The sequence below is a fragment of the Bullifex porci genome (assembly GCF_009695635.1).
Taxonomy (GTDB): Bacteria; Spirochaetota; Spirochaetia; order Sphaerochaetales; family Sphaerochaetaceae; genus Bullifex; species Bullifex porci.
Genome location: NZ_VUNN01000001.1, coordinates 115344 through 173014, shown reverse-complemented (window position 1 = coordinate 173014; position 57671 = coordinate 115344). Strand labels below are relative to the sequence as shown.

The window sequence follows — 57671 nt, the reverse complement described above, 5'->3', positions numbered from 1 at the left end:
TATGGCTCATTAAATGGTGTTGCTGAATTAATTAAGAGTGGCACTACTACCTTCTCTGATATGTACTTCCAGCAATGGAAGACTGTTGAAGCTGTAATACAATCAGGAATTAGAGCATGTATCGGTATTACTTTCTTTGGAGATGCTGATGAGACAAATAGAAGAATTGAGACTAACTACTCTAAAATATTAAAGGCAGCTAACAATAATCCTTTAATTAGTGTACATGCAGCACCACATGCAATATATACATGTACAAAGGAAACATATGAAAGAGTTGCTCAATTTTGCTTAGAAAATAAAACTTATATGAATACTCATCTCTCAGAGACTAAAAAGGAGGTCGATGATTGTATCAATCAAACTGGTCTTCGTCCTGTTGAGTATTTAGAGTCTATTAATGCATTCTCTGCTCCAGCCTATTTAGCACATGGTGTATATTTTGATGATAACGAGCTTGAGATATTAAAGAAGAGAAATGTTTCTGTTATTCATAATCCATCATCTAACTGTAAGCTTGCTTCAGGTATTTGTCCAATTGGTCACTATAGAGAGATGGGTATAAATGTTGCTTTAGGTACAGATGGAGCCTCCTCTAACAATAATTTATCTATGATAAAGGAGATGAGACTTGCTGCTATGATAGCAACTGTATCAACTATGAGACCGGCATCAACAACACCATATCAAATACTTGAGATGGCAACTATAAATGGAGCAAGAGCGTTAGGACTTTCTGATAAAATAGGATCCTTAGAGGTTAATAAGGAAGCAGACATAGTTTTAATAAATAAAAATATATGTGAAATGACACCTTTAAATAATATTTTCTCAGCTCTTGTTTTCAGTCTACCAGATAGAGCAATTGATAGCGTTTATTGTCGTGGTAGAGAGCTTATGAGAAATGGAAAGCTATTAACTATCGATGAAGACGATGTAATTAAAAATGTTAATAGACAGTGGGAAGATATTTTAAGAAGATGAGGTTATGCCTCATCTTCCCAAAATAGGTCATCTAACGTCTTATCTAGAGCCTTACAAATTCTAATACAAAGATTAATTGTAGGATTATAGTCACCCTTTTCAATAGCAACAATAGTTTGTCTAGAGACGTCAACTTTTTCTGCTAATTCTCCTTGAGACATATCCTTTAAAGCTCTAGCAGCCTTTATCTTTAAGTTTTTCACCTTTCACTATCCTTATTATTGATATGGTTCTTTACAATAGATGCGACTATAACACTTAATAGTAAAATAACACATACAATATTTGTACCAGTTGTTCTAAGCATTTTTCCTTCAATTAATGCCGTAATACATGGAATAAGATTTGTAAGCATTATAACGAATAGTAATATTGTTACGCCCTTTGGAGTTTGATTATATCCAAAATATGCATTTTTAATAATACAGTAAATTGCAAATGCTCCAACAGAAAGGCAAATACCTAAAAAGGTAAAAAATCCATTATCGATTTCAAGACCACTGAGCTGAACTACCATTAAAAGTAGATAGTAAATAAGAGCAACAAAGAAACCAAGCTTATAGCCTTTACCCTTTTCTCTTTCCTGTCTTTCATCGTAGCACTCTTTTTTAATAAGCCCCTTCTTCTTTAAGAATATCTTTGTAAAGCAAAAAGCAAATAAAACAATAACAATTCCAACTAAAACACCAGCTATGTAACTCATATTCATTTTAACATCCTTTATGATTTACATAATATATGAGTTACATCACATATTGTCAAGTATATTTTACATATATTGATAAAATATATCCGACCTCAAGCGAAGTCGGATAAACTCTTATTTTACAATTATTCTTGCAAACTTCTTCTTACCAGCCTTAATGAGAATATCATTATCGCTAGTTAAATCCTTATCTGAGACTAAATACTTGAAATCTGTAACCTTAGCTCCATTAATCTCAGCACCACCTTGGATAACGATAGTTCTTGCTTCAGAATTAGATTTACAGAAGCCTGCCTTTACAAAGAGAGAAAGAATACCAATACCACTGTTAAGCTCATCATTACTTACTTCGACAGTTGGCATACCCTCTTTAGAAGCTCCTGTACCAGCAAAGAGTGCCTTAGCAGCCTCTTGAGCTTTAATAGCTTCCTCTTCACCATGAACAATCTTAGTTTGCTCAAATGCAAGACGCTCCTTAGCTTCATTGATGTTTCTCTTTGGATCTGCATACTCAGCAATTTCATCGAGAGACATAAATGTAAAAATCTTCATGAACCTAATTACATCCTGGTCAGGTACATTTCTCCAATATTGATAGAAATCATAAACAGAGGTTAAGTTCTTATCGAGGAATATTGCACCCTTCTCACTCTTACCCATCTTCTTTCCATCGGCTCTCATGATTAAGTTAAAGGTTAAGCCATAGCACTGAGGGCCCTGCATATCATGGATAAGGTCGATACCTGCTACAATGTTACCCCACTGATCTGCACCACCAATTTGTAATCTACAACCAGTTTTTTGGTTGAGCATGTAATAGTCATAGCTCTGGAGTAGCTGGTAGTTAAACTCAATAAAGCTTAAGCCTCTCTCTAAGCGCTGCTTAACACCCTCGAAGGTAAGCATTCTATTAACAGAGAAGTGACAACCAATTTCACGAAGGAACTTGATGTAATTAAGATTAACTAGCCAATCAGCATTATTCATCTGAATAGCTTTTCCATAGCCTGGCTTTGGATTTTCAGAGAAATCAACGATCTTAGAAAGCTGGTTACCAATTGCTTTAGCATTGCTTGCAATTGTCTCCTCTGAAAGAATCTTTCTCATCTCAGTCTTTCCAGATGGGTCTCCAATTAAACCAGTACCACCACCTACAAGAGCGATAGGATTGTGTCCAGCCTCCTGTAGATGATGCATAGCAAAGAAAGGCACAACATGGCCAATATGAACCGAAGGTCCAGTTGGATCAACACCTACATAGAAGGTTACACTCTCCTTGTCCATTAAATCTGACAATCCCTCAAAGTCAGTGCAATCCTTAATAAACTCTCGGTCAATTAATGTCTGTAATGCTTTATTCACTTTATACTCTCTTGTAGTTCTTCATAGCATTCTTAATGAATGGTACAATCTGATCTACAGCAACTCTTTCCTGCTGCATGGAATCACGGAAACGAACTGTAACTGTGTGGTCCTCAAGAGTCTGATAATCTACAGTAATACAATATGGTGTTCCAATTTCATCCATTCTTCTATATCTTCTACCAACAGCACCTGACTGGTCATAGAAGGTAACAAAGTCCTCTCTTAAGGAGTGCTCAAGCTTAGAAGCATACTCTGCAATACCATCCTTCTTAACAAGAGGAAGAACAGCAACCTTAACTGGTGCGATCTGAGGATGGAAGTGAAGTACAGTTCTAACATCACCCTCTGGAGTCTTCTCCTCATCATATGCATCAGAAAGAGCCATAAGAACATTACGAGTTAAACCAGCACTAGTCTCAACAACAAATGGGATATATCTCTCGTTAGTCTCAGGATCGAGATAAGTAAGATCCTTACCACTGAACTTCTCATGCTGAGTAAGGTCATAGTTAGTTCTTGAGTGTACACCCTCAAGCTCCTGCCAGCCCATTGGGAATAGGAACTGAATATCATATGCATCCTTAGCATAGAAGGCAAGCTCATCTGGTCCATGCTGGTGCCATCTGAGGTGCTCTGGATGGATACCCATCTTCTTATAGAAGTTCATTCTCTGCTCTCTCCAATATGGGAACCACTCATCCTCTGTGCCTGGCTTACAGAAGAACTGCATTTCCATCTGTTCAAATTCACAGGAACGGAAAATAAAATTCTTTGTTGTAATCTCATTTCTAAAGGACTTACCAACCTGAGCAATACCAAATGGAATCTTTACACGTGATGACTGTAATACGTTCTTAAAGTCAACGTATATACCCTGAGCTGTTTCAGGGCGAAGGTATACAACACTTGCACTATCCTTATTTGCACCAATGTGTGTCTCAAACATTAGGTTGAAGTTTCTTGGCTCTGTAAAGCTATCCTTATTTCCACAAACAGGACATGGAGCGTTGAGGTCAATCTGGTCAGCGCGGAAACGAGACTTACAAACCTTACAATCGACCATTGGGTCTGAGAAGTTAGAAACGTGACCACTTGCTTCCCAAACACGTGGGTGCATTAAAATAGAAGCATCAAGACCAACGATATTATCGTGCATCTGAGTCATTTCCTTCCACCAGAAGTCTCTAATATTATTCTTTAAATCTACACCAAGAGGACCGTAGTCATAGGCACCATTGAGGCCACCATAAATCTCTGATGACTGGAAGATAAAGCCTCTTCTTCTACAAAGAGAAATAATCTTATCCATAGTAACAACTTGTTTTTCTTCTGACATATTAGTCCTCCTAATTAAATAAATTAAGTGCTCTATTGATTCTCTTCTCTGTCTCTTCTAAGCCTAAGAGAGCAATAGAATCATGAAGTGGTAATGAAACTGCAGATGCTGTTATAGCAACTCTTACAGGCTGGAATACACCATTAATCTTAATACCCATATCCTCTGCAAGCTTCTTAATATCACTCTCAGTCTCACTAAAAGGCTTTCCAGCTTTTTCATTGTTAAGGATAATTTCAGCACCCCTCTTAAATGCTTCAGCTGTTTGCTCCTCACTCATACCCTTAGCGATATAAGCACTCTTATCTTGATTTGGTTCATCCTTAAATAGGAATGCAGAAAGTGGAACTACATCGGAAAGAACCTTCATTCTCTCCTTAACGCTTGGAGCAAGTCTAAGCATTAGAGCTCTTTCACTCTCACTTACATCCTTTGAAATAAACCCTGCTTTCTGTAAATATGGAGTAATTAATTCAACGATCTCCTCATCAGACTTCATTCTGATATATTGACCATTAAACCAATCAAGCTTCTTATAATCAAAGGTTCCACTTGATACGTGGATATTTTCAAGCTTAAAGCACTTCTCAAGCTCCTCTTTAGTAAAGAACTCTGTTTGACCATCTAAGGACCAACCAACTAATGTAACATAATTTAAGATTGCTTCAGGAAGATATCCCTTTAATCTGAAATCACGAACAGCTGTGTCTCCATGTCTCTTAGATAGCTTCTGACCATCCTTACCCTTTACCATCGGTAAATGGCAATATACAGGTGGCTCCCAGCCAAAAGCCTGGTAGAGTAAGATATGAAGAGGTCCAGATGGAATCCACTCCTGTGCTCTCATGATATGAGTAATACCCATAAGGTGGTCATCAATTACATTTGCTAAGTGATAGGTAGGATATCCATCACTCTTTAAGAGAATAGGATCTGGAGAAACATCGCAGTTTCTTCTTGTGATATCACCCATCAAAACATCATGGAAGGTTGTCTTACCAGTTGTTGGAACCTTTAATCTAATAACAGGCTTAATTCCCTGCTTTTCTAATTCAGCTCTCTCCTCTGCAGTAAGGTTAGCACAATGTCTATCATATCCCTGATATTCACTCTTTGATGCAATCTGCTCCTGACGAACCTTTTCAAGACGTTCAGGGGAACAGTAACAATAATATGCTCTACCATCTTCAACTAGCTTCTTAGCATACTTTTGGTAAAGCTCCAATCTTTCAGACTGGATATAAGGACCACAAGGGCCACCTACAACAGGACCCTCATCCCACTTAATTCCTAACCAAGAAAGAGTATCATATAAATCCTGAAGAGATTCCTCAGTATATCTCTCTCTATCTGTATCCTCTACACGAAGAATAAACTTGCCGCCCATAGAACGTGCAAAGAAATAGTTATACAGTGCTGTACGCACACCTCCGATGTGCTGTAACCCAGTTGGCGACGGGGCATAGCGAACTCGAACTTCCATCGAAAAGCTCCTTAATTAAAAAAATTTTCGGTTTTTATAATATTATCTTTGATAAAAAGATACAACCTTAGAAGCAGGTCATCTAGCAAGGAATTCAACTGTAGCCTTTACAGCTCTTTCCTCTGCCTCCTTATCAATATCGTAATAAACAAAATGAGTTGCATTTTCTATATACTCTATAGACGCATTAACATTGTGGGAATGTATGTAATCATCACACCCATTTGGGCTTGTTACTACATCCCTTCCACATTTTATTATAAGCACCTTAGAGCTAAAGCTATCTAGCTTTAAAGCTTCTTTTTTTAATTCAAGTAAATCTAATAATCTTTTTGGATATAGATGAGACCAATACTCTTTACCTAGCTCAAGATCATCACAAGGAGCATTTTCATAGTAAAGCTTATATCTATTATCTGGCTTCCAATCTATTTTTATATCCTTCTTAAAAATTGATATTAGTCTCATTTGATAGCTCTTCAATTGAGGCATACTAAATGCAGGAGCTGCTAATACAATTTTATCAATAGAATGCTTTTTAGTAGCAATTAGAGCAAGTAACGTTCCCATAGAGTGAGAGACAATAGAAATACTCTTATATTTTTTATCTAAATAAGAGAGTACGTTATCTATAGTCTTAATCCAATCCTCTCTAGTAGATGATAAAAAATCCTTTCCACTACTTCCCATTCCAGGTAAGCGTGGACAATAAACATCAAAGCCAAACTTTGCAATATCTATTGCTGGACGAACTAATTCACCAGGATAACCTGCGTAGCCATGGATTAATAAAACTGCAGAGCTATTATTATTACAAATCATAAAGGGTCTTGCTGCACTTACGACTCTTGCTTTATCTCTATAGACTCCTTCATACCAACAAGCTGGAGTATTAAAATCCATCACCATCCCTCCTGGAATAAATTTAATAAATCGATTCGGCTCCTTACCTCTGTCTTTGAATATATATTAGCAATGTGGTTATTTACAGTATTAACACTGATATCTAAATCAGCTGCTATCTCTTTAGCAGTCTTACCCTGCTTAATTAGCTTAATTATTTCAGCCTCTCTATCTGTAATGTGATAATGCTCAAAAAAATCATCAATGCTTGGCTTTTCAGGCTCACTCTTCATTTCAACAAAGTGCTTTCTATTTGCGATAAATAGGAAGACAAGCATAATAATTCCAAAGCATAAATATATTATTGAAGACAATGATTCTCTAACTATTTTAAAAAATATTCCAAATAGAGAGATTGGAATCATAATTAAGCCTGCAATAATAATTGTTCTAGAAATTAGCCTAACCCATCTATTTTCTATTCCCTTATAGTTTTTAAGTAGTACAAATAGACAGAAAAAGAGTACAAAGCCACCTAAGATAAATTCAATAACATCAATCATCATATTATATGGCTGGACAATTGATATTATGCCTACAACGAGGTATATAGCGGAGCATGAGAAGAATATCGATTTATATGGATTTCTCCATGGGTGAGCTATAATCCACGTTGTGAAATAAGGTATAAAGGTTAATAAAAAGGCACCATCTGCGACTAAGATAGAGCGCCAAATTGTCATTAAAACAAAGCTAGTAAGTCCATTAAAGGATATATCTGACCAATATACTAGCATCTGCATACCAATACATCCTAAAAGACTTGCAACAAAAACTATATAAATCTTTGTCCAAGGTACTTTCTTAAACCAGCTATAGACTATAGCTAATGCTAAATCCATACATACTATGGATAAAGCTATGATAGTTAATAAAAGATGTATTGATGTCGAAGTCATTTAACCTACCTAATAAGGGCCCAAGGAAATGGGCCCAAATAAAATTATTTAAATATTTTTGTGTTGTGGGACATATCTGCTTGTCCACAGATTTCTGTTATCTTTTGATTTAATTCAGGCATAGTAGTTGCCTTTAAGCCTGTGGCTCTCATAGCAATAACATTGTAATCTCTAGCATTAATATCTGCTTGAGCATGACGTGGGAAGAGCTGCATATGAAGGTTAAGGCCCTTTGTCATTAAATACTCACTACTTATTTCATAGCCTTCAATTTTAGAGGCAATAGCATTTGCCATAGCATCTGAAGAAATAATAAATGAGTTTGGCTTTGCAAGGTGTAGATAAACCCAAAGGTGGAAGGATGGATTAAAATAGCAAAGGCCAATCTTCTTACTCTTACAATCCTCCTCAGCCTTTTTAACCTCCTCTACATTAGTATTAACATCATCAAAACCAAAGAGAGCAAATGCTGCATCAAATCGATTCTTAAACTTTGCTTTAGAAGTAAAGCTAATGTGCTCAGCTAGGGTCTTTGCACCACTATGCATTACAGTAAGATTTGCATATCTACAATCCTTTCTCATTTGAGAGAAGTAAATTGCTTCTGCCTCAGTAGCAGTGACAAGTAAAAGTGTTCCCATTGAAGGTGTTGATCTTCTCTTTCTAGTAGCCATTACTTATCCTCCTCTTTTGAATCAACAAAGTAGAACTCACTTGTGATAGGTAGTGCACCAAAAGCACCCTGTAGATACTTTTCTCTAGTTTGTACCTTTCCTCTTGAAACCTTGAAATCAGAAAGTGAGAAATATGTTGTACTAGATTCATGATCCTTTTGAGCAAACCAAATACCATCGCGTCTTAATAAACCTTCCTTTAATAAGGATGGATTACAGTCTACAACTAGCATTTGGCTTTCTTTATTACAGCTTTCAAAAATCTCAACAAGATGACATAGAACATCTGGATGTAGAAGCATTCCAAAATCATCAATAACTAAAGTCTTACGAGAAGTAAAGCACTCAAAGAATGCTACAGCGAGTAAAGTTAAACGTCTTAAGGAAAGGCTCTCAAGAGAGAATAGATTTGCATATCCATCTGCCTTTTTATCATTAATATAAACGTGAGTAAATGCAACCTTGCCATCATCTCTTACATTAACTCTTCTAATATCTGTAATATCTACTGCCCAGAAGAAGTTTGTAAGCTGCTCCTTCCAAGATGGATGGAGGGTTAGCATACGAGCGATATAGCTTTCAGTAGCTGCACTAACACCCATTGGCAATATGTGAAGACTATTAGTAAACCAAGAATAAAGCTGAGAGCAGGTTTCACCACCCTTCTTTGCGGCCCAGCCAAGGAAAGCTGCTGAATCTGGAATTCTAGCTGCAAGACGCTTCTTTTCACCTCTATACATCTTTCCATAGCGATAAGAATATGTGTTATCACTCTCATCATACTTTCTTTCAAACATGAGCTTTTTAGATGTATTGAAGATATGATATAGAGATTCCTCAAATACTCTATCCTTACTAGCTGCTAAGGTATATCTAGCAATTACAGTAGGATTCTCATCACTACCATCACCATTTTCCAAAAGTACATCAATAGAAATAGTTGCAGGTGTTGTTTTATCAACGCCATAAGCAAATACAGTTCCCGTAAGAGCTCCAGCTAGAGGATTTTCATTTTCTTCATCGGCAGTTACTACACGATTAAGAACCTCCAAAGCTCTAACAAATGAGCTTTTGCCTGCACCGTTAGGTCCAATAATTGCGCTAGTTTTGATAGCTTTAAGCTTTTCGTTAATCTTAACAACCTTACTCTCACTCAAACGATTATCCTTAATTGCTTCAAAGCTTATCGTCTGAGGGGACTTTACGGACTTAAAGTTCGCAATAGTCATGTTCAGCAACATATGATATCTCCTTATTTGTTAGAGCAGCTGCTCCTCAATTTAAAACTACTATTAAAAAATTATTGTCTTTGAAAATTGTATTTAATTAGTTTTTAACTTTCAAGAAAAAAGGAAAAAACCAGTTTTTCTTTATTTTATGGCCTTAAAAACTATAAACTAATAAAAAAAACGAGGGTAAAAACTACCAATTTACCCTCATTTTTTGATATTTATAAATTTATTAGGACATTATTAAGAAAAATTAATACCATTTATCCTAAACTTTTTTAGGTATAATCTGCTATTAAGTTAGGTAATTCTTCCTGTCCCCCACCTGTTATAATCAAAAGTGGGAAATCATCATTGCACTGATGATCATTTAGCCAAATGATTATATCGTCCTTATAGCTAGAGGAAGCTAAGGAATGGCCAAAGTCATCTAAGACTATAACCTCAAAGGAGCTTGAGGATATATATCTTTTAAGCATCTCAAAGCCCTTCTTAGTATCTGCTGGAGAAAAATGCTTTGTTAAAACTCCCTCTAATACTATATCACTTAATCCAAAGCTAAGCCTTGCACATTTCTTCCCTTCGACTAATGACTTAATATCATCATTTTTGAAAATTATCTTTTTCATTTTAATTACCCATAATTACTTGATATATATCTTGAGTATTATTTTGGTAATCAATACTTACCTTTCCAGCAATTTGTTCCATAGCTTCATCATTCTTTTGCTTCATTACTAATAAGTTTGATAGCAGCTTTTCAACATCATTACTTGTATATTTTCTGCTAAGCTCTCTTAGTAGCTCAATAGATTTATCTAAATTACCAGTTGCTGCAATTAATAGTGCCGCATTATATCCACTTGGTAAATGACCAGATGCTTCATATTCCTTATAAAATAGCTCAGCGGCTCTATCTGTATAACCATTCTTTGCTGCATCATATGCTGCTTCTAAAGAATTAATCTTTGGCTTATTAGCCATCAAGGAAACATTCTTTCTTGCAGTAGTAGGTACTAGCTGCTTAGTAATGTAATATTGATAGGAATCAATCATGGTTTGAATCATGTAATATGGATCTGGGGCTAGGAAGCCATATTTATCAACCTCATAGCTTCTAGAATCACTTGAGTTAAAATTCTTTACAGCAATAACTGCTTGAGTTTTTGCATCAATTATTGTGTATGAAAAGCCTAAATCAACATTCTGATAAAGATAGTAGTGAATCTTAGTTACCTTGGTTGGGTTACCATCCTTATCTTTCTTGTTATAATCATTTTCTGTAATCTTTCTGCTTTGAATAAATTCGTTAATTGTTAAGCTTGTAATTTTTGGAATAATTACAGCATCTATATTATTCTTAGCTAAAGCCTCTGTTGAGGATACACCTAATACAGATGCATTTAAAATAACATCTGTCTTTTCAGGTCCTGTAACATTATAGAAACCAGATTTCTCAAGTGTATTTACTAATTTAGTTGTCGCATAATTAGCTACCTTATTATTAATAGAAACATCATAGGATGAGGTTATTAAGGTATCCCATAAGGCATCTAAATCAATTGCTCTAACAAAAAATGGTGGATTAGCCATTCCCTTAAATGGGACAGTTGAGCTAACTGCTATATTTCTATATGGTCCCATATTAATCTCTGCTGGCACGTTATAGTAAATACTAATACCTGAAGCACAGGAAACAGCTAATAAGATTGTTAACACTAAAACTAAATAAATTAAAATTTTATTTTTCAACTATTTACTCCTACTAATAAATATTCATATGAAATTTTTAAAGCCTGGATAAGATTATATGGCTGCATCATATTCTTTCCAGCTCTTTCAAGCATTGCACCTCTATCAACACCTACAACTAAAAATGGAAGACCCCAGGTAATGGTTACAGTATGCTCGAAATCAAATGACATTGCTGCGATATGAGCTTGGTCATGGAATAAAGCAATTACAGCTCTATATAGTCCCTTCTTGGCTCTATGCATAAGATGGTCCCCACTAACTGGGCCAACAATATTTACTCCAATTGCTCGAGCTGCCTCTATTGCAGGGATTAAAACCTCCCTCTCCTCATCATCATAGGAGAGACTATCTGCATGGTGTGGATTTACAGATGCAATAGCTAAAGGCTTTTCAACATCAAATACTCTTTCATTAGTTGTTAATGAATCAACATGAATAATAGTATCTAATATTTTTTCAAAGGTAATATCCTCTAAGGCCTTTCTTAATGGAACATGGTGTGTATGTGAAAATATCTTAACACCAGAGGAGTCTAGCATGTTAAGTCCTCTAGCAGAAGAGCAGAATTCTGGTAGCATAGTTTGGTATCTATTTTCCTTTATGCCAGCCATTGTAATAGCTCTAGCATCAAGTGGAACTGTAACTAGGGAGCAAGCAAAGGAATCTTGGATTAGCTGTACAGCCTTTGCTGTACAAGCATATGTAGCTCTTCCTGTATTTTCAGAAATAACTCCATACTTAAATAAATCCATATCGATTAGCTGTAGATCATAAAAGATATGATTCTCACCCTCCTTTTGCCTACTAGCTAAATCCTCATCAGAAGATACATAGGCAGTAAAAGGTAGAGGTAATTCAATATCACGTGCAACCTTTTTAAATAGATTTAAATCGCCTACGACAATTATACCGCCATAAACCTTATGGTCTACTACCTGAAGTGCTTTAATTATCATCTCAGGTCCAACGCCACTAGCTTCACCCATTGGAAGTGCTATATATCTTACCATGCGCTAATACTACTATTTTTTGCATTACGATTCAAATGTTTTAACATTTCTCTTGACGAATAATGTGGTACAAAATACTTATATAAATTAGGATATATGTTGGAGGGCTTATGAAGAAACGTTTTGACGATGAAGATTTAGATCTTGAGGAGGAAAGATATTTCTCCGATAGCTATAATGAAGAAGATGAAACCTATGATGATAAGGAATATGGAAATGACTTTATTTCATGGGATGAGGATGGCGAAGAGGATTTTGAGGATGATGATGACGAGGATGAATTCTCTGATGGTTTTTCCTTCGACGATGATGAAGAGGATGACGAGGATTCTCTCTATGAAGATGAGGATGATGAAGCATTCGATTTTGAATAATTCGACTCGGGAGCAACAATTTAGTTGCTCCTTAAAAATTTTTTATCTTTTTTATTTTCTTATGTAAAATATAGTTATCATAATTTTTAAAAATTATTTATAAAAATATCCAATGTTTCTGTAAATAGTATCTTTACATTTTTTATGTTTCTTCGTATAGTAACATACATCGGAGGACAAAAAATGAAAAAACTACTTACTATTGCTTTATTAATTCTTTTAACAGTCTCAACTATCTTTGCTTCAGGTGCAAAGGAAGAAACAGGACCTAAAACATATAAAATTGGTGTATCAAAGCTACTAACACACCCAGCACTAGATGCTATTGCACAGGGTATTTCAGATTACATGGCAACAACAGATATTCCTTATGAAATTAAGGAAGAAAATGCAAATGGTGATATCTCAACTTGTGCTTCTATCGCAGCTCTCTTCAAGGAAGAAAAGGTAGATGTAGCAGTTGGTATTGCAACTCCAACAGCTCAAGCAATCTTCAATGCACTTCCTAATACTCTTCAAGTATATTCATCAGTTACAGATCCAGTAAGTGCAGGCTTAACAGGTAATGACCTTGTTTGTGGTGTTTCTGATATGGTTCCTGTAGCAACTCACCTAGAGCTTATCGAGAAATTAACTGGTGCTAAAACAGTTGGTATGGTTTATACCTCATCAGAGGCTAACGGTATCTCACTAATGGAGGCTATGAAGGCAGCAGCTGAAGCAGCTGGAGTTAAGCTTATCACAGTTGCAGTAGCTAACTCTGCAGAGGTAAGAGTTGCAGCACAGTCAATTATTGATAGAGTTGATGCAATGTATGTTGCAACAGATAACACAGTAATCAGTGCTATCACAGCTCTTTCAGATGTATGTATCGCAGCTAAGGTGCCACTATTCTCAGCAGATACAACCTCTTCCTTTGATACAGATGTACTCTTAGCTGGTGGCTTTGATTACTACAAGAGTGGTCTCTTAACTGGTCAGCTAATTGAGAAGGTTATCAAGGGTACAAAGCCAACTGAAATAGGTATGACACTTCTTGATGAAGCAAGCCTAGAGCTCTATATCAATCTTGATGTAGCTGATAAGCTTGGCATTACAATTCCTGAAGATATGAAAGCTAATGCAGCTTACTTAATTAAGGATGGAAAAAACATTAAATAAACTGTAAAGTGTTATAAAAATGAAACGGGGCACAACCCCGTTCATTTTTGTTAATTGAGGAAAGAATGATTGAAGGTATTTTTATTGAAGGCTTGATATTTAGTATCATGGCCCTTGGTATTCTAATAAGCTTTAGATTACTAAACTTAGCTGATTTAACATGCGACGGTTCTGTTTCTACAGGTGCTGCAGTAGCAGCAATCATGATAGTAAATGGAGTAGCTATTCCTGTTGCAATGCTATTTGCCTTTTTAGCAGGAGTACTTTGTGGCCTTTGTACTGCCGCAATACATAACCACCTAAGAATACCAGGCTTGCTCGCTGGTATTTTGACAATGACTATGCTTTATTCAATAAACTTAAGAATATTAGGTAATAAAGCAAACCTACCACTAATTAAGGTTGACACACTATATAAGGTTTGGCCTAAGATGATGAGCTTTTTATCACCAGAGGTCGCATCATTAATTGGAACACTTATATTAATTATTGTATTAAAAATAATCCTCGATTTATTTTTCCACTCAGACTTAGGAATTTCACTTGGTGCAATGGGTGGTAATGAACAGGTTGTAATAAGCTTAGGAATGTCACCTTCTACCTTAAAGTATGTTGGCATTGGACTTTCAAATGGACTTATTGCACTATCAGGTGCCCTACTTGCTCAATACCAGGGCTTCGCAGACACCTCCCTTGGAACAGGTATGGTTGTCCAGGGCTTAGCAGCTATAATGCTTGGAGAATTTATCTTTAATACAAATAAGATTAGTCTTATCACACTTAGAGTAATACTTGGCTCAATAATTTATAAAGCCTTGATGTACTTTGGAAGAAAGTATGGACACTATGTAGGAATTACACCAAATGACTTTAAGCTTTTAACAGGTCTATTAGTAATTATTTCCTTAGTAATTGCATCCACAAGACAGAGAGCATCTGAAGAAAATGCAAGAAAGAAGGCACTACTAAGAATTAAGGAGGATAACTAATGTTAGAGATTAATCACGTAACTAAGGTATTCTTTCCAGGAACTGTTAACGAAAAGGTTGCACTAGAAGATATCAATCTTAAGGTTAATGAGGGAGATGTAATCTCTGTAATTGGCTCAAATGGTAGTGGTAAATCAACTCTCTTCAATATGATCGCAGGAACCTTCCCAGTTACAAGTGGAACAATTAAGCTCGATTCAAAGGATATTACTAAGGAAAAGGAATATAAAAGAGCCTTCTACATGGGAAGAATCTTCCAGGACCCAACAAAGGGCACTAGTGGAAATATGTCTATAAAGGATAATCTTTCACTTTCCTTAACTAAGGGTATGAAGGGGTTAAAGTTCTCATATAACAATAAGAAGAAGGCTCAATTTGAAGAGCTCTTAAAGCCAATTCATCTCAGTGATCGCTTAGAGGATAACGTTGGGCTTCTATCTGGTGGTCAAAGACAGGCACTAACACTTATTATGGCATGTCTAAGTAAGCCAAGGCTACTTCTACTTGATGAGCATACAGCTGCACTTGATCCTGAGAATGCAAGAATAGTAATGGAGCTAACTAAGCAATACATTACTAAAGAAAAGCTAACTGCTATGATGGTCACACATAATATGCAATTTGCTATTGAATTTGGTAATAGGCTCATTATGATGGATGAAGGTCATATCATAATGGATGTTAGCGGAGAGGAAAAGAAAAATCTAACGATACCGATATTAATAGAGAGGTTTAAATCCCTTAGTAAAAAGGAATATACCTCAGATGAAGGGCTACTAACTCACTAAAGCCTACTATATCACAGAGCATATCTGTGATATTTTATTTCAAGCATAAAATAAGGAATATTAATATGGGTAACGACCGGTGTAGTAATAGTCACCTATTTACTACTAAGCAGCTCTTTGCACTACTACTGCCCTTGGGCTTAGAGCAGCTCTTAACTATCGCAATTGGAATGGCCGATACAATAATGGTCTCCTCCTACTCAGAGAGTGCTGTATCTGCTGTTTCCTCTGTAGATTTAATTTCATATTTATTTATCACACTATTTTCAGCCTTCTCAACTGGAGGAGCTGTTATTGTAAGTCAATACATAGGAAGAAGAGATATTAAAAATGCTTCTATCGCTGCTAAGAATTTAACAGCTATTACAGTCCTTATCTCTATCGCTATGACTATAATAATGCTCATAGCAAAGGATTTAATAATAGGTCTCGTCCTAGGTGATATCGAAAGCAGTGTAATTAATGATGCGGCTCTATACTATATTCCTATCGCGCTATCATATCCATTTTTAGCGCTCTTTGACTCAACTACTGCAATATCAAGAAGCGAAGCTAAAACAAAAAGAATATTTTTATCATCGCTATTGATGAACATAATCAATATTAGTGGGAACTACATATTAATACATCTATTTAGTCTTGGCGCACTAGGTGCAGGTATTTCATCATTAATCTCTAGAATTATAGGTGCTCTATTAATGCTCTTGTTGATGATGAGAAAAGATGAAGAGTGCTCACTAAGAGGTATATTAAGAACTAAAATAGAGCTTAAGCACGTAAAGAACATTACTAGAATAGCTATTCCATCTGCTTTAGATGGAGCTCTTTTTCAGGTTGGAAAGCTAATAGTTCAAGCTCAAATAGCAGCTCTAGGAACTTCCTCTCTAGCAATTCATGCAATTGTTTGTAATTTTAATGGGTACTGCAACATACCTCAAAATGCATTTATACTCGCAGTAATCACTCTAGTTGGGCAGTCTGCAGGAGCAAATAGAAAGGATGAGGAGCGCTATTGGGTTAGATGGTCTATTCTGTGGTCGATAATAATTACATTGCTATTTGCAATTCCAATGTACATCTTTACACCTCAGGTTGTTTCAATATACGCCCTAAATGAAGCAACAACATTAGAAGCAATTCCTATATGTAGAGTTTGTCTCATCGCATGTACCTTCCTTATCCCATTTGCATTTATCGTCCCAAATGCTTTAAATGCTAATGGAGATGTGAAGTTCACAATGGCTGTTTCAATTATTAGCATGTGGATATTCAGAGTTGCTCTAGTATTTTTCTTTATTAGAGTTCTAAAGCTTGGAGTAAGTGGTGTATGGTATGCTATGTATTCCGATTGGGCCTTTAGAGGATTAATTTATACAATAAGAGTTTCAGGGAGTAGATGGCAAAACAAATATGCCATAAGAGAGTGAATATGATTTCATCATTAGCACTAATTTTTTTATTATCACTACTTGTAGGAGAGCTATTTCATAAAGTACAGCTTCCAAAAATCATTGGAATGCTATTAGTAGGAATAGTAATAGGTCCATATGCATTAAACCTGCTCTCACCTGCTATTTTGAATATATCAGCTGAATTAAGAAAGATTGCTTTGATAATTATATTAATAAAAGCAGGCTTAACACTTGAGCTTTCATCATTAAAGAAAGCATCAAGACCTGCACTACTACTCTCCTTCTTACCAGCTACCTTTGAAGTAATAGCAATTACGATCTTTGCACCTATTATATTTAATATCTCAAGGCTCGAAGCTGCTCTGTTAGGAGCAGTATTAGGAGCTGTATCACCTGCTGTAGTAATTCCAAAGATGACAGAGCTAATAGAAAATGGGTATGGAAAGGATAAGAGTATTCCTGAAATGATATTAGCAGGAGCCTCACTTGATGATATCTTTGTAATAGTATTATTTTCATCATTTCTTTCTGCAAACCAAAGTGGAGCTATAGATCTTCTCTCCTTTACTTCTATTCCAATTTCTATTATTTCAGGAGTAGCTCTTGGCATATTAACTGGCTTAATAGTCTCAAAGATATTTAAAAGCTATAGTATGGCTTCTGAGGCAAGAACAATAGTAGTGCTTGCTTTAGCATTTGCACTTACTGCGTTAGAGGAATTAATAAAAGCTTATCTTCCACTCTCATCTCTACTTGCAGTAGTTGCTATGGCAGCAACTATAAAGCTAAAAAGTAGCAAAGAAATAACTAATGAAATAGCTAAGGACCATAGTCGTCTATGGCTTGGAGCTCAAGCTCTTCTATTTACTCTAATTGGAGCCGCTGTTGATATTAGATACACATTAAATGCAGGATACTCTGCAATACTTCTACTATTTATTTCACTCTTAATAAGATCAATAGGAGTTCTGTTAGCACTACTATTTACACCACTTAATAAAAAGGAAAGATTATTTACTATATTTGCATACATACCTAAAGCAACTGTACAAGCTGCTATAGGAGGAATTCCTCTAGCGATGGGACTATCCTGTGGCTCATTAGTGCTATCAATTGCAGTGCTATCGATATTAATTACAGCTCCACTTGGTGCGTTTTTAATGGATATTTCATACAAAAAGCTTTTAGTCAAAAACACTAATTGAAACTTTATTTCTATGGTATTAAAGTATGCAAAATGAAAAATAAAATCGATACCTCAAGCCTATTTAATAAAGGCTTTTTAAAGGCACTAATAGTGCCTCTTTTAATAGAACAAATATTAACTCTTACTATTGGTATGGCAGATACTATGATGGTAGCAACAGTTGGTGAAAGCGCTGTAAGTGGTATTTCACTCGTTGACTCACTATCAACACTATTTATCCAGCTCTTTGCTGCCTTCGCAACTGGAGGTGCTGTAGTTGCAAGCCAATATATGGGTAGAAAGGATAAGGAATCTGCATGTAAGGCTGCTAAGCAGCTTGTTTATATTACTGCACTATTTTCAATAATTATTACTGCAATAGGATTAATCTTTAATCGAGGACTATTAGCTCTTATCTTCGGACACATCGAAGATGATGTAATGAACCATGCAGTAAAATACTTTATTTTTATACTTATCTCATATCCCTTCTTAGCTCTAACTAATAGTGCTAACGCACTTTGTAGAAGTATGGGTAAGAGCAAGATAACAATGAATGTTTCTATTATAATGAACATCATTAATATCGGAGGAAATGCTCTACTTATTTACTATTATAAGCTAGGCACAATGGGTGCTGGTATCGCATCACTCACATCTAGAGTAGTAGGAGCAGTAATAATGCTAACTACTATTTCAAAAAAGCAGCTACCAATTCATTTAGACTCTCTCTTTAAATTTGAAATCTCATCCTCAATGATTAAGAGAATTCTTAGAATAGGACTTCCTAGTGGAATAGAAAATAGTATGTTTCACATTGGTAAGGTTTTAGTTCAATCATTAATCGCTTCCTTTGGAACAGCCTCTATTGCTGCTAATGCTGTAGTAAACAATATCTGTGGTTTTGCAAATCTTCCAGGTGCAGTAATTGGTATGGCATCAATAACAGTAATTGGACAGTGCGTAGGAGCAAAACGCTATGACGCAGCTAAATACTATGCAAGAAACCTATTACTACTTGTATTTGGAATGTTTATAGTTACCTGCTCCTTCTTCTATGTAACTACTCCATTCTTATCATCACTTTATAATCTCTCAGAGGAAGCTATGAGAATAAGCATCATTAATAACCGCTTCTTATTAATATGTACAGTTCTTATTTGGCCAATATCATTTACTCTACCAAACTTTTTAAGAGCTGCAGGGGACGCTCGATTCACAATGACTATCTCTATGATAAGTATGTGGTCCTTTAGAGTAATACTTTCTTATATTATTGGAAAATACTTTGGTCTTGGCTTACTTGGTGTTAATATCTCAATGGTTATAGACTGGTGCTTTAGAAGTATTATGTTCTCATCACGCTGGCTTAAGGGCAAATGGATGACTAAAAAAGTAATTTAATCTAGAAGAAATAAATTTACAAATTCGAAAGATGAATTATAATTTAAAAAACTTGTATGCAAGATTTATTAACTCAGATAAGAAAAAAGGAGAACACTATGAGTAAATTTCATGGAATTGCACCGGCTTTTTATGCATGTTACGACAAAAATGGTGAAATCAATCCAGATATGGTTAGAAAGTTCACAAAGCATCTAATTAAAAAAGGAGTTCATGGACTATATGTCGGAGGTTCTTCTGGTGAATGTATCTATCAAAGTGTAGAAGAAAGAAAAATAGTACTTGAAAATGTAATGGAAGAAGCAAGAGGAAAATTATATGTAATTGCACACGTTGCTTGTAACAATACTAAGGATAGTATGGAACTTGCTAAGCACGCAGAAAGTTTAGGTGTTGATGCTATTGCTTCTATTCCACCTATTTATTTCAAACTTCCAGAGCATGCTATTGCTAAGTATTGGAATGATATTTCATCTGCTGCACCAAAGACACCATTTATTATTTATAATATACCTCAGTTAGCAGGCGTAAGTTTAACGATGTCTTTGTTTAATGAGATGCTTAAAAACCCAATGGTTCAGGGTGTTAAGAACTCATCTATGCCAGTCCAAGATATCCAAATGTTTAAGATGTATGGTGGAAGTGAGTTTACAGTCTTCAATGGACCTGACGAGCAATTTGTTTCAGGACGATTAATTGGTGCAGATGGTGGTATTGGAGGTACTTATGCTGTTATGAGTGAACTTTTCATTAAAGCTGATTTATTTGTTAATAATGGTGAAAATGAAAAAGCTCGTGATATTCAAACAGATATTGATAGAATTATCTATAAGATGTGTTCAGCAAAAGGTAATCTCTATGCTGTAATGAAAGAAATTATAAAGCGCCGTGAAGGTTTAGACTTAGGATCTGTACGTCTTCCTCTTGCACCACTTTATCCTGAAGATGAAAGTGTTGTAGTAGAAGCTATTGAACTAATTGATAATGCAATTAGCAAATGGGTATAACCGCATGATTATTACAACCATTGACCAATTATCAAATTATATACCTCAAATACCACTTCTTGATTTAGTATGTAGTGAGCTTAAACAAAGTAAACTATTATCTCTTGATGAAGGAAGATATGAATTATTTGGAGATAGTGTATTTTATATGGTAAATTTATACACTTCATCAGAAAATAACGATATGATGTATGAATTTCATAAGAAGTATATTGATGTCCAAGTAATGCTTTCAGGCTCTGAAGTATGTCTTTGGTCTAATACAGATGCGGATTTAAATACAATAGACCCATCAATTAAAGATATTTCTTTTAAGTATATAGAAAAAGAATCTGCAAAATTATACTTAGATACTGGTAATGTTGCAATCTTTTTTCCTGGAGAATTACATAAACCTGGTCTTGATAGTGGTTACAGAAAGGAAAACAGGAAAATAGTATTTAAAATCAAGTATTAACTTAGCATTGGGGGCAAATGCCCCCAATTATTTAAAGATTAAAATAATCAATTAACTCTATACACTTCATATACATTCTTGGAATATGGAATGGTCCTTTATAGAAATTACCTTTAATTCTAGTAGCTAATGTTCCATCACGATGGAAGTAGCCATACCACTCTCCATATTCATTGTCAACAAATCTATCATCAATGTATTTATTAACTTCGTTAAACCAAGATAAATACTTTTCATCTTTGGTAATACCATATGCCATTAATGTAGCAATAGCTGCTTCACATTGAGGCCACCAGAACTTCATATCTTGATGGTATTCGCTTAATGGGAGATCAAGAGCATCTCTATATTGAATTATTCCTCCTCCATACTCTTTATCCCAACCCTTTTCCCAGTGCCAATCGAGCATTTTTAATCCAAGCTTAATTAAATGATCATCATTTTTAATTAAGCCCTCATTCATGATAAACCAAGCACCTTCAATGGCATGACCTGGATTTATAATTCTTCCATCATAATGCTCTTTTAAAAATCTTCCATCTGGAGCAACTATTTCTAGGACACATTTTAAATCATCTCTTACAAAGTAGGTTTCAACCTCAGTTAAAAGCTTTGCCATATAAGAGTTACACCACTCTTCTTTTTCCGGAAATGACTGTCTTAACTCAGATAAAACATTTAATAAAATCATTGGACCACCAAATGCGATGGAAGGTTCATTTTCAGGATTTACTTTTGGAATTAGGATACCTTTTGTTGTTCTGAGGTATTCAACAAACTCCAATAGTTTAAATGCTTTATCACGATATGATAAATCACCTGTGATACGTGAATATGCGGCATAACCGATAATTGCAAAGGTTTCACTAAAGAAATATCTAAGCCTTTTTACAACAGGTCTTCCATCGGCAGTGACTTTAAAGAACATTCTTCCATCACTATCAAAACAGTGAGAATCTATAAACTTTACCAAACTTGTTGCAGCATCAAGATATTCTTTTCTCTTTTCAATTTTTTCATAAGCGGCACAAAAGGTCCAAAGAGCCCTACCTTGAAACCATACAGATTTATCTGTATCCAATAGCGTTCCATCTCGATCAAGACATGTATAAATTCCCCCATTTACACTATCCATTCCATGTTTAAGCCAAAATGGAAGTACTTTTTCTGTTAGTTCATAACTAAAATTTTTTTTAACCTCAAGAAAATCCATAATTACTCTCCTTTTATTGGAATTATAACTTGTATTCATGTTTTTTCTATAATAATATTTCTTTTGGTAAAGTAAATGAAAAAAAATAATCCTTTAATAGAAACTATTATAGATACATTAACTCACAGAATCGTTTCTGGAGAATATCCAGCTGGATATAAATTATCGGAAAATTTTATATCACAAGAATTTAATTGTTCAAGAACTCCTGTAAGAGAAGCCTTTAAGAGCCTAGAACAAGTCTCACTTGTTCAAATTATTGCTCACTCTGGTACATATGTAAAAATGTTTTCTGATGAAGAAAATATCGAAATAACAGAAATTAGAGCTTATTTAGAAGCATTAGCTTTTCGTCTAGCAGCAGAGAAAAAGGCAGATACTACAAAGCTAAATACTTATCTTGTAGAAATGGAAGAAAGCTTAGTATTAGATAGTCCAGACTTTACAAGATATGGTAAAGCACACTTTTCTTTTCATCAGGAAATTGTTAATTTATCAAACAATTCTATCTTAATTTCTATGTATGAAACACTTCATCTAAATAGTGCTACTGCATTAATTTACAAGAATATGAATAGAGATGAAATTATTTCAACTATTGAGGAACATGCTCTCATTTATACCTATCTTAAGTATGGTGATGCCGTTAAAGGTACTGCATTTATGATTAATCATCTTTGGAAGAAGAGAGATAGATTGAAAGAAGATTCAAAATCTTGATAAAAAAATAAATAAAAAATATTTGTTGACAGGAGTAGAAAAACCAAACTAGTATACAAGTAGGTAAAATAAAAAAGGAAAAAATCAACAAAAGGAGAGATTTTATGAAAAAGATTTTACTGCTTGCATTAGTAATGCTAGTTTCTTTCTCAATGCTTTTTGCACAGGGATCTAAAGAAGCAGCTTCAAGTGACGGAAAGACTGTTATCACATGGTGGGCATTCCCAACCTTTGCTGACAATGGTGCAACAGAGAAAGCTTTAATTGAGGCATTTGAAGCAGCAAATCCAGATGTTAAAGTAAACCTCGAAACAATCGACTTTACATCAGGTCCTCAAAAGCTAACAGCAGCTATTGAAGGTGGTGCAGCACCTGATGTTCTCTTTGATGCTCCGGGTAGAATTATTGAATATGGAGCAAATGGTAGACTCGTTAATCTTGATAGCCTTTTCACAAAGGATTATTTAGCTGATATTGGTGGTCTTGCTAATGCTTGTACAGATGGTAACCACTACTACATGTATCCTCTTTCATCAGCTCCATTCTGGATGAGCATAAATAAAGAGATGTGGGAAAAAGCTGGTGCTTGGCAATATGTTAATACAGAAGGTGATAGACTTTGGACTACAGAAAACTGGGCAAAAGCAATGGAAGCTTTAGGAAAAGCAGGTTACATCGGATGTAACGTATATTGCGGTGGCCAAGGTGGTGACCAAGGTACTAGAGCATTAGTTAATAACCTTTACTCATCAACAATTTATAAGGATGGAAAGTGGACAGCTAATACAGATGGTAACAAAAAGGCTCTTGAACTCTTAGTTGGTCTTTACAAAAATGGTGCTATCGATTTTGGTCGTGGTATTGCAGCTGCAGACGAACTCCAGCTTTACCAGCAGGAAATGATCGCTTCAACACTTTGTTGGGGAACATCAAATGCTAAGAACTATAAGAGTGATTCTTATACACAGTTCTCAGTACCATTCCCATCAGAGGATGGAGTTCCTGAACTTGAATACCTCGCAAATGGTTTCTGTGTTTTTGATAACAAAGATCAAGCTAAAGCTGATGCAGCAATCAGATTCATAAAGTTTGTTTGTGATGATCCAACTTGGGGTCCATATGCAGTTAAAGCATCTGCAGCATTCCCTGCTCGTGCTTCATTTGGCAACCTCTATGGTAACGATGCAGAATATGCACTCCTCGCTTCATGGACAAAGTACTATGGTCCTTACTACAACACTCGTCCTAAGTTCGCTCAAATGAGAACTCAATGGTGGAACATGCTACAGTATGTTTCAACTGGTGATAAGACAGTTGCTAAGGCAGTTGCTGACTTCGATACAGAAGCTAACAAATAATAGTAACTAATCCAAGCTTCCTGTCAAATTGATGACAGGAAGTTTTTTTTTACCAAAATCAAAAAAAGGAGGTAAAAATGGCTAAGCAAAAGATACAAACTATGGGTGTTAGCCATGCTATACAACGTCAAATAGATAGAGTTAGTTATTTATTTCTATTACCAATGGCAGTATTTTTTGTCTGTTTTGTATTAGCACCAATGGTTATAGGAATTTTTACAAGTTTCTTTAACTATCGAATGGGTGTATTTGATTTTAACTTCGGGAAAAACTATCTACAACTTTTTACAGATAAGGTTTTCTGGAGAAGTATGCGTAATACCATAGTAATAGTAATTGTATCAGTACCTTTAGTTACTATTTTCTCACTTTGGGTAGCATCTGCACTAAATGAAAAAAGTATGGGAACAACATCTTTCTTTAGAGGTGTTTTCTACCTTCCTGTAGTAATGGGTACAGTACCTGTTGTTGTAGTATGGAAGTGGATTTTTAATTCATATTATGGAATTTTAAATTATATTCTTAAAGCTTTAAACTTTATGCCACAGAACATGCGTTTTGACTGGTTAGGAGAAAAAAGCACTGCTATTTGGTGTATATTAACAATTCTATTTACAACAAGTATAGGACAACCAATTGTTCTTTATATTGCAGCTCTAGGTAATGTTGATAAATCAATTACAGAAGCTGCTGAAGTAGATGGAGCATCTAAACTAAGAACCTTCTGGCAAGTTAAGTGGCCTTCTATAATGCCAACAACTCTTTATATTGTTGTAATTACAACAATTAATAGCTTCCAGTGCTTCGCCTTGATCCAACTCCTTACAAGTGGTGGCCCTTCCTATTCAACTTCTACAGTAATGTATTATTTATATGAGCAGGCATTCACTTATTATAACTATGGATATGCAAATGCAATGGGTGTTATTTTGGCAATTGTAATAGCAGCATTCTCTGCACTTCAATTTAAATCTATGAAAACTGAATAAGGAGGTAAGTTGTGAATCAAATTGAAAAGAATAAAGTTAAAGCTAAGAGCTATAACTACTTTACGCTTATTGTATTAATTATTATCGCATTACTTTTCTTATTCCCATTTTATTGGATTATTACAGGATCTTTTAAAACTCAACCAAATAAGATTCCACCTGAGTGGTTTCCTAAGACTTGGACAATAATGCATTGGCAAAAACTCTTTAAACAACCAGCATGGACTTGGTTCTTTAACTCAGTATTTATGTCAATCATGTCTATGATTCTTGTTTTAGGAGCATCCTCTATGGCAGGATATGTGCTTGCTAAAAAGGCATTTACAGGTAGAAAAATAATATTTTCTATTCTTGTAATGGCTATGGCTCTTCCAAAGCAAGTTATCTTAGTTCCACTTGTTAGAATGATGAATGCACTATCACTGTATAATACCCTTTGGGCAGTTATTTTAGGTACCGTTGGTTGGCCTTTTGGTACTTTCTTAATGAAACAGTTTTCAGAAGGAATTCCAACAGAGCTATTAGAGGCAGCAAAAATAGATGGTTCAGGAGAAGTAAAAACATTTACACAAATTGTATGTCCTATGCTAAAGCCTGCATTTGGAGCACTTGCTATCTTTACATTCATCAATACATGGAATGACTATTTCTTACAACTTGTTATGCTTACAAGTAGAAATAATCTCTCTATTTCTCTTGGTATTGCAACATTACAAGCAGAGTTAAGTACAGACTATGGTTTGATTATGGCCGGTGCTACATTAGGCGCTGTACCAATTGTAACAATATTTATTATGTTCCAAAAATACTTTACTAATGGTATTGCTCTTGGAGCAGTTAAAGGTTAAAAATATGGCCGTCAAATTGACGGCCAATATTTTATCTTTCACTTGCTTTCCAAAGCTTTTCAAGGGAGTAGAACTCTCTTAGCTCTGCTGACATTAGGTGAATTACGATATCACCACAGTCGATAAGTTCCCAACCATCTTCACCTGGAGTCTTATGACGGTTATTAACATTTAAACCATTCTCATTTAAAAGGCTCCACATTTGGTGAACTACACCCTTTAAGTGACCGACACTAGTTACAGTCGCAATAATAAAACAATCGGTAAAGGCACCCTCCTCAAGAGGTACAATTACGACATCCTTACAGTTATGCTCCTCTAAAAATGAGGCAACAACCTTAGCTTTTTTCTCTATAATATCTCTCATATATTCCCCAATATATTCTCAACCCACTTTATTGCGAACCTCTTATTCTCATCATAGGAATGTGCTGTGGAGACAACATTTTTTAGATGATATTCATTTACGGCTGTTTTCTTCTTAATATTTTTCGATAGTCCTACGTCATCAAAGTCAGATGAGATGTTGTTGATTGTAGCTGTAAAATCGGTTTTTCTCAAGTCCCCACGAAAAGCAGCAAAGCTATGTAGAGTATCTTGAGAGGAAGTAACTTCCTTTAAGGAATTAAATAGTAGCTGTCTTTCTAAAAATGAATTCTCTGAAACAAAGGAATAGCTTAAAACATTAACTCCAAAGAAATCCTCAAGTAGCTCCTTACCGCTTATCCCACTTTCCTTTTCAAGAAAGGAAAGTGTTTGTGAATCAATATCGATTTTAACAGCGTGCCTACTATTTATTAAGTAAGCTACACTATTATTTTCCGACTCAAGATAATAAGCTTTAGTCTCATCACTACAGCTAAGTAATAAAAGTAATGATAAGAAAATGAGGATAAGTTTTTTCAAGAATTAAAAAGTCCTCCACCTAGCAGAAAATTATATAGCTCTATAGTGCGCTTTGCAAAGGTCATACCCTTTTCTTTATAATATTTCTTCTCTCGCTCTAAAATATTTAATACCATTTCTTCTAGAGTTGGAAGAGAAAGGATTTCCTTTCTATCTTTATCATCAAGGTGCTTCCGATTTGGCTCTGTGTAATCAGCAACATATAAGCAGGCACCAAGAAGGCCCATATTAATTGAGCCAAGTGTATGGTTTCTAATAGCAATTAAATAGCTATCAGGGACGTCCCCTACGATATCTCTCATAACTAAGGCTGCCGCAGCACCATGAAGTAGCATTGGCTTTTCCTCTTCTTCCTTTGAGATATCAACTCCACCCTTCCTACAAGCCTTTAATATCTCACTATCGCTGTAATATCGAGCATAGTCATGGAATATACCTGTATATAGACCTGCCTCTTTATCAAGTAAGAATCTTGTTGAGAGCTCAGAGCAAACCTTTGCAACTCCCTTAGAGTGTTCAAACCTTGAAGGCTTTAAATGCTTTTTAACAACGCTTTCAAGCTTTGTATAATCCATGAGATTCGACATATGATCTTACTCCTTCTGTTAGTGATGAGAAATCACCTCCACGAACCTCTGTAGAAGAGGCATTATAAACAGGTGTGTTGATTTGACGAATATGATACCCTTCTCTCTTTGGTGCAACTATTTTATCTCGAGTAAAGCAGATAAAATCAACAAGCTCCTTAAGCTCATCTATTCTATACCACTTATCAAGATCAGGGAGTAAATCATCTCCCATTATAAGACCAAGTCTACCAGTAACAGGATATCTCTCTAAAATATCAACTACAGTATCATATGTATAGCTTACACCACCACGCTTAATTTCTACATCACTTACTAAAAGCTCAAGTCTTGTTGGGTGCTGTGTTGAATACTCATTTAGAGCGATTTTAACCATATTATAGCGATCAACAGCAGGTGTAGGTACACTCTCCTGCTTAAAATTAGATATTCTTGCAGGAATAACAATTACACGCTCATATGGAGTTAATTCCTCTAGCTGATTTAAAATATGTAGATGTCCCTTATGAATAGGATCAAAGGTACCACCAAATATACATGTAGTCTTACTCTTCATCTCTGTAGTAAGCATCATTATCTACCTTTGTGGTAAAACCACCATTATCGTTAACTTCTTTTATTCCAGAATCAGCAACCATCTTAATAAAGGCATGCTTAACATCTTCAACTGTCTCATCCATATATATTGAGAGCTTATGTACTGGATTATCACCAAATTGCTCTTGAAGCTTTTCATATCGCTTTTCAGCATTATCCTCATCATATTTACTAGCAATAATAACCTGTGGCTTCTTCAATAGCTCTGGAGCATATGAATGTAGCTCATTAGTTAATATGCTATATGAATCTAAATAATTTTCATCTGATAGATCAATTAAGAAGGCTAAGCCCTTAGTTCTAGAAATGTGGCGTAAAAACTTAAAGCCCATTCCAGCACCCTCACTAGCTCCCTCGATAATACCAGGGATATCGGCAAGGATAATATCCTGATCATCATAGCGCATTGCACCAAGCTGAGGTATCTTTGTTGTAAATGGGTATCCAGCAACCTTACTTCTAGCATTTGTTAATAGATTTAATAGAGAGCTTTTTCCTGCATTTGGAAAGCCTACAAAGCCAATATCTGCGATTACTAAAAGCTCAACACCAACTCTACACTCAACGCCCTTTTCACCAGGCTGTGCAAAGCGTGGAGTTTGGCGAGTAGCGGTTCTAAAGTGCCAGTTACCCTGTCCACCCTTTCCACCCTTTAAAAAGACATATCTATCAAGGCCTGTTAAATCCTTAATGATCTCGCCTGTATCTGGGTCCTTTAAAACAGTTCCAGGTGGAACTGGAATCTCGACATCCTGACCATCTCTACCAAAGCATCTATCACCCTGTCCATTTCTTCCATTTTCTGCTCTGTAGGTTCTGACCATCTTTAAATGCCCAAGAGTTCTCAGGTTTTCTTTGACGACAAAAACTACATCGCCTCCACGTCCTCCATCGCCCCCATCGGGACCACCCTTTGGTACGAACTTCTCACGGTGAAAGGATACGCAACCAGCACCACCATTTCCACTAGCTACATCGATATAAGTTTCATCTGAAAAACCAAACATTAAATAACTCCTAAATCAATAGTCAAATATATATGATTTTTTTTGCTTTTCCTAGCACATACTTAAAATGCCGGGAATATAATAATCCCGGCATCTCTAAAAAGAAGTAGTATTAGTTCTTCTTTGAGAGGAACTCATCAATAGCCTTAGCAGCTACCTTACCAGCTCCCATTGCAGAAATAACTGTAGCAGCACCTGTTACAGCATCACCACCTGCATAAACACCCTCACGGCTAGTTAGACCATCCTCATTAACAATGATACCACCATGAGCATTAACCTCAAGGCCCTTAGTTGTATTCTTGATTAATGGGTTTGGGCTAGTACCAATAGCCATAATAACTGTGTCTACATCGAGAACGAACTCACTGCCCTCAATTGGAACAGGTCTTCTTCTACCCTTAGCATCTGGCTCACCAAGCTCCATCTTAATACACTTAATACCAGTAACGAAGCCATTCTTTGGATCACGTGGGTCATCAGCATTGTTGTAGCCAAGGATCTCAACTGGGTTGTTAAGAAGTCTGAAGTCGATACCCTCTTCCATTGCGTGCTCAACCTCTTCCTTTCTAGCAGGTAATTCCTTTAAGGATCTTCTATAAACGATGTATACCTTTTCAGCGCCAAGACGTAAAGCTGTTCTAGCAGCATCCATAGCTACGTTACCGCCACCAACTACTGCAACCTTACCACCCTTCATGATAGGAGTATCTGGATGATCTTTGAAAGACTTCATAAGATTAGATCTTGTTAAGAACTCATTAGCTGAATATACACCCTTTAGAGCTTCACCTGGGATGTTCATGAAGTTAGGAAGACCAGCACCTGAACCAACAAATACAGCCTCATAGCCCATACCAAAAAGCTCATCAATAGTAAGAGTCTTACCAATTACTACGTTTGTGTCGATATCAACACCAAGAGCCTTTAGGCCATCAACTTCCTTAGCTACGATTGACTTTGGGAGACGGAACTCAGGAATACCATAAACAAGTACACCACCAGCTGTATGAAGAGCTTCAAATACAGCAACCTTATAACCCTTCTTAGCTAAATCACCTGCACAGGTTAAGCCTGAAGGACCTGAACCGACAACTGCTACCTTATGGCCATTCTGCTCAGGAACGTGAACCTCTGCCTTACAATTTGCATTGTGGTAATCAGCAACGAATCTCTCCAAACGACCAATTCCAACTGGCTCAAACTTAATACCAAGAGTACACTTACTCTCACACTGTGTTTCCTGAGGACATACACGACCACAAACAGCAGGAAGAGATGAAGAACGAGTAATTACCTCATATGCACCTTCAAAATCCTGGTTCTTTACGTGTGTAATAAACTCTGGGATACTAATATTTACTGGACAGCCCTGTACACATGGCTTGTTCTTACAATTTAAACATCTGCTTGCTTCATCTACAGCAGTCTGAACATCATAGCCAAGAGCTACTTCCTTAAAGTTATGAGCTCTAACTTCTGGAGCCTGAGTAGGCATCTCATGTTTCTTTGGATTAATAGGCATCTCTCAAATCTCCTCAAGCTTTTTTAAATAGGTTACATGCTTCACCATATGCATGGCGTTCGAAATCAGAGTACATTCTACCTCTGCTCATAGCTTCATCGAAGTCAACTTCGTAGCCATTGAAATCAGGACCATCAACACAAGCAAACTTTGTTACCTTCTTGCCATCCTGGTTTAATGTAAGACGACAGCCACCACACATACCTGTTCCATCGATCATGATTGGGTTCATTGATACTGTTACAGGAATACCAAATGGCTTAGCTGTAGCAACTACGAACTTCATCATAATTACTGGTCCAATTGTGATGATTAAATCGAACTTCTCACCAGCTTCAAGCATTTCCTTAAGAGGAACTGTTACATTACCATGTCTACCATATGAACCATCATCAGACATAACAACAAGCTTATTTGAAGCCTCTCTAAATTCATCTTCACAAATTAAGAGGTCCTTATTTCTAAAACCAATGATTGAAGTAACATCTGCACCAAGTCTGTGAAATTCCTGAGCAACAGGCATTGCAATTGCACAACCTACACCACCACCGATGATACATACCTTCTTAATACCCTCTGTATGAGTAGCAACTCCAAGTGGACCTACGAAGTCCTGGATATACTCACCCTCTTCCTTCTGGTTGAGCTTTGCAGTAGTTGCACCAACGATTTGGAAGATAATCTTTACTGTTCCATCTTCCTGGTTGCAGCCAGCAACTGTAAGAGGGATTCTTTCACCATCTTCATCAACACGAAGAATAATGAACTGACCTGGCTTAGCTTTAGCAGCAACAAGAGGAGCAACAATTTCCATCTGTGTTACTGTTGGATTTAATACTTTTTTTCTTGCAATTTTGTACATTTTATCCGTCTCTTTTGATAGTTAAATATTTAATTTGTAATTATTTTTTAGCAAAAAAAATAAAAATAGTAAACTGACAAAAGGCGCCAAACGGCGCCTTAAGTCTTTAATTTAGGTAATTATTAGAAATCAACCTCTGTATCGTAGTAGCAGCACTTGAGGAGCTTAACCATCTCTTCCTGGCTTGGCTGACGTGGGTTAGAACCTGTACAAGCATCTAAGAGAGCGTTCTTAGCGATATCCTCAACTCTTTCAAGGAATACACTCTCTGGAACGAAGCCCTGCTCACATGGATAGCTGTCTGCACCATAGTTCTTAATGCAGTGTGGGATGTTAAGATCATCATTCATCTTTCTGAGGTATGCGATTAAGAGCTTAACCTTCTCATCATCATCCTTACCACCAAGCTTCATGTAATCAGCAATTACACCATAGCGCTTCTTAGCAACTGGATCCTTAGCATTGAATGCAATTACCTTTGGAAGGTACATAGCATTAGCTGCACCATGGATGATGTGTGCACCATAATCCTGGAAGATAGCACCAGTCTTGTGAGCCATTGAGTGAACAATACCGAGAAGAGCATTACTGAATGCCTGACCAGCGAGACACTGTGCATAGTGCATTCTATCTCTAGCTGCCATATCACCATTGTAGGAATCAACGAGGTCGTTCTGGATCATCTCAATTGCGTGGATTGCAAGAGGATCTGTGAACTCACAGTTAGCTGTTGAAACATATGCTTCTATAGCATGTGTCATAGCATCCATACCTGTATGAGCAACAAGCTTCTTAGGCATTGTCTCTGCGAGATCTGGGTCTACAATTGCTACATCTGGAGTAATTTCGAAGTCAGCAATAGGATACTTAATACCCTTAGCATAATCTGTAATAATTGAGAAAGCTGTTACCTCAGTAGCTGTACCTGATGTTGAAGAAATAGCACAGAAGTGAGCCTTCTTTCTGAGTGATGGAATACCGAATACCTTACACATCTCTTCGAATGTGATTTCTGGATATTCATACTTAATCCACATTGCCTTAGCAGCATCGATTGGAGATCCACCGCCCATAGCAATAATCCAGTCTGGCTTGAACTCGAGCATCTTTGCAGCGCCCTTCATTACTGTATCTACACTTGGATCTGGCTCAATACCTTCAATGAGCTCTACTTCCATTCCAGCTTCCTTTAAGTAATTAACTGCTCTATCTAAGAAACCGAATCTCTTCATTGAGCCGCCACCTACACAAATAACTGCTCTTTCACCTTTAAATGACTTAAGTGCTTCTAATGAACCCTTACCGTGATATAAATCTCTTGGTAATGTAAAACGTGCCATACATGACCTCCAAAAAATTACAAATAAGTTAGCTTTAACTAGCTGACTTATGTTATATCACTATCAGAATAAAATAACTACTATTTTATCGATATTTTTTTATCTTTTTTGTAAAAAAAGTCATACCATCTAATTGATATGACTTAGAGAATATTAAAACCCTTATTTTTTCTTCTTAAATAACCTTTGAACTGCAGGAATACTGAAAATTAAAGTAAGCACAGTAACTGCAAAAAGGATAACAGTAATTGGACTTGAGAATAGGTATGCTATCTTATGCTCCTCACTTTCAAGAAGAGATACTGTTCTTCTAAAGTTAGAATCCATCATTGAGCCTAAAACTATAGCAAGAACCATTGGAGCTGTTGGGTAATCATGCTTTCTCATAAAGTATCCAATTAAACCAAAGATAAACATTAAGACAACATCAAAGATTCTATTGTTACAAGCAAAGCTACCAATAATACAAAGAACAGTAACTATAGGAAGGAGTATTCTCTTTGGAACTAGAATTAGCTTACTAAGCTTTGGAGCAACTAATAGTCCAAGAATTAATAAAAATACACATCCTAAGAAGCCGCCTGCTAATACAGATGCAAACATATCAGGCTGAGTCTTAATAAAGAGTGGTCCTGGCTGCATTCCATGTACTATAAATACACTTAATATAATAGCTGTTACTGCATCACCTGGAACAGCTAAGGTTAGCATAGGAATTAAAGCACCACCGATACATGCATTATTACTACTCTCACTAGCTACAATACCTTCAACTGCTCCATCACAAAACTCACGTGAAGGCTTTTTGACAACCTTTTGAGCTGTTGAATAAGCTAAGAAGGAAGCAACAGGGCCACCTGCTCCTGGGAGAGCACCAACGAAGGTTCCTATTGCAGAGTAAATCATAGAGAGTGGAAAGTGCTTTAATATATTCTTCATAGGCACCTTCTCATTCTTCATCTCACTAACCTCTGCACCCATCTTCTTTTGCATTATAGATGAGAGTACCTCTGTCATACCAAATAATCCAACTAGAGCTGGTACAACGTTAATACCACCCTGCAAGGCTCTAATTCCAAGAGTTAGTCTTGGGCGTCCCATAACACTATCCATACCAACCATTGCAATTAGTAAGCCTACAGCAGCGCTAATTAACCCCTTAGTAAAGGATTTACTAGTTAAGCTACCAACCGCTAATAGTCCAAAGAATGAGAGGAGGAAGTAATCAATCGGATGGAACTTTAGAGCGATATTTGAAATAGGACCAGATAGTAGCCAAAGAGCTATAAAGCCAAATACTGAGCCAATAAATGAGTATATAGTTGCATACTTTAATGATTTATATGCTTCCCCTCTTTTTGCTAATGGATAGCCATCAAAGGCTGTAACAACAGAGCTTGGAGCACCTGGTATATTAATTAATATTGCAGATAAAGCTCCAGAGAATACTCCAACTACATAGAGACCCATGATCATAGCCATAGCATCAGAGGTTCCCCAGGAATAGGTAACAGAAACTAATAAGGCTGTAGCCATTGTAACTGAAAGACCTGGAATAGCACCAATAAATAGACCAAGCACAGAGCCAAGGAGTACTAATAATATAAATCTTGGATCTGCAAAGTAATGAATCATATAATTTAAGCTCATAGCCTTATTCCTATCATATATAAAAGCTTACCCTTAGGAAGCATAACACCCAAATAAACACCAAATAAGAAGTAGATAATTAGTGATGTTACTACACTTATTAAAATTATCTTCCACCATGATTTCTCACCAAGAAGGTGAACTATTGCACCAAGTAAAAGCATAGTAGAAATTAAAAAGCCTAAATATTTTAGTACAATTAAATAAATTGCACATTCTAATAAAAATATTAAAAATGTTTTTCTATCACCCTTCTCTCTTTTAGCTTCCTTTAGGCCTGAGAAGCTACTAAGTATGAGAGAAATAGAGAGCATACATAGCATGATTGAAATAAATAATGGAAATAAATATGGTGATAATTTCCATTCAACCTTAAAGCCATAGTGACAAATTATAGAAAAAATAATTCCAAGCACAGAGAGAGCACATAGTACGATGCCTTCAATAAGAACTGGATTTATTTTTTTATTCTTTTCTTCCAACTTAAACCTCCAAAGAAAATATTAACCGCAGATACTATTATTTCTCTGCGGTCAATGCTAAAGACTAAAGCTTCAAGGTTTAGCAATACCAAAGTCAGCAGGAGAATACTTTGTTACACCTGCATCATAAAGCATCCAGCTTACCATACTTTCCCAGTTCTTATAGAACTCCTTAGTAGCTTCTACAGTTGGATATTGTACATAGAGCTCTTCAAGAGCGTTATCCTTAATAAAGCTCTTCCATTCAGCACTTTCTACAACTTTCTTTGTTGCATTTCTTAATACTTCAACAACACTATCATCTACCTTGTTGCTTACGAGGAAGTTGAGAGGTGTGAAAGCATTCTTCATATACTGAGCAGCATTAGGATCTACTTCTTCAAATAATGGTGCATCTGGGTAGATGCTAAGCTTTACATTACTGCTTACACCTAAGAGCTTTAAATCACCACTCTGGATTAAAGCCTTAACTGTTGAGATGTTAGAGTTAGTAAAGTCAACCTCACCAGAGAGAACAGCACGATAGCAATCAGCACCTGAAGAGTATGCAGTTAAAGCTGGAACGTAACCGAGCTTCTCCATGATAAGTCCCTGAACGTGACCAGATCCACCAGGTCCAGTGTAGCTCATCTTAATCTTACCTGGGTTAGCCTTCATGTCAGCTAATAGGTCTGCGAGTGTATTATATTTACTATCCTTTGCAACAACGAGAACCTTTGGATCATTTACCATTGTTGAAATGATTTTGTAATCATCATAGCTAAGATTTGTTAAGCCCATTACTCTCTGAGTTCCAAGGCTTTCAGCTGTAAAGAGTACAGTATAACCATCAGGATTTGCATCAAGTGCAGCCTGACAACCAATAGAACCTGAAGCACCACCCTGGTTAACAACAGTAACGGCTACGCCAAGTTCCTTAGAAAGAAGAGCTGCGAACTTTCTTCCTGATACGTCTGTAGTACCACCAGCTCCATAAGGGATAATCATGGTGATAGCTTTTTCCGGATAAGTATTTGCAGCTTCAGCAGCGCCTTGAGCAAAAAGGGAGCTGAGTGCAACTAATAAAGTTAATAATACGATAAGTGATTTCTTCATTTCTTACCTCCCTAGGGGGATAATATACTACAAAACCACTCTTATATTCAATTATCTCTATGCAATATTCCGTATATATATGCAACAAACTTGCACAAAAACTATTTTCACAATAAACAATAAATCCTAAGTAATAGAAAAAAAATTACTTAAAAACCTTATCTAGAATATTATATTTCATAAAACACTAAAACTCTTTGTAATTAACATATTCCTATCAATTAAGAAATTGCTGTTTCAATTAATGCAAAGACAATTCAAATTTAAGTTCTAATCCAAAAAGTAAATTTTATGCATAAGGAATAAATTCTAAACCCACAAGGTGACTTAAACATGATATGTGGTTGTGATGAAGAGATATTAATCCAAAGAATTAACTAAGATGATAATCTCCCTTGGCTTACATAGAAACCAAGGGAGAAAGATTTTATCCTAAATGCTGAGGGGCAACATTAAGAATTAGTTGGATTGTTCGGAGACTTCCCAAGTTTGGCCATTAAAAGTTGCAGCATATCCTTCAGGTACATAAATGGTTGGATCAGCTGAGAATGTTCCACCTTTAATTGTTAGCGATCCATTTCCTCCAGTATTTAGTGTTATTGTACCAGTATAGGTGCCACCCTCGATGATAACTTTTGCATTCTTTCTAGCTTCTAAATTATTTATAGAACCATCTTTTATAGTTATAGTTGGTGAATTTGAGCTTGATCCACAATAGAAGGTTGATGAACACTCTATATTATTCAAAATTGCAGTTCCAGTATAGATACTAACATTACCTGAAGTATTTGGAGTAGGTGTGCAGGATATAGTACCTTCGAAGGTGTAATCATCACAATATAATTGAACATAACCAGTTCTGCTGATTGCTCCCTGTGCATTGTTAATAAGATGAATACCACTTCCATAATTAGAAAATGCTTCCGTTATACTTTTATAGTATGATGATTCATAATATCTTGCTACATAACCGGCATTTGCTAATTCTTCGTAATTCATTTTTCTTACAGTCCAGCTTGTATTACCATCATTAGCAACTGCAGTATAATACGCATCAACGTATTGTGATGGATCTGTAGAGAACTGCCCACCAGTAATCACAATATTTGGTGTGTTGATTTCATTAAGGTTATTAATTATTCCACCTGTAATCGAGACCTTATTAACATTACCATTAGTAAGCTTGAAATATGAGCCACATTCATCGCCTTGCTCTGCAAGATCAATTTCAACAACGCCTCTTATATCCCCAGTTGTATCTATTGTAAGATTTACACCATGATATCCTCCATCAGCCCAATCATACACATCAAAGATTACTGACTTATCTGGATTAAAAGAAGACGCGTTGCTATATATTGAAGTATTTCCTATAATTTTATTATTTCCGCAACAGAACGAAATAACATAATCTTTGTAATAATACTGATTCGTTGCATCAATTTCCAAATCTTCTAATGTTAAATTAGCATAATTTTGGATAACTCTTAAAACATCTCTGTTGCTTTTTGAAAGATTAATTTTTCCATTTTTCAGAGTAATAGTTGAGTTTCTTAGAAACTGAAAGCCATTTGTTTCAGTGTTTGTAGAACCAGCACCTGGTCCAACTATTGTATAGGTATGACCATTAAAATCCACAACAAAGTTTTTACCACTTGCTACAGACAGACCTTCGGCATTTGCTACGTCTCTTAGTATTAGAATATTAGTAGTTTCATTCGCATTTACAGGAACAGCATTAATAGCGTCTGCCAAAGTTGCATATGCAGTATTTGTTGTTACATTTAATGCATCAACAGAATTTGAAACTACATAATACTCAGAGAAGTGGTTTGTAGTGAATACAAGTTTACCAGTATAAGATTCATAATAATTGTTGACATCATTTGGTGTTTCACCTTGATTAATAACCTGAATCTCACCTGGTTCAGTTGTATAGTCTGTTCCATTATACTTAACACTAACAGATGTAAGACCTTTTACAATATATGTAGTAATTACAGCATCACCAAATTCACCAGTTTTCTCTTCTTCTCCAACTTTAAGGTTCAGTGAAATACCAGCTACAGCACTTTGATTTCCTTCAACTGTAAATGTGCTATCACTCCCTGCCGCTTCAATATCTTTTACAGACACTTCCAGAGAGACAGTTTTAGAGTCATCTGTGGCAACCAATTTGCCTGCGTTGAATGCTACTGTAGTAGAGTTTTCTGAAGTAGTTTCGTTGTTTGCAGGAGCAACATTTGCATCAAATACAGGTATAGTATTTTTATCAATTGTGTTGGTTATAGTTTCAGTATAGTAGGCTCCAATTGTACCGCTTCCTGTAATCTCGTCAATACTACCACTGATTGTGGTTGTTCTACCACTCCAAACTGTAATAAAGATTTCCTCTGAAGCATTTTCAACGTTACCATTGGTATTGCAATACTTTACTACTACACTATAGTTACCCGCAGATAAGTTGTTATATGTTCCTGAACCGTCTGATAAATTCAAAGTATCAATTATTACTCCTGAAGAGTTCTTGATGACAGCTGTGTTAGCCTTAACGGAAGATGTTACATGAGTTCCTGAGCCTGCATATGTTTTAATACTTACATTATTAAGTACTAAAGTACCAGTTGCTCCAGTGCTTGAAGAAACTTGAATGTAAATTGGAACAGGACTGTCAGCACGAGTAATTAATACGTCAGATGAAGTACCGTAATATACAATAGGCGGCTCACCAGCAACATCTGTCCTCTTTGCGTACAAAGTGAAATCCCAAAGTCCCTGAGAAAAGGTTATTTCCTCACCAAGAGCAACCGATTTATCTGCGACTTCACCAAATTTGAATGGATCACTAGTATTACTCTTTTCTGCGGTGTAATACCACTGAAGCTTGCTGTCTGGTATTGATTCAATATCATATCCGAGGCTCCTGCTTCCTGATTCAACAGAAAAAGTAACTTTGACATGTTCATCAGTCATCACTTTAGGACTGTTATCACATGATACGAACAGAGATGCTATCAGCAACACTGTTAATAAGAAAATGGATAATTTCTTCATTTTATCCTCCTGTTTTAATTTCTATTTCATAAGAGGATGACATCCCCTCAACTGAAAACTTAGTTATATTCCTCCATTCACAACTATCGTCTGTGAACCTTTACCATAATCATTTGAATAAACACAAAGGACCTTATAGGTCATCTTATGTGGTGCAGTGAAAGAAAAAGTCCATTCCGTCTCTTCCTGCTGTCTGTCGTCTAGATACCATTTAACCTCATCAATTGCATAAGTTGGGCGATCATCAACCAGTGTAAAATTAAAAGTTGTTCCTTCTTTTGAATAAGTAAGATGAGCCTGTGGACGTTTGTCAGTTATTATTGGAGTAAAGCCTCCAGAACCATTAATTACCTCGTAGCCACACTTATTACATTTTGTTTCATCAAATACATGCTTTTCCTTAGAATTAGGAAGAATTTCATCACACCATTTACAAGCCTTTTGGTGATATTGGTAATCAAGGGAAACACACTTTGTGTATTCATGGTCTCCTACAACACCTGAAGTAAATGTATTATTTCCGGCTTTTCCACATATACAACTATATTTATAGATATTTGCATGTTCACACGTACTTGATGAAACTAGATAGTCCGTAGTAGTAACTTCTTGATCATAAACATGGTTTGAAACATTTGACTTTGCTATATTACAGTTAATACATAAGTGGTAGTGTTCAGTTTCAGAATAACTCCATATTGTACTAAAGACATGGTTTTTCTTTGGAATTACAACACTATTAAGAGGTGTTACACTAGATTGATTTTCAAAGTTTAGATTACAGCGTGTACAGTGGAAGTGCTGCAATATACCTTCTTCCTGGCATGTTGACTCTTTAAAATTTACTATATAACCAATATGGCCTAATGCTGGTTCATTCTCTATTTCAAAGCGAACTTTCTCACCACACTCAGGATTTCCACACCTTTCTATGTAGTATGCACCTTCAGTACAAGTTGCCTCATGCTTTTCAAGTATTACACCTGGTATATGGTCATGTTCAGGAATTTCAACTGTTATTCTCTTATTACAAACACTACACTCATGATATTTCTCACCCTTAGTGTGAAGTGTTGCATGTATTGTTATTACCCAATCCTTCCAAGTGTGTTCGCTCTTATCAATTTCTGTACCACACCATATGCACTGATACCAGTGGTGGGTTTCACTTTGATGAAGTATATTATCAGAGACATGGTGATCAACCTTAGGAATTGTAACATCGCTAATTTCTTGTGTTCCATTTTCATCACTAAATGCACCACCACAACGGTCACATCTAAAATAGCCAATATTACCTTGACTTAGACAAGTTGGTTCTGTAGGCTCAACCCATACTAATGGATAGAAGTGTCCAACAGCAGGAACAGATACATCATTAACTGAGTTTTGAGCATAGCTATCTGTAAAGATTTTATTACAATCATCACACTGCCAATATTCGATAGAACCATTAGTTGTACATGAGGCTTTTACTTCTGCATGATGAATTAGCTTACCCCAAACAGGAACTGCATCCTTATTATTAGGATCAATTGGCATACCATTGTAAACAAAAGTATTACCAGCCTTCCAACCAATAAAGTGATAACCACTCTTCATTAAGGTTGGAAGATTAGCCCACTTAGGCCCATCCTTATCACCAGTAGTTTTAACAATACTTAGATTTTCTGCCTTAGCTAAGGAGCCTTCTTTAATCTTCTCTACATTTACATCAAGAGTAAGCTCTTTAAGATTTACTGAGTCATTAATATTTTCAAAGCCTGCAAACTCTTTAATTGGCATCGCACCGAAGTCTGTATGTACATACCCAGGAACTGATACAGTAGTGAGTTTTGCACCTTCAACTACCGATGCAATATAGTAGGTTCTATCAGGTGAGAGAGTAAATTTTAAATATGGGTAAATAAAGTAGTTAACATCATTTTCACCCTTACTCACATTGTTTAGCTCTCCAGAGCAGGAAGTTAAAAGTATTAAAATTGATAATAGTAAAAGAAGTACTTTTTTAATCATCTTAACACCCCTCTAAAACCTTATATCTACAGAAAGTGCTATTGGGTCGATAAAATAAGACATGGATGAGTAGTACTTATCTTCGGCTTTACTATAGGATGCTATGAATCGTGTTTGCAGCCCAAAGCTAAGATGTGAGTTGATTATTAAGTCAAGTCTAAGCCTAGCTCCAAGTAAAGAGCTAATACTATAAACATTTGCATTAATACCCATTAAGGCACCAGCAAATATACCAATAGATGAAGTTACTTTGTTTTTGTTTAAAAACTTATAATCAAAGCCACCATAAGCTTTAAAGTAAGTAACCTTAAAGGCATAAGGTATTACTGTTTCTTTCTTCATTTGGTAGCCATATCCACTACCTAAATAAAGTAAAGCTTTCTTACTTATTTGGTATCCAAGCTCACTATCTATTGAATAGCCATAGTTTGTAACAGTAAGGTACTTCGCATCCTTTATATTATGACCATGAATAAAATCGTAGATAGCTATACTATATGGGGATGCTGTAACTCGTAAGGATATCTTCTTATCATTTATTTCCTTTACAGGCAAAAAGCCTACTCTTCCCCTCTCATTCCAGGAACCATCATTACCTTGCTCTTCAAGTGTAAAGATAGATAAATTATTTGTTTTAAAGTTAGAAAGTAATACTTTATTATCACTTATCTCAGTTGGCTCTGAGCCATCTAAAGAATAACGAAGATTACTATTATTAATATTCCAGCTAAAGGAAGCATCAACTGCTTTCTTTTTTGTTTTAAATATTTTTGAAGAAAACTCATTACCATCACTATCAGTGAAGTAAATTACATCAGAGCTTGTAAGATTAATTGTAACAACTCTATTTTCAGGGATAGAGCAATTAACAGCTTTATCATAAGAATAAGCTTTAATATTGCTTGGAACGACAAAGGATACAGTAGAAGCGCATAGTATTGCTAATGAAAATAGTAAATAAAACAAAAGTAAAATGACTCTCTTCATACTTCCCCCATATATGATTTAAGTCAGTGGGATGTTACTCCTACGGGCTACAGCTATATACATTAAGTATCTGCTTTGGCAAAGGTTTTACCTAGTTTAGTAATACCCCCCCCCGGTATGCTTTTGTCAAGAGTTTTTACTTCGTTTTAGCAAAAAAAAACGTAGTAATAGGAAAATCTACTACTACGTTATTAATAATTGTTAACTAACTAGATTACTCAGTTACGATTGTTGCATACTTTCTGTTGTTTCTTTCAATATAAGCAACCTTACCTGCAACCTTTGCAAAGAGTGTGTAATCAGAACCAAGGCCTACATTCTGACCTGGGTGGATGTTTGTACCATGCTGTCTAACTAAGATTTCACCAGCCTTTACATCCTGACCACCGAATCTCTTAACACCAAGACGCTGTGCGTTTGAATCGCGTCCGTTACGTGATGAACCACCACCTTTCTTATGTGCCATGTTAGATCCTCCTTAGCCTTCAATCTTGTTGATTGTAATTAAAGTATATTGTTCTCTGTGACCCTGAGTTCTTCTGTAACCCTTTCTTCTGTGGAACTTATAAACCTTAACCTTATCACCTTTGACTTCGCTGCCAACTGTAGCAACTACCTTAGCACCAGCAACATATGGTGTACCGAAAGTAGCCTTATCACCGTCAACAACAGCGAGAACCTTGTCTGTTTCATAAGCTGAACCCTCTGCGAGAGAGAGAAGATCGACCTGCAGTGTTTCACCTTCAACAGCTTTATACTGCTTGCCGAGAATTTCAACGAGTGCGTACATATCTAAAGTATCCTCTGTATTCTTGTTTTTTCTTTGGCTATTATTAATATTTTTTCTAATTCAAACAATAAGAATAAAAATAAAAACTTCTTTTTTTAAGCTTTTTTCCACTAGATAATCTACCGAACGTTAGATAGAATTAAAACATGACTAAAATAGATATTTTAAATGCATCAATATCAATTATTTCATTAGAAGGCTTTGAAAAGCTAACACTCTCAACACTTGCTGATAAATTAGGAGTAAAGAAGGCTTCAATATACTACTACTTTTCATCAAAGGATGAAATAATACTTTCACTATATGAAAATGCAAAAAAAATACTATCGCGCTTTACATTTAATATTAACTTCTCACTCTCTTCAGCAGAAGTTTTAACTGCTGTATATACTCACTGGGAAAAAATATATAACGATAAGGAGTTTAGCTTATATCTATCACTTATAGAGCAAAGATATATGATCGATGATGAAGCCTTTGAAATAAAGAACTCACTAGATCTAATGATCGAAGCTCAAAGCGATGCTGTAATAGAGAACCTAATTGAGAGAAAAAAGCTTTTCTTTCCTAATAAAAAATTACTCTCCTTTCTTTTTTCTGCTTCAGCAAAGGAAAGCTTAAAAAGAGAGGAGAGTGAAAGCTTTATAGAGGACTTTATCTCTTCATTCTCACATTGACTCTAAGAATGGGATACCAACTAAGCTAAATGCATTCTTAAGGACCTGAAGAACCATCTTAACTAGATTAATTCTTGCAACTACTAGCTCCTTACTATCGGCCTTTAGGATTTGGTTATCATGATAGTAGTGGCTAAAGGTCTTACTAATATCATATAAGAGAGTACAAATAATACTTGGGTCATAACCCTCACCAGCCTTTTTAACTACCTCTGGGAAGGAAGCAATTAGCTTGATTAGTGCCTTTTCATCATCACATGTATATAGTGATGGATCAAATGGAGTATCCTTATACTCATCCTTAACCTCATCAAACTTTGAGAGCATTGAGGAAATACGAGCACCCATGTACTGCAAATATGGTCCAGTATTTCCTGAGAATGCGATAGATTCAGCAGGATTAAAGATCATATCCTTCTGAGGTGTTACCTGTAATAGATAGTAGTTAAGCGCTGATAGAGCAATCTTTCTTGCTGTCTCATCGATATCGCCAACCATATCCTCTCTTTCTTTTTCAATAATTTCTGCCTTTGCAAGCTCAGAAAGGTTAGCTAAGAGGTCATCTGCATCAACAACTGTACCTTCTCTAGATTTCATTCTACCATTTGGAAGATTTACCATACCATATGAAAGATGGTGTAGCTCATCAGCCCAAGTGTAGCCTAATAGCTTTAAGCACTGGAAGAGTACCTTAAAGTGGTATTGCTGCTCTGAAGCAACTACATAAATAAGTGAATCAAATGGATAATCCTCATGTCTTGAAACAGCTGTACCAAGGTCCTGAGTAATATAAATTGAGGTTCCATCCTTTCTAAGAAGAACCTTTTTATCAAGACCGATGTTAGTTAAATCAACCTGGACAGAGCCATCTGTCTCACGATAGAAAACACCCATATCTAAGCCCTTCATTACTTCACTCTTACCAAGCTTATAGGTATTTGACTCATAGTAATATTTATCAAAGGAAATACCCATATTCTTATAGCTTTCAGCTAAGCCATCAAGTGTCCAGCCATTCATCTTCTCCCAAAGAGAAATGACCTCCTTATCACCATCCTCCCACTTTTTAAGCATGCTCTGTGGCTCTGCATTAGCTTTGCTTACTGCTTCTGCTTTTATTTCCTCTTTAACCTTTTCATCATCATTTTCATGACCAAGAAGTGCCTTTTCAACACACTCCTTTTCATATTGAGCATATCTTACATAGTAGCGGCCAACAAAGTGGTCACCCTTTTCTCCTGTTGACTCAGGAGTTTCATCACCACCGAAGGTTTTATAAGCCCACATACTCTTACAAATATGGACACCGCGGTTATTAATCAAATTAACCTTCATAACCTCAGCACCATTTGCCTTTAATATCTCAGATACACTCATACCAAGAGAGTCATTTCTCATATGACCAAGGTGTAAAGGCTTATTAGTATTTGGGCATGAGAATTCAATCATAACCTTCTTTCCAGAAAGAGATGAATTCTTACCAAATGACTCTCCTTCACTGAGGACTTTCTCATAAAGCTCCTTAGCTAAGGATGAGGTATTTAACTTTAAATTTAAATATGGACCTGCAACTAAAAGCTCTCCCTGAGGAAGATCTTCTCTCTTCTCTAAACGAGCTTTAATTTCATTTGCAATAACAGGTGGAGCACTCTTAAAGGCCTTTGCAAATGAGAACATTGGGAATGCAACATCACCCATCTCTGGCTTTGGAGGGGTAAGCACCTGAATATCTACACTTATGTCTGCACCCTTCTCTAAAGCTAATTCTTTAACTTCACTTTCAACTAGCGCTTTCCATTGATCTTTTATTTTTTGTAACATAATAACTCCAAGCTAAATATATAAAATTAATACTTATTTCTCAACAGGGACGGATAGTTACTTCTCCACTAGAAATGTGCTCTATTTCACCATCCTCATACATAACTACAAGATGAGCATTATCATCAACATCTAAACACTTAGCCTTTTTAATACTATCGAGCTTTATAACATTAATATCTAAGCCAATTACAAAGCACTTTTCTCTGTAGCGCTTAATGTAGTTTTCCTCATGTAGAGATGAAAGTACCTTTTCAATTTGCAAAGCTAAGAACTCAGAGCGAGTCAATGGAGCATTTCCATTAGGATAGAGAGAGATACAAATATCCTTTAACTCATCAGGAAAGACTTTAGTTAAGTAATTTACTCCGATTCCTATTATTACCTCACTAACTCTATTTTCCTCTAAGCTAATTACACCCTCAGTTAATATTCCAACACACTTTTTATTATTTAGATAAATATCATTTACCCACTTTATCTTTGTATTAAAGCCTAAGCTATCGATTGCATCGGCAGTTCCTAAGCAGGAACGTGTAGTAACACTTTCTGTATTGAAGCTATCATCATTTTCAATAACTAAGGAGTAGTAGGTTCCCCATTTATTTGAAATAAAGCTTCTACCTCTTCTACCTCTTCCACCTGTTTGAACCTCAGCAATAACTACAAATGGAGCTTTTACTCCACTACTTAATAATCGCTTTGCTTCTGTATTTGTTGAATCAATTTCAGGATAGTAAAAAACTGGAATTTTTATTAAGCCTTCTAGAGTCTCCTTACTCATGATATCATCGCTGATTAGCTTATACCCCTTCTTAGTTAAGCCTTCAATTTCATAGCCACTATCACAAAGAGCCTTAACACCCTTCCATATAGATGCTCTACTAACCTTTAAGAGCTCTGCCATCTCCTCGCCGGAGATATATCTGTCACGATTGTTTTCTAATATTTTTAAAACTTCTTCTTTTGTTGACATAGCTAAATAATAAATCATTTGTAAAATTGGCGATAGACAAAACATACAATTATTTGTAAACTCTGATTCGTTCTTTGGAGGTTTACAATGAATAGAACAAAGATTTTAAAGACAGTTACAATCGCACTCTTTGCAGCACTAATTGCAGTAGGAGCCTTCATCAAGATTCCTCTCCCACCAGTTCCTATCACACTTCAAACACTCTTTACTTTGATCGCAGGACTACTACTTCCTCTTTCAATTAGTACAGCCTCTGTATTTGTTTATCTATTCTTAGGTGCCATCGGCTTACCTATCTTTACATCTGGTGGTGGTATCGCAGCTCTTACAGGACCAACAGGTGGTTACTTAATTGGTCTTCTACCAGCTGTAATAGTTGCAGGCTTAATGCTTAAGAAGAATAAGAAGTACTCCTTTATCTACTACTTAATCGTTTCTATCGTAGCAACTGTAGTTATTTACATACCTGGCTTATTCTGGCTTGGATACTCAAGACATCTAACACTTGCTCAAACGTTAGCAGGAGGACTCACTCCTTTTATTGTTGGCGATGTATTAAAAATGATAGTAAGCTCACTTGTTGCATTTAAGCTTCGTGACTATGTTGGCAAGCTATTAAGCGAAAACGAAGAAGAATAATTAGTTTTTCTCTTTTTATTCACTCGATTTTGGTGTTATATTTCGTCCATGAATGTTGAGCGATATATTTGCAATTATTTAGCATCATTTGATAGAGTAAAGAGAGTACACCACTTTCAAGGCTTAACGGCTCTTCCTAGGATGGAGGATGTAGCAACATTAATAAAATCCCTAATGGAGCTACTCTTTCCCGGAAGAGCTAAAGAAAGTTGCTGTGAAACACTTGAATGTGTTATTAAAGCCGAGATGGAAAGATTTTCATCTATCTTAGAGGAAGAGGCTCTACTAGCTCTCCTCTATGAGGGCTTAAGCCAAGAGGAAGCTAAAAAACGAGTTGAAGAAATAGTTGATATAGTATTAACAGAGCTTCCAAATATTCGAACACTTATAAAAAAAGATGCTGAAGCTGGCTTTAAGGGCGACCCAGCAGCTAGAAGCCAACACGAAATAATTCTCTGCTATCCAGCATTAAAGGTATTAGCTGTCCATCGTGTTGCACATCTATTATTTACAGAGAAGCTTCCATTAGTTCCAAGAATGATGAACGAGCTTATGCATAGAGAAACTGGTATTGATATCCACCCAGGTGCTCAAATTGGTGAAAGCTTCTTTATTGACCATGGAACAGGTGTAGTAATTGGTGAAACAACAGTTATTGGAAACAATGTTAAAATCTATCAGGGTGTTACCTTAGGAGCACTATCCTTTCCAAAGGATGGCTGTGGTATGCTATTAAAGGGAGCAAAAAGACACCCAACTATTGGAAACAATGTAACAATTTATGCAAATGCAACTATACTAGGTGATATAACAATTGGGGACAATACAACAATTGGCTCCTCAACCTGGATTAAAACCTCAATTCCAGCCAACTCTCGTGTTATGATCCCAGACCCTGAAATAATTATTACAGAAAGAATTAAGAGGCAGCCCTCTTAAACTCCTTACTAGTTATATATCTCATTGTAAGGTAGCTAGCCATACCTCCAACAAGGTTACTAATAGGTTCTGCAGCAACTACACCATCACTACCCATAAAGAGTGGAAGTATAATTGTTAGTGGAACTACAATTATTATCTTTCTAAAGAGGGAGAAGAATATTGCTTGCTTTGCTTTTCCAAGTGCAACAAAGGTGCTTTGACCAACCTGCTGGAAGCTCATAAATACAAAGAGTGAGAAATATATTCTTAACGCCCTAGTAGTTACCTCTACCATTTGAGTATCACTTGAGAATAAGCGGATGTACATCTGCGGGAAAAGCAAGATAGTAAGTGTAAAAATAGATGTAAATGTCGCAGATACCATTATAGCAAAGTTACTTGCCTTCATAACTCTATCAAAGCGCTTAGCTCCATAGTTATAGCTCATTACAGGGCTAGTAGCACTTGTAAGGCCATTTACAGGAGTTGAGAAGATCTCTCTTACAGAGTTAATAATAGTAAATGCACCAACTAAAAGATCTCCACCATATAAGAGTGCCATTCTATTACAAACAATTTGTACTGCAGAGTTTGTTGCACCCATAATAAAGCCAGAGGTTCCGAGAGTTACTATACTCTTTACTCTCTTTGCTTCAAGAATCATTTCCTCTCTTTTAAGCTTTAATATAGGCTTAGAGCTAGTTAAGAACTTAAGTACCCATAGTGCTGATACACATTGTGAGATACAAGTTGCAAGGGCTGCACCCTTAACGCCCCAACTAAAAATAAAGATAAATAGTGGGTCAAGGATAAAGTTTAATAGTGCACCTATTAAAACAGTCTTCATTCCAATATTTGAAAAGCCCTGGCTATTAATAAATGCATTCATTCCAGTTGCAATTAAAGAGAATGTAAAGCCAATTGAGTATATTCTTAAATACTCAATTGCATAACTAATTGTTTTCTCACTAGCACCGAAAATATATAAAAGTGGAGAAGCAAAGCACTGTGTAATAATAGTTAAGACTACTCCAGTAATTACTAATAGAGCGAAGCTATTTCCCATTATTAATCCTGCTTCCTTTAAATTCCCCTTTCCTCTTTCGATACTCGATAGAGGACTTCCTCCATTAAAGCCATAGAGGTTTGTAAAAGCAGCAACAATTTGAATGATAGGAAAGCAGAGACCAACACTAGTTAGTGCAATTGGCCCAACACCTGGAATGTGTCCTATGAATATTCTATCGACAATAGAATATAATAGATTAACAAATTGCGCTGCGATCATAGGAAGCGCAAGTCTTATTATTGTTGATTTTACTTTTGGAGAATCAAAATCAGCTTTCATCTACAATAAATACACCTTTTTTTTCTATGTGTCCCTTTAATATCTCACCTCTTTGAGCATTTAATGGAACACTATCTATCTTTACCTTTAAGTAGTTTCCGGTAGTTCCATAGAACGCACCATTTTTCCTACTTTCTAATAGTACCTCGCTTTTTTTACCAATTTGACGAGTGATATAAGCATCACTTAGCTTATTTGAAAGCTCTCTTAAAATTAAAGCTCTCTCATCTCTTACTCGCTCCTCAACTCTATCTTTTGCATTCATCAATGGAGTATCAGGACGAGGTGAAAATGGGAAGACATGAAGAGCTGCAAATTGCTTCTCCTCTAAGAAGCGTCTTGTGATCTCAAAGTCCTCTTCCTCTTCTCCAGGAAGTCCTGTTATTACATCACAAGCTATAAAAGGGTCATCCTTAACAGCTCTTAAATTAGATATAACCCACTCTAAGTGTGAAGCTGAATACTTTCTATTTACTCTCTTTAATACCTTATCACTTGCACTTTGAAGAGGAATATGAAAGTGAGGATGCATTCTTACATCACTACAAGCCTCAATTAGCTTTTCATCAATATGGTCAGGCTCCATAGAGGATAGTCTTAATCTTGTATTAAGAGAGAGCTTTGGTAATAAGCGTAGTAATACACCACCAAGACCTTCTCCCTCATGGTCATACATAGTAAGGTTAACACCAGTTAGAACGATCTCTCTAAAGCCAGAGCGCTCTAGCTCTAAGGCTCTAGCAATAACCTCATTAGGATCTAAAAACTGACTTTTACCTCTTGCAATATGAACACGGCAGTAGGCACACTCATTATCACACCCCTCTTGAATCTTTAAATATGCTCTAGAGTGGTATGAAAATGATTGAGCATTGTAGCTAAATGGAGAGGTTTCAACCTCTGCAAATGATGAAACACTATCAAATAAAGAGATATTAGCTACTAGGGAGGTTTTTATATGCTTAGCTAAATCAAGTAGAGATGCCTTCTTAACAAGAGGAATACAAATAATATTATCGCTTAAGCTCTTTATCTCCTTTTCATTCATCTGAGCATAGCAGCCAGTGACAACTACTGCTTCACCCTTCTTTGAAAAGATTCTAATCATCCTACGAGCCTTTTGCTCTGCCTTACTCGTTACAGTACAGGTATTTACAATATAAAGAGAGGCTTCATCATTTTCCTTTACAATTTCATAGCCTTCCTTTAAGAAGCTATCACAAATTGCTTCACTCTCACATTGATTAAGTCTACAGCCAAGAGTATAAACACAAACCTTCAATGATCCCCCTCCTGCTCAGCTAGAGTATTTAATACCTTCTCTATCGCAACCTGAAGTGATAATCTCATCTCCTTAGCGTAAGGATTATATTTTTGAAGATCATAAAATAGTGTAATTGGGTCATTACAGGTTTGCTCAACTATAGTCATCAAAGACTTATATCCTTGAGTTGCAATAGGAGTTGGGCACATTCCTAGCTCACTTAAGGTACGACCAACGAAGTGTGTAACGCCTTGAGAGTAAGCAGCCTCCTTATCGTGGTGACGAGGAGTCATCTCGAGTACATCAAGACCAATACGTACAAAGTAATCCTTAATTAAGGTATATCTTTCATCCTCACTAATTTTGCAAAGTACAATAGGTAATCCCTTAATTCCATTTTTAGCACTATCAGGGCCAAACATTGGGTGTGATGCAATTAAACAATACTCATCCTTATTAAGATTATTTTGCATCCACATTGTTGGATATGTTTTTACAGAGCAAGTATCTAATACTATTGCACCCTTTTTAATTCTTGAAGAGACACGCTTTAACACATCCTCAAAAGATGAAATAGCAACACAAAAGAATAATATATCTGAAGAGAGGACCTCATCCTCACTCACCGCTTCAACACCAAAAGGTAATTTATGATTACTTCTTGAGTATCCAACTACTTTAGCATCGCTTGAAAATGGATGACGAGCTAACATAGAAGCCCAGAAGGAACCAAATCTACCAAGTCCATATACACCAATCTGCATAGGACAAAGATATATTTATTCTTTCTTTTTTACAATTATCTAAATAAAATTGTATACAATTATTACTACTTCAAAGCTCTGAAGGCCTTAAAGAAGAGCTCCCAAAACCTCTCTAGGTTTGCATCAACACCTAAAAAGACCTTAGCATTTTCATCGATATCACTAGTAACAGTTCTACCATATGTTAATGCTCCCTTAGTCTCAACATGTACATTACGCTGTTCAAATTTAAATATTGTAGGGTCAGCTAAATATGCAATAGTACATGGGTCGTGCATATGAGGCATTGAGTTATTATTTATCTTGTTTGCTTTAATATAGAAATCAAGCTGTGATAGCAAAAGCTTTTTATAGCTACTATCCTTTTCACTCTTTATTTTTTCAAGTATTTCTTCATCAAGAATTACTTTAAGAGTAACATCTAAAGGCATAGCAACTACTTCAGCACCACAGTTAAAGACTATCTCAGCAGCCTCAGGGTCTCCCCAAATATTAAACTCTGCACTATCAGTTGCATTACCTCTTCCCATAGAGCCGCCCATTACAACTATTCTCTTTAAGCTCTTAGCAAAATCTGGATGAGCTTTAATACAAATTGCTAAATCTGTATATGGACCAACAGAAACGAAGGTAATCTCTCCTGGGTTATTTAAAACTGTATTAATTGCCCAAAGAATACCATTACCCTTACACTCCTGCTTCTTTCTCTTTTCAAAGGTAGTGCCATCGAGTCCACTCTCACCATGGAAATCACCTGCAGCAACTACATCCCTTAAAAGAGGCTTTGATGAGCCATAAAATACAGGGCACTCAAGGCCTACTGCCTCTGCAACATTTAATGTATTTTCTAGCGTTTTAGAGAGAGCAACATTACCATTAGTTGCAATTAATCCTAAAACGTCAATTTCATCTCTTAGTCCAGCTGCCATTGCAATAGCAATTGCATCATCATGACCTGTATCAACATCAAAAATAATCTTTTCCATATTGCTTATAAATGATAAACAAATGCTTCCTCAGCACTTATTCTAATCCTCTCTCTTTCCTCTTCATCGGGATAGCCAAAGGCAATAACGATACCGACCTCTTCATCATCTTTATCAAGCTTTAATGCAGAGATAACCTTATCATTATCATACCCCTCTATAGCACAGCTTTGAACACCAAGCTCAGCTGCCCTAGTCATCATATTAGCGCATGCAATATAGCTTTGGCTTCTAGACCATGAATCAAGTGAGTTATTATCTCTTAAAAATTCATAGTACCCCTTATAGTCATCTATAAATTCATCTAGAGTTGATGGAAATCTTATAGCTCTTTTCTTGATAAACTCACTCATTGGATCAAAAAAGTGTCCTCTTTTAGTAGTAATAACTACAGTAATAGGAGCGCTCTTCATACTCTCTTGGTAAAAGCAGGAAGATAGGAGGTTTTCACTTTTACAAACATGGAAGGTCCAAGGCTCTAAGCCAAAGGAGGTTGGAGAGAGTCTTCCTGCTTCTAAAATCTCATCTATAACCTCTCTTGAAAGCATAGTACTTTTATACTTCTTACAAGCAAAGCGATGACGAAGAATAGTATTTACATTACTCATTTTGCATCCTCTACTATAGTCTCAAGAGCAAGCTTAATCATATTTCTGTTTCCTTCCATTCTCTCTTCATCTTTAAAGGATTTTCCATTAACACAGTTATCTGTCATTGTAAGAATTGAGAGCGCTCTTTTCTTTAAATACATCGCAGTTGAATAAAGAGCATATGTCTCCATATCTTGAACTAAGGCACCAACTCTAGCCCAAGACTTCCACTCATCTGCTCCAAGAGCGTTGTAGGATGAAAAGTAATCAGAGGAAAATACCATACCTGCACTATGCTTTAGCTCTAGCTCCTCAGCCTTCTTTAAAGCTAAAGTAAATAGCTTTGCATTTGGGCATGGAGATAGTGTTCCGGAGAGGTTATATTGATGAGCCCAAGCAGAATCTGTACTGGCACTCATAGCTAATACAAGCTCTCCAACCTCTAATTCCTCTTGAAGCCCGCCTGAGGTTCCGATTCTTATGATTGTATCAACATCGTAATGAGTAAATAGCTCATATGAGTAGATGCCACAGGAAGGACCACCCATTCCTGATGCCATTACACTTACCTCAATTCCCTTATATTTACCAGTGTAGCCAAGTATCCCTCTAACATCTGTAACTAGCTTCGGATTTTCAAAGAAATTCTCAGCGACGAACCTTGCTCTATTAGGGTCCCCCGGTAGGAGGACCTTCTTAGCGATTTCATTAATTTTTGCTCTATTATGTGGTGTCATGATGAACTCTTATTATATGGCTTACCACATGACTGAGGTGCGTAATCTCTTCCGGAGAAGATGACTAATGCAAGCAGTGTTACGAGGTAAGGAAGGATATTGAAGACCTCTGAAGGAAGTGCCTTTAGTGCTGTAAAGTTTGTTGAAAGAACTGCTAAGGCTTGAGCTCCACCAAACAGTAAAGCAGCACCAGTAACACCCCATGGTGTCCAACGGCCAAAAGCAACAGCTGCTAGAGCTATAAAGCCTCTACCATTAATTAAATTTGATGTGAACTGAATAGTTTGTGTTAATACAACACAGCCACCAGCAAGACCACCTAAGATACCTGAGATAAATACACCAGTATATCTAATTCTTCTAACATTAATACCAGCACTATCTGCAGCTGCAGGGTGTTCACCACATGCTCTTAGATGCATTCCAAATGGAGTCTTATAGAGCATAAACCAGCTAATAGCAACTACTGCAATTGCGATATAGAAGGTTGGGTAGAAGCCAAGCTTATCGGTTAGCATACCAACTCTAAACTCCTTAGAGCGATCCTGAGAGAAGAGAATTTGACATGCAAATACTGTAATACCATCTGCAAGAAGGTTAATACCTGTACCAGATATAGTTTGCTCAGCCTTTAGATCTATAGCAGCAACACCATGAATAAGTGAAAATAATCCAGATACTACCATACCTGCAAGGAGTGCAACAGCTAGAGAATATCTTCCGCAGCCAGCTGCTTCCATTAGAAAATGTACACTTGCTGCTGTACATGCTCCAATACTCATTAAGCCCTCAAGAGCGATATTTACTACACCACTCTTTTCACAAATCATACCGCCGATTGCTGTGATTAATATTGGTGCAACAATCATCATGATTGTTGGAATTGATTGAAAAATCATCATACTTTTTGAGCCTCCTTTCTCACAAGAACACGTGAGCGGTAAGCCTTAACTAGCTCGAGCCCGCTTCTAAGTGCGATAAAGATTACTATTAGGCCTTGTATGATAAATGTAATCTCCTTAGGAATATTCATTCCCTGCATTATTGATTGTGATTGCTTAAGAACACCAAAGAGTAAGCCCGCGAGGAAGATTCCTAATGCTCTAGAGTTACCAACTAACGCAACAGCAATACCCATAAAGCCATAGTTATCCATTCCCTGAATAATTCTTCCTGTTGTATATGCTCCTCCAAGAAGAACACATGCACCTGCTAAGCCAGCAAATGCACCTGAGATAGCCATTGAGGAGGCAATTGCACTATCTGCATTAATACCTGAGCATCTTGCAGCATCCTTATTATAACCAGTTGCTCTAAAGGCAAATCCCATCTTAGTCTTTTCCATGATAAACCAATAGATTAAGCAAGCAGCTATCATAAAGAAGAAGCCAATATTAAGGTTTGAAGTCTTTATTAAGAATTTTGATAATAAGGCTCCACTTTGTAGTGGTGCTGTCTGATATGTTCTATTTGTAAGACCTGCAGGCATCTTAAATGCTATAATTCTAAATAGATATAGTGCGATGTAGTTAAGCATGATTGTAGCTACTACCTCACTAACCTTATATTTAGCCTTTAAAAAGCCTACTATACCACCCCAAATAGCACCTGCAACTATTGCAACTAATAAGCAGATTAACCACTGGAAAGGAAATGAAGGAATACAAACTGCTACAGCCTGAGCTGCTAGCATACCAACTATGTACTGACCTTCAGCTCCAATATTAAAGAGTCCGACTCTCGCAGCAAAGCCCATTGATAAGCCACAGAGGATGTACGGTATAGAGTAAGCTAGTGTCTCACCAACATTTCTGAAGTTCCAAGCACCATTCTTACCTGCCTTACCAATAATTGACTGTCCAATTGCTTTAAATAATCCTGCAGGATTTCTACCTACTAATAAAACTAGAATAGTACCAATTATAAAGCCTAAAATAACTACAGCAACAGAGGTTGCTCCCTGACTTGATAAAAACCAATCAAGGAAGCTTTGTTTTTCTTTATTCTTCATCACTTACCCTCCTTTGCTTTAATACCTGTCATCATCAAGCCGATTTCCTGACTAGTAACCTCTCCCGCATCAAATACACCAACGATAGAGCCCTTTGAAATAGTTGCAATTCTATCACAAAGATTCATTACCTCATCTAGCTCAAAGGAAATTAGTAATACACCACGTCCCTTATCACGCTCTTCAACTACACGCTTTCTAATGTATTCAATTGCACCTACATCAAGACCACGAGTTGGCTGAGCAACGAGTAATACATCAGGGGATAGAGAAATTTCACGAGCAACAATAACCTTTTGCTGGTTACCACCAGATAAGGAGCCTGCAGGAGTATGTGGTCCCTGTGCAGTTCTAATATCAAACTCCTCAATAAGCTTAACTGCACTTTCATCAATTGCTTTATAGTTTAGAACGCCAAACTTACCTGTATACTTTGGACTATAGAAATCTTTAAGGACAATATTCTCTGCAACTGTTAAGCCCGCAACTAAGCCATGCTTTTGTCTATCCTCAGGGATATGACCCATACCCTCTTCAATTCTTTCTCGAATAGTGTCCTTATTAATTACCTTTCCAGATAGAATAACTTCACCACTTTGTATAGGACTTAAGCCGGAGAGCGCATATAGAAGCTCACTTTGACCATTACCATCGACACCAGCGATACCAACTATCTCACCACGTCTTACATCGAGAGATAGGTCCTTAACCTTCATAGTACCGATACTATCCTTTACACAAAGGTTTTTAATCTCAAGGACCTTTTCACCTGGCTTACATGGTGCTTTATCGATATCAAACTTAACAGAGCGTCCTACCATCATAGTAGCAAGCTCCTGCTCACTTGTATTTGGAGTAATATCGATACAACCTATAAACTTTCCACGTCTAAGAACAGAGCATCTATCTGCAACTGCCTTTATTTCCTTAAGCTTATGAGTAATTAATACTATAGTCTTTCCCTCTGCCTTAAGCTTTCTAATAATCTCCATAAGCTCGTCGATCTCTTGTGGAGTTAGTACTGCAGTAGGCTCATCTAAGATGATAATATCTGAGTCAGAATATAAGGTTTTTAGAATTTCTACTCTCTGCTGCTGACCTACAGTGATATCATCTATCTTCGCTCTTGGATCTACCATAAAGCCATAGCGTTCAGATAGCTCACGTACTCTCTTTTCAGCTTGATTAAGAGATACAATTCCAAATCTATTTCTAGGCTCTCTGCCGAGTACGATATTCTCAGTAACAGTATAGTTATGAACCAGTTTAAAGTGCTGATGTACCATACCGATACCTAAGGCAGTAGCAACATTTGGATTTTTAATATCAACAGCCTGTCCGTTAATCTTAATTTGTCCACTATCTGGGGCATATGCACCAAATAGAATACTCATTAGAGTACTTTTTCCGGCTCCGTTTTCTCCTAAGATAGCATGGACCTCATTTTTCTTTATTCTGAGGTCAACATTGTCATTTGCGATTATCCCAGGGAAAGTCTTGGTAATTCCAAGCATTTCTATAGCATATTCACTCATAAATATTCCTTTATGGTATACTTCTTTCCTCAAGTCTTGAAGAAAGAAGTATACGGGCACAAACAGTGCCCGCATAGCTTTTATCAGTCGTCAATAGCTGAAAGACCTGCTGGAACTAAGCCCTTAGCAAGTGCAGCCTTATAAGTTTTATCAATTACGATAGAACCATCTAAGATACCCTTAACAGCCTTATCTGCTGCTTCAATAGCTTCCTGAGAGAGAGCTGGGTTAGCCTTTGAATATCCAACACCTTC

The 57671-nt window shown here is 36.3% G+C and carries 58 protein-coding genes (2 of these 58 cut by a window edge); 17 read left to right on the top strand and 41 right to left on the bottom strand.

Features of this window, described 5'->3' with window-relative positions; genetic code table 11:
• Nucleotides 1–984, top strand: partial view of an amidohydrolase family protein gene (locus FYJ80_RS00800; RefSeq protein ID WP_154424224.1) — the 3' portion only. The gene continues 297 nt to the left of window position 1, outside the view; the window shows 984 of its 1281 coding nt (coding positions 298–1281); the start codon falls outside the window, past its left edge; it ends in the stop codon at nucleotides 982–984.
• A 2-nt stretch (nucleotides 985–986) separates the two neighbouring features.
• Here the strand turns inward: FYJ80_RS00800 and FYJ80_RS00795 are convergent, their stop codons facing one another.
• From FYJ80_RS00795 to FYJ80_RS00740, 12 genes are all read right to left on the bottom strand, one after another.
• A complete protein-coding gene (locus tag FYJ80_RS00795) occupies nucleotides 987–1187 on the bottom strand; it encodes a helix-turn-helix transcriptional regulator (RefSeq protein ID WP_328596663.1) in 201 nt (66 codons plus the stop codon).
• On the bottom strand, nucleotides 1184–1693 hold the full coding sequence (locus FYJ80_RS00790) for a hypothetical protein (RefSeq protein ID WP_154424223.1): 510 nt from the start codon (nucleotides 1691–1693) through the stop codon (nucleotides 1184–1186). Before FYJ80_RS00790 ends, FYJ80_RS00795 begins: the two co-directional genes overlap by 4 nt.
• A 111-nt stretch (nucleotides 1694–1804) precedes the next feature.
• Nucleotides 1805–3052: a tyrosine--tRNA ligase gene (gene tyrS, locus FYJ80_RS00785; RefSeq protein ID WP_328596662.1), complete on the bottom strand. Its 1248-nt coding sequence runs from the start codon at nucleotides 3050–3052 to the stop codon at nucleotides 1805–1807.
• Between the two features lies 1 nt (nucleotide 3053).
• Nucleotides 3054–4391, bottom strand: coding sequence for a glycine--tRNA ligase (locus FYJ80_RS00780; RefSeq protein WP_154424222.1), 1338 nt, complete (start codon nucleotides 4389–4391; stop codon nucleotides 3054–3056).
• A 10-nt stretch (nucleotides 4392–4401) separates the two neighbouring features.
• On the bottom strand, nucleotides 4402–5874 hold the full coding sequence (gltX, locus tag FYJ80_RS00775) for a glutamate--tRNA ligase (protein ID WP_154424221.1): 1473 nt from the start codon (nucleotides 5872–5874) through the stop codon (nucleotides 4402–4404).
• A 78-nt stretch (nucleotides 5875–5952) separates the two neighbouring features.
• The gene (locus FYJ80_RS00770; RefSeq protein WP_206360889.1) at nucleotides 5953–6777 is read right to left on the bottom strand and encodes an alpha/beta hydrolase; all 825 of its coding nucleotides are present in this window, start codon (nucleotides 6775–6777) and stop codon (nucleotides 5953–5955) included.
• A complete protein-coding gene (locus FYJ80_RS00765) occupies nucleotides 6777–7676 on the bottom strand; it encodes a helix-turn-helix transcriptional regulator (RefSeq protein ID WP_154424219.1) in 900 nt (299 codons plus the stop codon). The genes FYJ80_RS00770 and FYJ80_RS00765 overlap by 1 nt, the downstream gene beginning before the upstream one ends.
• Nucleotides 7677–7720: 44 nt before the next feature.
• Complete coding sequence (locus FYJ80_RS00760; RefSeq protein ID WP_154424218.1) at nucleotides 7721–8350, bottom strand: RloB domain-containing protein; 630 nt, start codon at nucleotides 8348–8350, stop codon at nucleotides 7721–7723.
• On the bottom strand, nucleotides 8350–9591 hold the full coding sequence (locus FYJ80_RS00755) for an AAA family ATPase (RefSeq protein WP_154424217.1): 1242 nt from the start codon (nucleotides 9589–9591) through the stop codon (nucleotides 8350–8352). Before FYJ80_RS00755 ends, FYJ80_RS00760 begins: the two co-directional genes overlap by 1 nt.
• A gap of 266 nt (nucleotides 9592–9857) precedes the next feature.
• Entirely contained in the window at nucleotides 9858–10208 is a 351-nt protein-coding gene (locus tag FYJ80_RS00750; protein WP_154424216.1) for a hypothetical protein, read from the bottom strand.
• Nucleotide 10209: 1 nt separating this feature from the next.
• A complete protein-coding gene (locus tag FYJ80_RS00745; RefSeq protein WP_154424215.1) occupies nucleotides 10210–11331 on the bottom strand; it encodes a hypothetical protein in 1122 nt (373 codons plus the stop codon).
• Nucleotides 11328–12344, bottom strand: coding sequence for a 4-hydroxythreonine-4-phosphate dehydrogenase PdxA (locus FYJ80_RS00740; RefSeq protein WP_154424214.1), 1017 nt, complete (start codon nucleotides 12342–12344; stop codon nucleotides 11328–11330). Before FYJ80_RS00740 ends, FYJ80_RS00745 begins: the two co-directional genes overlap by 4 nt.
• Nucleotides 12345–12454: 110 nt before the next feature.
• On the opposite strand from FYJ80_RS00740, the gene FYJ80_RS00735 reads away from it, so the two are divergent.
• The 9 genes from FYJ80_RS00735 (at nucleotide 12455) to FYJ80_RS00695 (ending at nucleotide 21122) form a co-directional block, all read left to right on the top strand.
• A complete protein-coding gene (locus FYJ80_RS00735; protein WP_154424213.1) occupies nucleotides 12455–12718 on the top strand; it encodes a hypothetical protein in 264 nt (87 codons plus the stop codon).
• A gap of 183 nt (nucleotides 12719–12901) precedes the next feature.
• Nucleotides 12902–13879 (top strand): ABC transporter substrate-binding protein, encoded by a 978-nt coding sequence (locus tag FYJ80_RS00730; protein WP_154424212.1) that lies wholly within the window; start codon nucleotides 12902–12904, stop codon nucleotides 13877–13879.
• Nucleotides 13880–13944: 65 nt separating this feature from the next.
• Nucleotides 13945–14868, top strand: a complete 924-nt coding sequence (locus tag FYJ80_RS00725) for an ABC transporter permease (protein ID WP_154424211.1) — start codon at nucleotides 13945–13947, stop codon at nucleotides 14866–14868.
• Complete coding sequence (locus tag FYJ80_RS00720; RefSeq protein ID WP_154424210.1) at nucleotides 14868–15656, top strand: ABC transporter ATP-binding protein; 789 nt, start codon at nucleotides 14868–14870, stop codon at nucleotides 15654–15656. The genes FYJ80_RS00725 and FYJ80_RS00720 overlap by 1 nt, the downstream gene beginning before the upstream one ends.
• Before the next feature lie 65 nt (nucleotides 15657–15721).
• Nucleotides 15722–17083 carry an MATE family efflux transporter gene (locus FYJ80_RS00715; protein WP_154424209.1) on the top strand — a complete coding sequence of 454 codons (1362 nt, stop codon included), beginning with the start codon at nucleotides 15722–15724 and terminating at the stop codon, nucleotides 17081–17083.
• Nucleotides 17053–18273, top strand: coding sequence for a cation:proton antiporter domain-containing protein (locus tag FYJ80_RS00710; RefSeq protein ID WP_235899557.1), 1221 nt, complete (start codon nucleotides 17053–17055; stop codon nucleotides 18271–18273). Before FYJ80_RS00715 ends, FYJ80_RS00710 begins: the two co-directional genes overlap by 31 nt.
• Nucleotides 18274–18305: 32 nt before the next feature.
• Nucleotides 18306–19658, top strand: coding sequence for an MATE family efflux transporter (locus FYJ80_RS00705; protein WP_154424208.1), 1353 nt, complete (start codon nucleotides 18306–18308; stop codon nucleotides 19656–19658).
• Between the two features lie 98 nt (nucleotides 19659–19756).
• The gene (locus FYJ80_RS00700; RefSeq protein ID WP_154424207.1) at nucleotides 19757–20665 is read left to right on the top strand and encodes a dihydrodipicolinate synthase family protein; all 909 of its coding nucleotides are present in this window, start codon (nucleotides 19757–19759) and stop codon (nucleotides 20663–20665) included.
• 4 nt (nucleotides 20666–20669) lie between these two features.
• Nucleotides 20670–21122, top strand: a complete 453-nt coding sequence (locus FYJ80_RS00695) for a YhcH/YjgK/YiaL family protein (RefSeq protein WP_206360887.1) — start codon at nucleotides 20670–20672, stop codon at nucleotides 21120–21122.
• Nucleotides 21123–21153: 31 nt separating this feature from the next.
• On the opposite strand, the gene FYJ80_RS00690 is transcribed toward FYJ80_RS00695, so the two are convergent.
• Nucleotides 21154–22335 (bottom strand): AGE family epimerase/isomerase, encoded by a 1182-nt coding sequence (locus tag FYJ80_RS00690; RefSeq protein ID WP_206360886.1) that lies wholly within the window; start codon nucleotides 22333–22335, stop codon nucleotides 21154–21156.
• A 75-nt stretch (nucleotides 22336–22410) separates the two neighbouring features.
• On the opposite strand from FYJ80_RS00690, the gene FYJ80_RS00685 reads away from it, so the two are divergent.
• From FYJ80_RS00685 to FYJ80_RS00670, 4 genes are all read left to right on the top strand, one after another.
• Nucleotides 22411–23055 carry a GntR family transcriptional regulator gene (locus FYJ80_RS00685; protein ID WP_154424204.1) on the top strand — a complete coding sequence of 215 codons (645 nt, stop codon included), beginning with the start codon at nucleotides 22411–22413 and terminating at the stop codon, nucleotides 23053–23055.
• Between the two features lie 104 nt (nucleotides 23056–23159).
• Nucleotides 23160–24413, top strand: a complete 1254-nt coding sequence (locus FYJ80_RS00680) for an ABC transporter substrate-binding protein (RefSeq protein ID WP_154424203.1) — start codon at nucleotides 23160–23162, stop codon at nucleotides 24411–24413.
• A 77-nt stretch (nucleotides 24414–24490) separates the two neighbouring features.
• Nucleotides 24491–25402, top strand: a complete 912-nt coding sequence (locus FYJ80_RS00675) for a carbohydrate ABC transporter permease (protein ID WP_154424202.1) — start codon at nucleotides 24491–24493, stop codon at nucleotides 25400–25402.
• A gap of 11 nt (nucleotides 25403–25413) precedes the next feature.
• Nucleotides 25414–26250 (top strand): carbohydrate ABC transporter permease, encoded by an 837-nt coding sequence (locus FYJ80_RS00670; protein WP_276989070.1) that lies wholly within the window; start codon nucleotides 25414–25416, stop codon nucleotides 26248–26250.
• A 31-nt stretch (nucleotides 26251–26281) separates the two neighbouring features.
• Here FYJ80_RS00670 and rsfS read toward each other — a convergent pair whose 3' ends face one another.
• The 16 genes from rsfS to rplU form a co-directional block, all read right to left on the bottom strand.
• Nucleotides 26282–26617 (bottom strand): ribosome silencing factor, encoded by a 336-nt coding sequence (gene rsfS / locus FYJ80_RS00665; RefSeq protein WP_154424201.1) that lies wholly within the window; start codon nucleotides 26615–26617, stop codon nucleotides 26282–26284.
• On the bottom strand, nucleotides 26614–27156 hold the full coding sequence (locus tag FYJ80_RS00660) for a hypothetical protein (protein WP_154424200.1): 543 nt from the start codon (nucleotides 27154–27156) through the stop codon (nucleotides 26614–26616). Before FYJ80_RS00660 ends, rsfS begins: the two co-directional genes overlap by 4 nt.
• Nucleotides 27153–27743 carry a bis(5'-nucleosyl)-tetraphosphatase (symmetrical) YqeK gene (gene yqeK, locus FYJ80_RS00655; protein ID WP_154424199.1) on the bottom strand — a complete coding sequence of 197 codons (591 nt, stop codon included), beginning with the start codon at nucleotides 27741–27743 and terminating at the stop codon, nucleotides 27153–27155. Before yqeK ends, FYJ80_RS00660 begins: the two co-directional genes overlap by 4 nt.
• Nucleotides 27712–28314, bottom strand: a complete 603-nt coding sequence (nadD, locus tag FYJ80_RS00650; RefSeq protein WP_206360885.1) for a nicotinate (nicotinamide) nucleotide adenylyltransferase — start codon at nucleotides 28312–28314, stop codon at nucleotides 27712–27714. The genes yqeK and nadD overlap by 32 nt, the downstream gene beginning before the upstream one ends.
• Nucleotides 28289–29347 carry a GTPase ObgE gene (obgE, locus tag FYJ80_RS00645; RefSeq protein WP_154424197.1) on the bottom strand — a complete coding sequence of 353 codons (1059 nt, stop codon included), beginning with the start codon at nucleotides 29345–29347 and terminating at the stop codon, nucleotides 28289–28291. Before obgE ends, nadD begins: the two co-directional genes overlap by 26 nt.
• Before the next feature lie 112 nt (nucleotides 29348–29459).
• Nucleotides 29460–30872, bottom strand: coding sequence for an NADPH-dependent glutamate synthase (gene gltA / locus FYJ80_RS00640; RefSeq protein WP_154424196.1), 1413 nt, complete (start codon nucleotides 30870–30872; stop codon nucleotides 29460–29462).
• A 13-nt stretch (nucleotides 30873–30885) separates the two neighbouring features.
• Nucleotides 30886–31734 (bottom strand): sulfide/dihydroorotate dehydrogenase-like FAD/NAD-binding protein, encoded by an 849-nt coding sequence (locus FYJ80_RS00635; protein WP_154424195.1) that lies wholly within the window; start codon nucleotides 31732–31734, stop codon nucleotides 30886–30888.
• 122 nt (nucleotides 31735–31856) lie between these two features.
• Nucleotides 31857–33074: an iron-containing alcohol dehydrogenase gene (locus tag FYJ80_RS00630; protein ID WP_154424194.1), complete on the bottom strand. Its 1218-nt coding sequence runs from the start codon at nucleotides 33072–33074 to the stop codon at nucleotides 31857–31859.
• A 162-nt stretch (nucleotides 33075–33236) separates the two neighbouring features.
• On the bottom strand, nucleotides 33237–34724 hold the full coding sequence (locus tag FYJ80_RS00625) for a tripartite tricarboxylate transporter permease (protein WP_154424193.1): 1488 nt from the start codon (nucleotides 34722–34724) through the stop codon (nucleotides 33237–33239).
• Nucleotides 34721–35206 carry a tripartite tricarboxylate transporter TctB family protein gene (locus FYJ80_RS00620; protein ID WP_154424192.1) on the bottom strand — a complete coding sequence of 162 codons (486 nt, stop codon included), beginning with the start codon at nucleotides 35204–35206 and terminating at the stop codon, nucleotides 34721–34723. The genes FYJ80_RS00625 and FYJ80_RS00620 overlap by 4 nt, the downstream gene beginning before the upstream one ends.
• Nucleotides 35207–35278: 72 nt before the next feature.
• A complete protein-coding gene (locus tag FYJ80_RS00615) occupies nucleotides 35279–36301 on the bottom strand; it encodes a Bug family tripartite tricarboxylate transporter substrate binding protein (RefSeq protein WP_154424191.1) in 1023 nt (340 codons plus the stop codon).
• A 459-nt stretch (nucleotides 36302–36760) separates the two neighbouring features.
• A complete protein-coding gene (locus tag FYJ80_RS00610) occupies nucleotides 36761–39274 on the bottom strand; it encodes an autotransporter outer membrane beta-barrel domain-containing protein (RefSeq protein WP_154424190.1) in 2514 nt (837 codons plus the stop codon).
• 144 nt (nucleotides 39275–39418) lie between these two features.
• Nucleotides 39419–41371, bottom strand: a complete 1953-nt coding sequence (locus FYJ80_RS00605; protein ID WP_154424189.1) for a hypothetical protein — start codon at nucleotides 41369–41371, stop codon at nucleotides 39419–39421.
• A 12-nt stretch (nucleotides 41372–41383) separates the two neighbouring features.
• Nucleotides 41384–42358, bottom strand: a complete 975-nt coding sequence (locus FYJ80_RS00600; protein WP_154424188.1) for a hypothetical protein — start codon at nucleotides 42356–42358, stop codon at nucleotides 41384–41386.
• A 214-nt stretch (nucleotides 42359–42572) separates the two neighbouring features.
• Nucleotides 42573–42824, bottom strand: coding sequence for a 50S ribosomal protein L27 (gene rpmA, locus FYJ80_RS00595; protein ID WP_154424187.1), 252 nt, complete (start codon nucleotides 42822–42824; stop codon nucleotides 42573–42575).
• Nucleotides 42825–42836: 12 nt separating this feature from the next.
• Nucleotides 42837–43148: a 50S ribosomal protein L21 gene (gene rplU / locus FYJ80_RS00590; protein WP_154424186.1), complete on the bottom strand. Its 312-nt coding sequence runs from the start codon at nucleotides 43146–43148 to the stop codon at nucleotides 42837–42839.
• 146 nt (nucleotides 43149–43294) lie between these two features.
• On the opposite strand from rplU, the gene FYJ80_RS00585 reads away from it, so the two are divergent.
• Nucleotides 43295–43825: a TetR/AcrR family transcriptional regulator gene (locus FYJ80_RS00585; RefSeq protein ID WP_154424185.1), complete on the top strand. Its 531-nt coding sequence runs from the start codon at nucleotides 43295–43297 to the stop codon at nucleotides 43823–43825.
• Here the strand turns inward: FYJ80_RS00585 and argS are convergent.
• Nucleotides 43817–45646 carry an arginine--tRNA ligase gene (argS, locus tag FYJ80_RS00580; RefSeq protein ID WP_154424184.1) on the bottom strand — a complete coding sequence of 610 codons (1830 nt, stop codon included), beginning with the start codon at nucleotides 45644–45646 and terminating at the stop codon, nucleotides 43817–43819. The genes FYJ80_RS00585 and argS overlap by 9 nt on opposite strands.
• 40 nt (nucleotides 45647–45686) lie before the next feature.
• Complete coding sequence (locus FYJ80_RS00575; RefSeq protein ID WP_206360884.1) at nucleotides 45687–46622, bottom strand: biotin--[acetyl-CoA-carboxylase] ligase; 936 nt, start codon at nucleotides 46620–46622, stop codon at nucleotides 45687–45689.
• A gap of 87 nt (nucleotides 46623–46709) precedes the next feature.
• Between FYJ80_RS00575 and FYJ80_RS00570 the strand changes: the two genes are divergently transcribed.
• Both FYJ80_RS00570 and epsC read left to right on the top strand, forming a co-directional pair.
• Nucleotides 46710–47261: a biotin transporter BioY gene (locus FYJ80_RS00570; protein WP_154424182.1), complete on the top strand. Its 552-nt coding sequence runs from the start codon at nucleotides 46710–46712 to the stop codon at nucleotides 47259–47261.
• Nucleotides 47262–47309: 48 nt separating this feature from the next.
• Nucleotides 47310–48200 (top strand): serine O-acetyltransferase EpsC, encoded by an 891-nt coding sequence (epsC, locus tag FYJ80_RS00565; RefSeq protein ID WP_154424181.1) that lies wholly within the window; start codon nucleotides 47310–47312, stop codon nucleotides 48198–48200.
• Here epsC and FYJ80_RS00560 read toward each other — a convergent pair.
• The 10 genes from FYJ80_RS00560 to FYJ80_RS00515 form a co-directional block, all read right to left on the bottom strand.
• Complete coding sequence (locus FYJ80_RS00560) at nucleotides 48181–49530, bottom strand: MATE family efflux transporter (protein ID WP_154424180.1); 1350 nt, start codon at nucleotides 49528–49530, stop codon at nucleotides 48181–48183. The two genes, epsC and FYJ80_RS00560, sit on opposite strands and share 20 nt — an antisense overlap.
• Complete coding sequence (gene mtaB / locus FYJ80_RS00555; RefSeq protein ID WP_154424179.1) at nucleotides 49520–50812, bottom strand: tRNA (N(6)-L-threonylcarbamoyladenosine(37)-C(2))-methylthiotransferase MtaB; 1293 nt, start codon at nucleotides 50810–50812, stop codon at nucleotides 49520–49522. Before mtaB ends, FYJ80_RS00560 begins: the two co-directional genes overlap by 11 nt.
• Nucleotides 50809–51558, bottom strand: a complete 750-nt coding sequence (locus FYJ80_RS00550) for a prephenate dehydrogenase/arogenate dehydrogenase family protein (protein ID WP_154424178.1) — start codon at nucleotides 51556–51558, stop codon at nucleotides 50809–50811. The genes mtaB and FYJ80_RS00550 overlap by 4 nt, the downstream gene beginning before the upstream one ends.
• A 65-nt stretch (nucleotides 51559–51623) precedes the next feature.
• Complete coding sequence (locus FYJ80_RS00545) at nucleotides 51624–52544, bottom strand: nucleoside hydrolase (RefSeq protein WP_154424177.1); 921 nt, start codon at nucleotides 52542–52544, stop codon at nucleotides 51624–51626.
• Nucleotides 52545–52549: 5 nt separating this feature from the next.
• Nucleotides 52550–53152 (bottom strand): nitroreductase family protein, encoded by a 603-nt coding sequence (locus FYJ80_RS00540; RefSeq protein ID WP_154424176.1) that lies wholly within the window; start codon nucleotides 53150–53152, stop codon nucleotides 52550–52552.
• Nucleotides 53149–53871 (bottom strand): purine-nucleoside phosphorylase, encoded by a 723-nt coding sequence (locus FYJ80_RS00535; protein ID WP_154424175.1) that lies wholly within the window; start codon nucleotides 53869–53871, stop codon nucleotides 53149–53151. The genes FYJ80_RS00540 and FYJ80_RS00535 overlap by 4 nt, the downstream gene beginning before the upstream one ends.
• Complete coding sequence (locus FYJ80_RS00530; protein WP_154424174.1) at nucleotides 53868–54773, bottom strand: ABC transporter permease; 906 nt, start codon at nucleotides 54771–54773, stop codon at nucleotides 53868–53870. The genes FYJ80_RS00535 and FYJ80_RS00530 overlap by 4 nt, the downstream gene beginning before the upstream one ends.
• Nucleotides 54770–55882: an ABC transporter permease gene (locus FYJ80_RS00525; RefSeq protein ID WP_154424173.1), complete on the bottom strand. Its 1113-nt coding sequence runs from the start codon at nucleotides 55880–55882 to the stop codon at nucleotides 54770–54772. The genes FYJ80_RS00530 and FYJ80_RS00525 overlap by 4 nt, the downstream gene beginning before the upstream one ends.
• A complete protein-coding gene (locus FYJ80_RS00520) occupies nucleotides 55882–57417 on the bottom strand; it encodes an ABC transporter ATP-binding protein (protein WP_154424172.1) in 1536 nt (511 codons plus the stop codon). Before FYJ80_RS00520 ends, FYJ80_RS00525 begins: the two co-directional genes overlap by 1 nt.
• An 83-nt stretch (nucleotides 57418–57500) precedes the next feature.
• Nucleotides 57501–57671, bottom strand: partial view of a BMP family lipoprotein gene (locus FYJ80_RS00515; protein WP_154424171.1) — the 3' end only. Its footprint extends 924 nt past the window's final position; only the last 171 of its 1095 coding nucleotides appear in the window; its start codon lies off the right edge, out of view; it ends in the stop codon at nucleotides 57501–57503.

Bases quoted from the DNA above. Each gene is read 5' to 3' on its own strand.
- FYJ80_RS00790 (WP_154424223.1), bottom strand. From the start codon at position 1,693: ATGAATATGAGTTACATAGCTGGTGTTTTAGTTGGAATTGTTATTGTT.
- FYJ80_RS00780 (WP_154424222.1), bottom strand. From the start codon at position 4,391: ATGTCAGAAGAAAAACAAGTTGTTACTATGGATAAGATTATTTCTCTT.
- gltX (WP_154424221.1), bottom strand. From the start codon at position 5,874: ATGGAAGTTCGAGTTCGCTATGCCCCGTCGCCAACTGGGTTACAGCAC.
- FYJ80_RS00770 (WP_206360889.1), bottom strand. From the start codon at position 6,777: ATGGATTTTAATACTCCAGCTTGTTGGTATGAAGGAGTCTATAGAGAT.
- FYJ80_RS00765 (WP_154424219.1), bottom strand. From the start codon at position 7,676: ATGACTTCGACATCAATACATCTTTTATTAACTATCATAGCTTTATCC.
- FYJ80_RS00760 (WP_154424218.1), bottom strand. From the start codon at position 8,350: ATGGCTACTAGAAAGAGAAGATCAACACCTTCAATGGGAACACTTTTA.
- FYJ80_RS00755 (WP_154424217.1), bottom strand. From the start codon at position 9,591: ATGTTGCTGAACATGACTATTGCGAACTTTAAGTCCGTAAAGTCCCCT.
- FYJ80_RS00750 (WP_154424216.1), bottom strand. From the start codon at position 10,208: ATGAAAAAGATAATTTTCAAAAATGATGATATTAAGTCATTAGTCGAA.
- FYJ80_RS00740 (WP_154424214.1), bottom strand. From the start codon at position 12,344: ATGGTAAGATATATAGCACTTCCAATGGGTGAAGCTAGTGGCGTTGGA.
- FYJ80_RS00735 (WP_154424213.1), top strand. From the start codon at position 12,455: ATGAAGAAACGTTTTGACGATGAAGATTTAGATCTTGAGGAGGAAAGA.
- FYJ80_RS00730 (WP_154424212.1), top strand. From the start codon at position 12,902: ATGAAAAAACTACTTACTATTGCTTTATTAATTCTTTTAACAGTCTCA.
- FYJ80_RS00725 (WP_154424211.1), top strand. From the start codon at position 13,945: ATGATTGAAGGTATTTTTATTGAAGGCTTGATATTTAGTATCATGGCC.
- FYJ80_RS00720 (WP_154424210.1), top strand. From the start codon at position 14,868: ATGTTAGAGATTAATCACGTAACTAAGGTATTCTTTCCAGGAACTGTT.
- FYJ80_RS00715 (WP_154424209.1), top strand. From the start codon at position 15,722: ATGGGTAACGACCGGTGTAGTAATAGTCACCTATTTACTACTAAGCAG.
- FYJ80_RS00710 (WP_235899557.1), top strand. From the start codon at position 17,053: ATGGCAAAACAAATATGCCATAAGAGAGTGAATATGATTTCATCATTA.
- FYJ80_RS00705 (WP_154424208.1), top strand. From the start codon at position 18,306: ATGAAAAATAAAATCGATACCTCAAGCCTATTTAATAAAGGCTTTTTA.
- FYJ80_RS00700 (WP_154424207.1), top strand. From the start codon at position 19,757: ATGAGTAAATTTCATGGAATTGCACCGGCTTTTTATGCATGTTACGAC.
- FYJ80_RS00695 (WP_206360887.1), top strand. From the start codon at position 20,670: ATGATTATTACAACCATTGACCAATTATCAAATTATATACCTCAAATA.
- FYJ80_RS00690 (WP_206360886.1), bottom strand. From the start codon at position 22,335: ATGGATTTTCTTGAGGTTAAAAAAAATTTTAGTTATGAACTAACAGAA.
- FYJ80_RS00685 (WP_154424204.1), top strand. From the start codon at position 22,411: ATGAAAAAAAATAATCCTTTAATAGAAACTATTATAGATACATTAACT.
- FYJ80_RS00680 (WP_154424203.1), top strand. From the start codon at position 23,160: ATGAAAAAGATTTTACTGCTTGCATTAGTAATGCTAGTTTCTTTCTCA.
- FYJ80_RS00675 (WP_154424202.1), top strand. From the start codon at position 24,491: ATGGCTAAGCAAAAGATACAAACTATGGGTGTTAGCCATGCTATACAA.
- rsfS (WP_154424201.1), bottom strand. From the start codon at position 26,617: ATGAGAGATATTATAGAGAAAAAAGCTAAGGTTGTTGCCTCATTTTTA.
- yqeK (WP_154424199.1), bottom strand. From the start codon at position 27,743: ATGTCGAATCTCATGGATTATACAAAGCTTGAAAGCGTTGTTAAAAAG.
- nadD (WP_206360885.1), bottom strand. From the start codon at position 28,314: ATGCTTACTACAGAGATGAAGAGTAAGACTACATGTATATTTGGTGGT.
- obgE (WP_154424197.1), bottom strand. From the start codon at position 29,347: ATGTTTGGTTTTTCAGATGAAACTTATATCGATGTAGCTAGTGGAAAT.
- gltA (WP_154424196.1), bottom strand. From the start codon at position 30,872: ATGCCTATTAATCCAAAGAAACATGAGATGCCTACTCAGGCTCCAGAA.
- FYJ80_RS00635 (WP_154424195.1), bottom strand. From the start codon at position 31,734: ATGTACAAAATTGCAAGAAAAAAAGTATTAAATCCAACAGTAACACAG.
- FYJ80_RS00630 (WP_154424194.1), bottom strand. From the start codon at position 33,074: ATGGCACGTTTTACATTACCAAGAGATTTATATCACGGTAAGGGTTCA.
- FYJ80_RS00625 (WP_154424193.1), bottom strand. From the start codon at position 34,724: ATGAGCTTAAATTATATGATTCATTACTTTGCAGATCCAAGATTTATA.
- FYJ80_RS00615 (WP_154424191.1), bottom strand. From the start codon at position 36,301: ATGAAGAAATCACTTATCGTATTATTAACTTTATTAGTTGCACTCAGC.
- FYJ80_RS00610 (WP_154424190.1), bottom strand. From the start codon at position 39,274: ATGACTGATGAACATGTCAAAGTTACTTTTTCTGTTGAATCAGGAAGC.
- FYJ80_RS00605 (WP_154424189.1), bottom strand. From the start codon at position 41,371: ATGATTAAAAAAGTACTTCTTTTACTATTATCAATTTTAATACTTTTA.
- FYJ80_RS00600 (WP_154424188.1), bottom strand. From the start codon at position 42,358: ATGAAGAGAGTCATTTTACTTTTGTTTTATTTACTATTTTCATTAGCA.
- rpmA (WP_154424187.1), bottom strand. From the start codon at position 42,824: ATGGCACATAAGAAAGGTGGTGGTTCATCACGTAACGGACGCGATTCA.
- rplU (WP_154424186.1), bottom strand. From the start codon at position 43,148: ATGTACGCACTCGTTGAAATTCTCGGCAAGCAGTATAAAGCTGTTGAA.
- FYJ80_RS00585 (WP_154424185.1), top strand. From the start codon at position 43,295: ATGACTAAAATAGATATTTTAAATGCATCAATATCAATTATTTCATTA.
- argS (WP_154424184.1), bottom strand. From the start codon at position 45,646: ATGTTACAAAAAATAAAAGATCAATGGAAAGCGCTAGTTGAAAGTGAA.
- FYJ80_RS00575 (WP_206360884.1), bottom strand. From the start codon at position 46,622: ATGTCAACAAAAGAAGAAGTTTTAAAAATATTAGAAAACAATCGTGAC.
- FYJ80_RS00570 (WP_154424182.1), top strand. From the start codon at position 46,710: ATGAATAGAACAAAGATTTTAAAGACAGTTACAATCGCACTCTTTGCA.
- epsC (WP_154424181.1), top strand. From the start codon at position 47,310: ATGAATGTTGAGCGATATATTTGCAATTATTTAGCATCATTTGATAGA.
- FYJ80_RS00560 (WP_154424180.1), bottom strand. From the start codon at position 49,530: ATGAAAGCTGATTTTGATTCTCCAAAAGTAAAATCAACAATAATAAGA.
- FYJ80_RS00550 (WP_154424178.1), bottom strand. From the start codon at position 51,558: ATGCAGATTGGTGTATATGGACTTGGTAGATTTGGTTCCTTCTGGGCT.
- FYJ80_RS00545 (WP_154424177.1), bottom strand. From the start codon at position 52,544: ATGGAAAAGATTATTTTTGATGTTGATACAGGTCATGATGATGCAATT.
- FYJ80_RS00540 (WP_154424176.1), bottom strand. From the start codon at position 53,152: ATGAGTAATGTAAATACTATTCTTCGTCATCGCTTTGCTTGTAAGAAG.
- FYJ80_RS00535 (WP_154424175.1), bottom strand. From the start codon at position 53,871: ATGACACCACATAATAGAGCAAAAATTAATGAAATCGCTAAGAAGGTC.
- FYJ80_RS00530 (WP_154424174.1), bottom strand. From the start codon at position 54,773: ATGATGATTTTTCAATCAATTCCAACAATCATGATGATTGTTGCACCA.
- FYJ80_RS00525 (WP_154424173.1), bottom strand. From the start codon at position 55,882: ATGAAGAATAAAGAAAAACAAAGCTTCCTTGATTGGTTTTTATCAAGT.
- FYJ80_RS00520 (WP_154424172.1), bottom strand. From the start codon at position 57,417: ATGAGTGAATATGCTATAGAAATGCTTGGAATTACCAAGACTTTCCCT.